The 54,376-nt window shown below is 69.4% G+C and carries 58 protein-coding genes, 1 tRNA gene and 1 riboswitch (1 of these 60 cut by a window edge); of the genes, 35 read left to right on the top strand and 24 right to left on the bottom strand.

Going from position 1 to position 54,376, the window contains the following annotated elements:
- From ACT3TD_RS09065 to ACT3TD_RS09105, 9 genes are all read left to right on the top strand, one after another.
- On the top strand, window positions 1-165 hold a 165-nt coding region (locus ACT3TD_RS09065), incomplete at its 5' end, for a transposase (protein ID WP_444615049.1).
- A gap of 28 nt (window positions 166-193) precedes the next feature.
- Window positions 194-457 (top strand): GNAT family N-acetyltransferase, encoded by a 264-nt coding sequence (locus ACT3TD_RS09070; protein ID WP_444615050.1) that lies wholly within the window; start codon window positions 194-196, stop codon window positions 455-457.
- A 322-nt stretch (window positions 458-779) separates the two neighbouring features.
- A complete protein-coding gene (locus tag ACT3TD_RS09075; RefSeq protein WP_444615031.1) occupies window positions 780-1,943 on the top strand; it encodes a DNA alkylation repair protein in 1,164 nt (387 codons plus the stop codon).
- 43 nt (window positions 1,944-1,986) lie between these two features.
- Entirely contained in the window at window positions 1,987-2,298 is a 312-nt protein-coding gene (locus tag ACT3TD_RS09080; RefSeq protein ID WP_444615032.1) for a cupin, read from the top strand.
- A gap of 125 nt (window positions 2,299-2,423) precedes the next feature.
- A complete protein-coding gene (locus ACT3TD_RS09085) occupies window positions 2,424-3,437 on the top strand; it encodes a Bug family tripartite tricarboxylate transporter substrate binding protein (RefSeq protein WP_441579519.1) in 1,014 nt (337 codons plus the stop codon).
- A complete protein-coding gene (locus ACT3TD_RS09090) occupies window positions 3,437-3,928 on the top strand; it encodes a tripartite tricarboxylate transporter TctB family protein (protein WP_441579520.1) in 492 nt (163 codons plus the stop codon). Before ACT3TD_RS09085 ends, ACT3TD_RS09090 begins: the two co-directional genes overlap by 1 nt.
- Window positions 3,925-5,577 (top strand): tripartite tricarboxylate transporter permease, encoded by a 1,653-nt coding sequence (locus ACT3TD_RS09095; protein ID WP_441579521.1) that lies wholly within the window; start codon window positions 3,925-3,927, stop codon window positions 5,575-5,577. Before ACT3TD_RS09090 ends, ACT3TD_RS09095 begins: the two co-directional genes overlap by 4 nt.
- Window positions 5,574-6,044: a universal stress protein gene (locus tag ACT3TD_RS09100; RefSeq protein ID WP_444615033.1), complete on the top strand. Its 471-nt coding sequence runs from the start codon at window positions 5,574-5,576 to the stop codon at window positions 6,042-6,044. The genes ACT3TD_RS09095 and ACT3TD_RS09100 overlap by 4 nt, the downstream gene beginning before the upstream one ends.
- Before the next feature lie 78 nt (window positions 6,045-6,122).
- On the top strand, window positions 6,123-6,593 hold the full coding sequence (locus ACT3TD_RS09105; protein WP_301442948.1) for a universal stress protein: 471 nt from the start codon (window positions 6,123-6,125) through the stop codon (window positions 6,591-6,593).
- A gap of 86 nt (window positions 6,594-6,679) precedes the next feature.
- Here the strand turns inward: ACT3TD_RS09105 and ACT3TD_RS09110 are convergent, their stop codons facing one another.
- From ACT3TD_RS09110 to ACT3TD_RS09120, 3 genes are read right to left on the bottom strand one after another with little or no spacing between them, the layout of a single operon-like run.
- A complete protein-coding gene (locus ACT3TD_RS09110) occupies window positions 6,680-10,042 on the bottom strand; it encodes an ATP-binding protein (RefSeq protein WP_444615034.1) in 3,363 nt (1,120 codons plus the stop codon).
- A gap of 2 nt (window positions 10,043-10,044) precedes the next feature.
- Window positions 10,045-10,692 (bottom strand): DUF4194 domain-containing protein, encoded by a 648-nt coding sequence (locus tag ACT3TD_RS09115; protein WP_301441868.1) that lies wholly within the window; start codon window positions 10,690-10,692, stop codon window positions 10,045-10,047.
- The gene (locus ACT3TD_RS09120) at window positions 10,689-12,203 is read right to left on the bottom strand and encodes a DUF3375 domain-containing protein (RefSeq protein WP_444615035.1); all 1,515 of its coding nucleotides are present in this window, start codon (window positions 12,201-12,203) and stop codon (window positions 10,689-10,691) included. Before ACT3TD_RS09120 ends, ACT3TD_RS09115 begins: the two co-directional genes overlap by 4 nt.
- Window positions 12,204-12,414: 211 nt before the next feature.
- Here ACT3TD_RS09120 and ACT3TD_RS09125 point away from each other — a divergent pair, with 211 nt between their 5' ends.
- The 3 genes from ACT3TD_RS09125 to ACT3TD_RS09135 are packed head-to-tail and all read left to right on the top strand — an operon-like array spanning window position 12,415 to window position 14,560.
- Window positions 12,415-13,122, top strand: coding sequence for an MSMEG_4193 family putative phosphomutase (locus ACT3TD_RS09125; protein ID WP_441579525.1), 708 nt, complete (start codon window positions 12,415-12,417; stop codon window positions 13,120-13,122).
- Between the two features lie 54 nt (window positions 13,123-13,176).
- Entirely contained in the window at window positions 13,177-13,761 is a 585-nt protein-coding gene (locus ACT3TD_RS09130; RefSeq protein WP_441579526.1) for a DUF3090 domain-containing protein, read from the top strand.
- 1 nt (window position 13,762) lies between these two features.
- Window positions 13,763-14,560, top strand: coding sequence for an SCO1664 family protein (locus tag ACT3TD_RS09135; RefSeq protein ID WP_444615036.1), 798 nt, complete (start codon window positions 13,763-13,765; stop codon window positions 14,558-14,560).
- On the opposite strand, the gene ACT3TD_RS09140 is transcribed toward ACT3TD_RS09135, so the two are convergent.
- On the bottom strand, window positions 14,561-15,208 hold the full coding sequence (locus ACT3TD_RS09140) for a YczE/YyaS/YitT family protein (protein ID WP_301441873.1): 648 nt from the start codon (window positions 15,206-15,208) through the stop codon (window positions 14,561-14,563). It abuts the gene before it with no gap.
- Window positions 15,209-15,284: 76 nt separating this feature from the next.
- Here ACT3TD_RS09140 and ACT3TD_RS09145 point away from each other — a divergent pair, with 76 nt between their 5' ends.
- The 5 genes from ACT3TD_RS09145 (at window position 15,285) to ACT3TD_RS09165 (ending at window position 19,063) form a co-directional block, all read left to right on the top strand.
- The gene (locus ACT3TD_RS09145) at window positions 15,285-16,163 is read left to right on the top strand and encodes an SMP-30/gluconolactonase/LRE family protein (protein ID WP_441579527.1); all 879 of its coding nucleotides are present in this window, start codon (window positions 15,285-15,287) and stop codon (window positions 16,161-16,163) included.
- Between the two features lie 18 nt (window positions 16,164-16,181).
- Entirely contained in the window at window positions 16,182-17,231 is a 1,050-nt protein-coding gene (locus tag ACT3TD_RS09150; protein WP_301441875.1) for a glucose 1-dehydrogenase, read from the top strand.
- A gap of 33 nt (window positions 17,232-17,264) precedes the next feature.
- Complete coding sequence (locus tag ACT3TD_RS09155; RefSeq protein ID WP_444615037.1) at window positions 17,265-18,044, top strand: class I SAM-dependent methyltransferase; 780 nt, start codon at window positions 17,265-17,267, stop codon at window positions 18,042-18,044.
- Between the two features lie 95 nt (window positions 18,045-18,139).
- Window positions 18,140-18,424, top strand: a complete 285-nt coding sequence (locus tag ACT3TD_RS09160) for a PLD nuclease N-terminal domain-containing protein (protein WP_444615038.1) — start codon at window positions 18,140-18,142, stop codon at window positions 18,422-18,424.
- Between the two features lie 9 nt (window positions 18,425-18,433).
- Entirely contained in the window at window positions 18,434-19,063 is a 630-nt protein-coding gene (locus ACT3TD_RS09165) for a class I SAM-dependent methyltransferase (protein WP_444615039.1), read from the top strand.
- A 111-nt stretch (window positions 19,064-19,174) separates the two neighbouring features.
- On the opposite strand, the gene ACT3TD_RS09170 is transcribed toward ACT3TD_RS09165, so the two are convergent.
- Entirely contained in the window at window positions 19,175-19,780 is a 606-nt protein-coding gene (locus ACT3TD_RS09170; RefSeq protein ID WP_441579399.1) for a GNAT family N-acetyltransferase, read from the bottom strand.
- A gap of 61 nt (window positions 19,781-19,841) precedes the next feature.
- Here ACT3TD_RS09170 and ACT3TD_RS09175 point away from each other — a divergent pair, with 61 nt between their 5' ends.
- A complete protein-coding gene (locus tag ACT3TD_RS09175) occupies window positions 19,842-20,456 on the top strand; it encodes a TetR/AcrR family transcriptional regulator (protein WP_441579398.1) in 615 nt (204 codons plus the stop codon).
- A gap of 15 nt (window positions 20,457-20,471) precedes the next feature.
- Here ACT3TD_RS09175 and ACT3TD_RS09180 read toward each other — a convergent pair whose 3' ends face one another.
- Window positions 20,472-21,515: an alpha/beta hydrolase gene (locus ACT3TD_RS09180; RefSeq protein WP_441579397.1), complete on the bottom strand. Its 1,044-nt coding sequence runs from the start codon at window positions 21,513-21,515 to the stop codon at window positions 20,472-20,474.
- Window positions 21,516-21,741: 226 nt separating this feature from the next.
- Between ACT3TD_RS09180 and ACT3TD_RS09185 the strand changes: the two genes are divergently transcribed.
- Together ACT3TD_RS09185 and ACT3TD_RS09190 are read left to right on the top strand one after the other, a co-directional pair.
- Window positions 21,742-23,061 (top strand): SLC13 family permease, encoded by a 1,320-nt coding sequence (locus ACT3TD_RS09185; RefSeq protein ID WP_444637982.1) that lies wholly within the window; start codon window positions 21,742-21,744, stop codon window positions 23,059-23,061.
- Between the two features lie 133 nt (window positions 23,062-23,194).
- Window positions 23,195-24,337 (top strand): calcium:proton antiporter, encoded by a 1,143-nt coding sequence (locus ACT3TD_RS09190; protein ID WP_444615041.1) that lies wholly within the window; start codon window positions 23,195-23,197, stop codon window positions 24,335-24,337.
- Here ACT3TD_RS09190 and ACT3TD_RS09195 read toward each other — a convergent pair.
- A complete protein-coding gene (locus tag ACT3TD_RS09195) occupies window positions 24,242-25,507 on the bottom strand; it encodes an MFS transporter (RefSeq protein WP_441579394.1) in 1,266 nt (421 codons plus the stop codon). The genes ACT3TD_RS09190 and ACT3TD_RS09195 overlap by 96 nt on opposite strands.
- 55 nt (window positions 25,508-25,562) lie before the next feature.
- On the opposite strand from ACT3TD_RS09195, the gene ACT3TD_RS09200 reads away from it, so the two are divergent.
- The 4 genes from ACT3TD_RS09200 to ACT3TD_RS09215 all read left to right on the top strand — a co-directional run bounded on the left by ACT3TD_RS09200 (window position 25,563) and on the right by ACT3TD_RS09215 (window position 28,977).
- Window positions 25,563-26,297 carry an AraC family transcriptional regulator gene (locus tag ACT3TD_RS09200; protein WP_301441884.1) on the top strand — a complete coding sequence of 245 codons (735 nt, stop codon included), beginning with the start codon at window positions 25,563-25,565 and terminating at the stop codon, window positions 26,295-26,297.
- 30 nt (window positions 26,298-26,327) lie between these two features.
- Window positions 26,328-26,425: riboswitch (TPP riboswitch) on the top strand.
- Window positions 26,415-27,188 carry an ABC transporter ATP-binding protein gene (locus tag ACT3TD_RS09205; RefSeq protein WP_444615042.1) on the top strand — a complete coding sequence of 258 codons (774 nt, stop codon included), beginning with the start codon at window positions 26,415-26,417 and terminating at the stop codon, window positions 27,186-27,188. Its footprint overlaps the riboswitch before it by 11 nt.
- Window positions 27,188-27,955, top strand: coding sequence for an ABC transporter permease (locus ACT3TD_RS09210; protein WP_301441886.1), 768 nt, complete (start codon window positions 27,188-27,190; stop codon window positions 27,953-27,955). Before ACT3TD_RS09205 ends, ACT3TD_RS09210 begins: the two co-directional genes overlap by 1 nt.
- The gene (locus ACT3TD_RS09215) at window positions 27,952-28,977 is read left to right on the top strand and encodes an ABC transporter substrate-binding protein (RefSeq protein WP_441579392.1); all 1,026 of its coding nucleotides are present in this window, start codon (window positions 27,952-27,954) and stop codon (window positions 28,975-28,977) included. The genes ACT3TD_RS09210 and ACT3TD_RS09215 overlap by 4 nt, the downstream gene beginning before the upstream one ends.
- Here the strand turns inward: ACT3TD_RS09215 and ACT3TD_RS09220 are convergent.
- The 3 genes from ACT3TD_RS09220 to ACT3TD_RS09230 are packed head-to-tail and all read right to left on the bottom strand — an operon-like array spanning window position 28,962 to window position 32,776.
- Window positions 28,962-29,696: a lysophospholipid acyltransferase family protein gene (locus ACT3TD_RS09220; protein ID WP_441579391.1), complete on the bottom strand. Its 735-nt coding sequence runs from the start codon at window positions 29,694-29,696 to the stop codon at window positions 28,962-28,964. The two genes, ACT3TD_RS09215 and ACT3TD_RS09220, sit on opposite strands and share 16 nt — an antisense overlap.
- A gap of 25 nt (window positions 29,697-29,721) precedes the next feature.
- Complete coding sequence (gene ilvD / locus ACT3TD_RS09225) at window positions 29,722-31,428, bottom strand: dihydroxy-acid dehydratase (RefSeq protein ID WP_441579390.1); 1,707 nt, start codon at window positions 31,426-31,428, stop codon at window positions 29,722-29,724.
- Between the two features lie 28 nt (window positions 31,429-31,456).
- Window positions 31,457-32,776, bottom strand: a complete 1,320-nt coding sequence (locus tag ACT3TD_RS09230; RefSeq protein WP_444615043.1) for a helix-turn-helix domain-containing protein — start codon at window positions 32,774-32,776, stop codon at window positions 31,457-31,459.
- Window positions 32,777-32,857: 81 nt separating this feature from the next.
- On the opposite strand from ACT3TD_RS09230, the gene ACT3TD_RS09235 reads away from it, so the two are divergent.
- The 7 genes from ACT3TD_RS09235 to ACT3TD_RS09265 all read left to right on the top strand — a co-directional run bounded on the left by ACT3TD_RS09235 (window position 32,858) and on the right by ACT3TD_RS09265 (window position 39,615).
- A complete protein-coding gene (locus tag ACT3TD_RS09235) occupies window positions 32,858-33,865 on the top strand; it encodes an ABC transporter substrate-binding protein (protein ID WP_444615044.1) in 1,008 nt (335 codons plus the stop codon).
- A 20-nt stretch (window positions 33,866-33,885) separates the two neighbouring features.
- The gene (locus tag ACT3TD_RS09240; protein WP_444615045.1) at window positions 33,886-34,419 is read left to right on the top strand and encodes a siderophore-interacting protein; all 534 of its coding nucleotides are present in this window, start codon (window positions 33,886-33,888) and stop codon (window positions 34,417-34,419) included.
- Entirely contained in the window at window positions 34,401-34,772 is a 372-nt protein-coding gene (locus tag ACT3TD_RS09245; protein ID WP_444615046.1) for an SIP domain-containing protein, read from the top strand. Before ACT3TD_RS09240 ends, ACT3TD_RS09245 begins: the two co-directional genes overlap by 19 nt.
- Before the next feature lie 90 nt (window positions 34,773-34,862).
- On the top strand, window positions 34,863-36,047 hold the full coding sequence (locus ACT3TD_RS09250) for a sensor histidine kinase (protein WP_441579387.1): 1,185 nt from the start codon (window positions 34,863-34,865) through the stop codon (window positions 36,045-36,047).
- Between the two features lie 27 nt (window positions 36,048-36,074).
- The gene (locus tag ACT3TD_RS09255; protein WP_444615047.1) at window positions 36,075-36,989 is read left to right on the top strand and encodes a polyphosphate polymerase domain-containing protein; all 915 of its coding nucleotides are present in this window, start codon (window positions 36,075-36,077) and stop codon (window positions 36,987-36,989) included.
- A 48-nt stretch (window positions 36,990-37,037) separates the two neighbouring features.
- Window positions 37,038-37,724: a DUF4956 domain-containing protein gene (locus ACT3TD_RS09260; protein WP_301441894.1), complete on the top strand. Its 687-nt coding sequence runs from the start codon at window positions 37,038-37,040 to the stop codon at window positions 37,722-37,724.
- Window position 37,725: 1 nt separating this feature from the next.
- Window positions 37,726-39,615, top strand: a complete 1,890-nt coding sequence (locus ACT3TD_RS09265) for a CotH kinase family protein (protein ID WP_444615048.1) — start codon at window positions 37,726-37,728, stop codon at window positions 39,613-39,615.
- Between the two features lie 96 nt (window positions 39,616-39,711).
- Here ACT3TD_RS09265 and ACT3TD_RS09270 read toward each other — a convergent pair whose 3' ends face one another.
- From ACT3TD_RS09270 to ACT3TD_RS09280, 3 genes are all read right to left on the bottom strand, one after another.
- Window positions 39,712-39,882 (bottom strand): hypothetical protein, encoded by a 171-nt coding sequence (locus tag ACT3TD_RS09270; protein WP_444615051.1) that lies wholly within the window; start codon window positions 39,880-39,882, stop codon window positions 39,712-39,714.
- Between the two features lie 68 nt (window positions 39,883-39,950).
- A complete protein-coding gene (locus tag ACT3TD_RS09275) occupies window positions 39,951-40,433 on the bottom strand; it encodes a VOC family protein (RefSeq protein WP_444615052.1) in 483 nt (160 codons plus the stop codon).
- Window positions 40,434-40,459: 26 nt separating this feature from the next.
- Window positions 40,460-41,353, bottom strand: coding sequence for a helix-turn-helix domain-containing protein (locus ACT3TD_RS09280; RefSeq protein WP_441579785.1), 894 nt, complete (start codon window positions 41,351-41,353; stop codon window positions 40,460-40,462).
- A gap of 102 nt (window positions 41,354-41,455) precedes the next feature.
- Between ACT3TD_RS09280 and ACT3TD_RS09285 the strand changes: the two genes are divergently transcribed.
- A complete protein-coding gene (locus ACT3TD_RS09285; protein ID WP_444615053.1) occupies window positions 41,456-42,853 on the top strand; it encodes an MFS transporter in 1,398 nt (465 codons plus the stop codon).
- On the opposite strand, the gene ACT3TD_RS09290 is transcribed toward ACT3TD_RS09285, so the two are convergent.
- Genes ACT3TD_RS09290 through ACT3TD_RS09300 form a run of 3 tightly spaced genes read right to left on the bottom strand, consistent with a single transcriptional unit; the run spans window position 42,838 to window position 45,075 of the window.
- Window positions 42,838-43,692 (bottom strand): aldo/keto reductase, encoded by an 855-nt coding sequence (locus ACT3TD_RS09290; protein ID WP_444615054.1) that lies wholly within the window; start codon window positions 43,690-43,692, stop codon window positions 42,838-42,840. The genes ACT3TD_RS09285 and ACT3TD_RS09290 overlap by 16 nt on opposite strands.
- A 12-nt stretch (window positions 43,693-43,704) precedes the next feature.
- Window positions 43,705-44,112 carry a cupin domain-containing protein gene (locus ACT3TD_RS09295; RefSeq protein WP_441579782.1) on the bottom strand — a complete coding sequence of 136 codons (408 nt, stop codon included), beginning with the start codon at window positions 44,110-44,112 and terminating at the stop codon, window positions 43,705-43,707.
- Between the two features lie 12 nt (window positions 44,113-44,124).
- Complete coding sequence (locus ACT3TD_RS09300; RefSeq protein WP_444637983.1) at window positions 44,125-45,075, bottom strand: quinone oxidoreductase family protein; 951 nt, start codon at window positions 45,073-45,075, stop codon at window positions 44,125-44,127.
- Between the two features lie 115 nt (window positions 45,076-45,190).
- Between ACT3TD_RS09300 and ACT3TD_RS09305 the strand changes: the two genes are divergently transcribed.
- Window positions 45,191-46,024 carry a helix-turn-helix domain-containing protein gene (locus ACT3TD_RS09305; RefSeq protein ID WP_441579780.1) on the top strand — a complete coding sequence of 278 codons (834 nt, stop codon included), beginning with the start codon at window positions 45,191-45,193 and terminating at the stop codon, window positions 46,022-46,024.
- A 100-nt stretch (window positions 46,025-46,124) separates the two neighbouring features.
- The gene (locus ACT3TD_RS09310) at window positions 46,125-47,276 is read left to right on the top strand and encodes an SPFH domain-containing protein (protein ID WP_441579779.1); all 1,152 of its coding nucleotides are present in this window, start codon (window positions 46,125-46,127) and stop codon (window positions 47,274-47,276) included.
- 4 nt (window positions 47,277-47,280) lie between these two features.
- Here the strand turns inward: ACT3TD_RS09310 and ACT3TD_RS09315 are convergent, their stop codons facing one another.
- From ACT3TD_RS09315 to ACT3TD_RS09350, 8 genes are all read right to left on the bottom strand, one after another.
- Complete coding sequence (locus ACT3TD_RS09315) at window positions 47,281-48,033, bottom strand: sulfite exporter TauE/SafE family protein (RefSeq protein ID WP_301443083.1); 753 nt, start codon at window positions 48,031-48,033, stop codon at window positions 47,281-47,283.
- 193 nt (window positions 48,034-48,226) lie between these two features.
- Window positions 48,227-48,300: transfer RNA gene (locus tag ACT3TD_RS09320), tRNA-Leu, on the bottom strand.
- A gap of 9 nt (window positions 48,301-48,309) precedes the next feature.
- The gene (locus tag ACT3TD_RS09325; protein WP_441579778.1) at window positions 48,310-49,269 is read right to left on the bottom strand and encodes a Ppx/GppA phosphatase family protein; all 960 of its coding nucleotides are present in this window, start codon (window positions 49,267-49,269) and stop codon (window positions 48,310-48,312) included.
- Window positions 49,269-49,835: a DUF501 domain-containing protein gene (locus tag ACT3TD_RS09330; RefSeq protein ID WP_444615060.1), complete on the bottom strand. Its 567-nt coding sequence runs from the start codon at window positions 49,833-49,835 to the stop codon at window positions 49,269-49,271. The genes ACT3TD_RS09325 and ACT3TD_RS09330 overlap by 1 nt, the downstream gene beginning before the upstream one ends.
- 38 nt (window positions 49,836-49,873) lie before the next feature.
- Window positions 49,874-50,590: an FtsB family cell division protein gene (locus ACT3TD_RS09335; RefSeq protein ID WP_441582454.1), complete on the bottom strand. Its 717-nt coding sequence runs from the start codon at window positions 50,588-50,590 to the stop codon at window positions 49,874-49,876.
- 30 nt (window positions 50,591-50,620) lie between these two features.
- Window positions 50,621-51,901 carry a phosphopyruvate hydratase gene (gene eno / locus ACT3TD_RS09340; RefSeq protein ID WP_301443158.1) on the bottom strand — a complete coding sequence of 427 codons (1,281 nt, stop codon included), beginning with the start codon at window positions 51,899-51,901 and terminating at the stop codon, window positions 50,621-50,623.
- A gap of 77 nt (window positions 51,902-51,978) precedes the next feature.
- Entirely contained in the window at window positions 51,979-52,617 is a 639-nt protein-coding gene (locus tag ACT3TD_RS09345) for a hypothetical protein (RefSeq protein ID WP_441579768.1), read from the bottom strand.
- 77 nt (window positions 52,618-52,694) lie between these two features.
- A complete protein-coding gene (locus ACT3TD_RS09350; RefSeq protein ID WP_301443156.1) occupies window positions 52,695-53,366 on the bottom strand; it encodes a metal-dependent transcriptional regulator in 672 nt (223 codons plus the stop codon).
- 124 nt (window positions 53,367-53,490) lie between these two features.
- On the opposite strand from ACT3TD_RS09350, the gene ACT3TD_RS09355 reads away from it, so the two are divergent.
- A protein-coding gene (locus ACT3TD_RS09355) for a metal ABC transporter substrate-binding protein (protein WP_301443155.1) crosses the window boundary here: on the top strand, window positions 53,491-54,376 show its 5' portion. 2 nt of this gene lie beyond the right edge of the window; 886 of the gene's 888 nt are visible here — the first part of the coding sequence; the start codon lies at window positions 53,491-53,493; the stop codon is cut by the window's right edge — 1 of its three bases falls inside, at window position 54,376.

The raw sequence follows: 54,376 nt of genomic DNA on the forward strand, positions 1-54,376 counted from the left end.
TTGGCGTATTTCCATGTCGGAGCGTCGAACGGGCCCGTCGAGGCCGTCAATGGGAGGCTGGAGGACCTGCGCGGGATTGCACTGGGGTTCCGAAATCTGGACCACTACATCTTGAGGTCGCTGATTCATTCCGGGCAGCTCCGCGACCGGATCAACGCACTGTGAATCGCGAAGAGCCACTAAAAATCACGACATTCTCGCCACGTTGCGAATACTAACCGAAGAACAGTCGCTACGTATCGGGCGCGTCGTGGCAGACAAGCACTACCGTGGTACCGGTATCGCCCGGGAACTCTTCACATACGCACTGAACCAGTGCTCGAAAGCTGCACCGGACAAGAAGATCGTTCTCGATGCCCAAGCGCCCCTAGAGGAGTGGTATGAGTCTTTCGGTTTCACACGCGCCGGAGAAGACTTTCTTGAAGATGGCATTCCTCATGTCCCCATGCTGAAGTAATGACAGATGGTCGGGAAACGAGAGTTCTCGCTTGGGCATTCTTCCCTGCTGAATACGAGCTACCATCGTAATCCTCCGAGCATCTGAGCCTCCGCGGCCCCATTGGGAGCCACCGTACGGATCTTCTGGTTGCGTCCACATCGTCGACGTTCCGAATCAAGAGGTCACTCATCGCCACCATCTACTATTTTCATGTGACATCACCACTCTAACGCCCACACCCACCGGCCGCTGCCTACCCATCGCCGGGTCTGGCGACTCCCGATCAGATGATGGAGCCGGAGGGAACAGCGGCTGACACGCCCATGGCAAACTGTCGCTTATGACGGACGAGCAGAACGACAAGCCCCAGAAGTCAGCGTTCAAGGACTACCTGTCACCGGAGCTCGTCACGGGCATCGGGGCCGCCTTCGCCGCGGCGTCCCCCACCTTCGATCGCGCGGCCTTCGAGAAAATCGCGCTCACCGGCCTGGATGACCTGGAGCTCAAGGCGCGGAGCGCGCAGATCGCCGCCGCGCTCGCTGCGACGCTGCCGGCGTCCGGCGACGACAAAGACAACGCGCAGGACGCCGAGGGCGCCGCAGACGTCGTCCGCCACGTCCTGCGCGCCAGCAACGACGGCACCGCGACGGCGTTGCCGGAGTGGGCGGGGATGCCGGTAAACGACTACGTCGCCGTGGCGATGGCGGACCGGCCGGACGTCGCCCTGCCGTTGCTGGCCGACCTCACCTCGCACCACACCGCGGAATTTGCGATCCGCCCCTTCATCCTGAACCACTATGAGACCACCATGGCGCACCTGCGCGCCTGGGTCGACAGCCCGGACGAGCACGTCCGGCGCCTGGTCTCGGAGGGGACACGCCCGCGTCTGCCCTGGGCGGGGCGTCTCCCCCACTTCATCGCCGACCCGTCCGACGCGCTGGAGCTGCTGGAGGGCCTGGTCAACGACGACTCCCTCTACGTCCGGCGCTCGGTGGCCAACCATCTCAACGACATCGCCAAGGACCATCCTGAGCTCGCGTTGGAGACGGCCCGCCGGTGGGCGGAGGCGTCGACCCAGGGCGACTTCGTGGTGCGGCACAGCCTGCGCACACTGATCAAACGCGGCGACCCGCGTGCCCTGGCCATCCTCGGTTTCGACCCGGATGCCCCGGTCGAGCTCCTGGAGCTGTCCTGTTCCCCGTCGACGATCGCCATCGGCGAGGCGACGAAGTTGTCCTTCACCCTGCGTGCGGACGCCGCTACGGCGCCGACACGGGCGGCCGTGGACTACGTGGTGCACTACCAGGGGGCGCGCGGGCCGAAGGCGGGCAAGGTGTTCAAGCTGACCGTGCGCGACCTCCCGCCGGGTCAGGCCGTGCAGTTCAGCCGCCGGCACGCCTTCGCACACGTGTCGATCCGCACGATCCACCCTGGTCCGCACCGTATCGAGGTGCAGGTCAACGGGCGGGTACTCGGCGGGACGACCGTCCACGTCCTCCCCTGACAAGAACCCGGACGAGAACACGGACAAGAACACGGAGCAACACATGAGATTCATCAACGCCAGCGAGTTCACCGCCGAGCGCCCGTGGGGCGCCCTCGACCTCGGGGTGTTCGAGACCGCGACCGCCAGGCTGCACTGGACCGACGAACCGTACAAGTGGCACGTCAACGACGGCCCGGAGGTCTTCGTCGTCCTCGACGGTGCGGTGGACATGCACTACACCGTGGACGGTGAGGAGCGTGTCGAGCACCTCACCCCGGGTTCGCTGTGCTGTGTCGAGGTCGGCGACGCCCATGTCGCCCACCCCGCCCCGGAGGCCCGGATCCTCGTCGTCGAGCGCGAGGGAAGTGACTGACCTCCCATTTGACCGGCGCTGTTGTGCATAACACTTTCTATCGGGTAAGTTTTAGTCGTAAAGCGAACGAGCGTTCGCACAGTGAACACTCGCTCGCGACCGACGTTGAGACCCGAGGACCATGCATGAGTGGACAGATCCCAACACGACCGAGACCAGGAACCACCCGTAGGGCAGGACGCGCCGTCGCCGCACTCACCCTGGTCGGTGCCCTCGCACTGACCTCCTGCGGCACCGACGAGGAGTCGGAGGGCTCCTCGTCCGGCGGTGCACCCCTGAACCTGGTCGTCCCCTTCGACCCGGGCGGCTCCGCCGACGGCACCGCCCGCCAGCTCGCCATCTACGCCCAGCAGACCTGCGGACGCGACGTGATCATCCGCAACGAGTCCGGCGGTTCCGGCACGGTCGGCTTCCAGTCCGTCGCCTCCTCCGCCCCGGACGGCAACACCATCGGTGTGGCGACCATCGAACTCTCGACCCTTCGCCACCTCGGGGTGTCCGAGATCGGGCCGGACGACGTCCGCGGCATCATGCAGTACAGCGAACAGCCCGTCGCCTACGGTGTGCCGCCGGACTCCGACATCGAGGACGTCGACGAACTGCTGACCACCGACGAGGACGTCACGATGGCCAGCTCCGGCACCGGTTCGATCTACCACATGGGCTTCGCCGGGCTCGCCCAGGCGGCCGAGCAACCCAACATCCGCAACGTCCCCTACGGCGGCGCCGCCGGCGCCCTGCAGGCGGTCATGGGGCACGAGACCCGCGCCGTCGCCGTCGGCGCCGCGGAGATCGCGCCCTACGTCGAGTCGAACCAGCTACGTGCCCTGGCGATCGCCGGCGACAAGCGCCTCGACGACCTGCTTCCCGGCGTCCCCACCGTGGAGGAGGCCGGCGTGGACTGGACGAGCTACGCCATCCTCGGCCTGTTCGCCCCGTCCGGCACCCCGGACGAGGACGTCGAGGAACTCAACAGGTGCTTCAACGAGGCGCGCCAGAGCGAGGGCTTCGCCAACTACATGGACAACCTGGGCTTCACCCAGGAGTACAAGGACGCAGCCGGCTTCGACGACTTCCTCTCTGAGGAATACGACCGCTACGAGACCGTCGTCTCCGATGCAGGACTGGGAGCGGAATGATGACCGACACACAGACACAACCCCAGACACAAGCGCAGGGATCACTCCTGGGTGACCGCATCATCGCGGTGATCATCCTGCTGCTCGGCGTCGCCCTGCTCGTCCTGGCCGCCGGCTTCCCTGAACCGGGGCAGCCTGAGGACCCGGGCACCGCCGCACTCCCCCGCCTCATCGGCTTCGCCCTCGCCGGACTCGGTGTGCTCCTGCTGTTCAACGCGGAGAAGAACACCTTCCTGCCGGAGAAGGGCGCCCGGCTGCGCACGGTGCTCATCGTGGTCGCCGGCATCGCCTACACCTACGCGATGACACCGCTGGGCTTCATGCTCTCCACCCTGGTCTTCATGGTCGTCGGCCTGCTGATCATGGGTATCCGTAGCCCGCTGCGACTGGTGCTCGTGCCGGTCGCCGTCGCCGTCGTCGTCTACTACCTGTTCACCGCCGCCCTGGGTGTCTACCTGCCCGACGGCATCATCGAGGGGATCATGCCATGAGTAACTGGATAGAAGGTTTCGGCGCCATCGCCGACGTGCAGGTCCTGTTCATGCTCGTCCTGGGTGTGCTCATCGGCGTGGTCGTCGGTGCACTACCCGGCATCTCGGCGACGGTCGGAGTGGCGCTGCTGCTCCCCTTCACCTTCGCCTTCGAACCACTGGCCGGCATGATGCTGCTGCTCGGCATCTACGGCGGAGCCGTCTACGCCGGCTCCATCCCCGCCATCCTGATCAGGACGCCGGGGACGCCAGCCTCCGCCGCGTCCGTCGCCGACGGGCACGCCATGACCCTGGCGGGCAAGGGCGTGCAGGCCCTGAAGATCTCCGTGCTGGCGTCCTGCATCGGCGGTTTCATCGGCGTGCTGCTGCTCGCGTTCTTCTCCCCGGTGATCGCGAACTTCGCCCTGGGCTTCGGTTCCTCGGCGAACTTCATGCTCGCCCTGTTCGCCCTGTTCGCCCTGTTCGCCCTGACGATCATCGCCTCGATCTCCGAGGGACGCATGGTCAAGGGCCTCATCGCCGGTTTCCTGGGCCTGGGCATCGCCATGATCGGCCTGGACACCATCCAGGGCTTCCCCCGCCTGACCTTCGGCAACGCCGACCTGATCTCCGGTATCTCCTTCATCCCCCTGATGATCGGCCTGTTCGCCGTCTCCGAGGCCTTCCTGCAGGTCGAGCGGGTCACGAAGCTGAACCTGAAGATGAAGCCGGAGAAGTTCCGTGCCACACCGTCCTGGTTCCGCAAACTGGCACCGTCCAGCCTCCTGGGCTCCGCCATCGGCTTCATCATCGGCATCATCCCCGGCGTCGGCGGCGACATCAGCTCCTTCGTTGCCTACAACGAGTCCAAGCGTGCGGCGAAGGACAAGTCACAGTACGGCAAGGGCGACCCGCGGGGCATCGCCGCCGCGGAGTCGTCGAAGAACGCCGGCACCGCCGGTGCGATGGTGCCCACCCTGACCCTGGGCATCCCGGGCGACGTGACCTCCGCCGTGCTCATCGGTGCGCTGACCGTGCACGGCCTGCAGCCCGGCCCGACCCTGTTCACTGGCAGCCCGGACCTGATCTACGGCCTGTTCATCGGCTTCGCACTGGTGTACCTGGTGCTGCTGGTCCTGGGCTGGTTCGGCACGAGCTTCTGGGTGAAGCTCATCGAGTCCGTCCCGCCGCGCCTGCTGTGGCCGTCGGTGATCGTGCTCGCCGTCGTCGGTTCCTACGCCATGCGCTCCAGCGTCTTCGACGTGCTGGTGATGTTCCTCGCCGCGATCCTCGGCTACATCATGGTCAAGGGCGGCTACCCGCTGGCCCCGCTGATCATCGGCGTGATACTCGGCCCCATCGCCGAGAGCGGCTTCCGCCGTGCGATGATCATCAACAACGGCAGCTTCACCTGGATGCTCGAGCCCATCCCACTGGTTCTCGGTATCCTGACCATCGCCTCCATCGCCTTCGCCATCTGGCAGGCCGTGCGCCGCCCCAAGCTCATCGAGCAGGCCGGCCTGGCCGACGGCGGCACCGGAAGCGCCGAAACAGAGGACGAGGCAGAGGCTCAGGCAGAGGCCGCCGAGAACGACACGACCTCGGCTACCGCCACCGCCTCACCCATTTCACCCACCTCACCGACCGATCCCCAGGAAGGCCCCCGATGAGCAAGAAGATCATCCTGACCGGCGTGGACTCCAGTCAGACCGCGCTCAACGCGGCGATGCGCGCCGCGGAACTCGCCGAGGGCACCGGGGCCGAGCTCCACGTGTTCTCCGCCTTCAGCACCAGCACGGCCGACACCCTGCAGTCGTTCAAGACCCGGGACCTCGGACTGTCGACCTCGGTCGCCTACCAGCGGCTGAGTGAGGGGCAGGCCCGGGCCGCCGGACAGGTCGCCGAGGCGGTCGCCGACGTGCTGCGAGAGGCGCACCCCGGGCTCACCGTCAAGGCGTCAGCCCAGGAGGGCACGCCGGCGGCGGTGCTCGTGCGCCAGGCCGAACTACTCGACGCCGAGACGATCGTGGTCGGCAACAAGCACGTGCAGGGGTTTTCCCGGGTGTTGGGCAGTGTGGCACGCAAGGTCGCCGCCGAGGCACCGTGCGACCTGTTCATCGTGCACACCACGCACTGAGGCTCGTACCGGGACACGCACTGTTCCGACGCAGACTACACTGACGAAAGTATCCGTCCTTCCCTCGAAAGGTGCACCATGACCAAGACGATCGTGACCGGTGTCGACTCCAGCCAGACGGCCCTCGCCGCCGCCGACAAGGCGGCCGAGCTGGCCGCCGGCACCGGTGCGGAGCTGCACGTGCTCTCCGCGTTCAGCATCAGCGGCACGGTCACCCTGGAGGCCGCCCGGGCGAACAACCCGAGCGCCGGGACGCAGGCCGCCTACCGTCGGCTCACGGAGAGTTACTCGCACGCCGCGCAGGAGGTCGCCGACTCCGTGTCGGACGTCCTGCGCGAGAAGTACCCCTCCATCACCGTGCACGCCGCCGCGGTGGAGGGTACCCCGGCCGAGGCCCTGCTGAAGAAGGCCGATGAGCTGGACGCTGACACCATCGTGGTGGGCAACAAGCACGTCCAGGGCTTCTCCCGGATCCTGGGCAGCATCGCGCGCAAGGTCGCCGCGGAGTCGCCCTGCGACCTCTACATCGTCAACACCACGCAGCAGTAGGCCACCGACCCCCCCCGGTAGCGTGCCGGAGTCGTCCCTTCCTTGGCACGCGAGGGCCCTATCCTGCACGCGACGCGGGGTGCCTCTCACCCCACCAACCCCACCTTCGGCTTGGCCCAGGAGCGCCCGCGGGTGTCCTTGAGGATGTCGTACTCCACGTCCACGTGCGGTTCGATCGCGCTGTACTTGTCGTTCGGCGCGCCGATGACCAGCTGGAAACCGAGGCCCCGCCAGGCACCGATGGCACGTTCGGTGAAGTGTGCGTCCGCCTTGATCAGCGCCTCGTCGAGGAACACCGGCGCGTAGCGGGGACGCGCCGCGTCGGCGTCGCCGAGCTGGTAACGCAGTGCCGCACCGACGATGAAGGCGATGAGCTCCTGGGACTCGCCACCGGACTTCTCGCCGATGTGGTCGTAGAGGGCGGCGTGCTCCTTGGTCCCGGCGTGGATCTTCTCGGCACTGACGCGCACGTGGTTGCGCACGTCCACCAGGTCGGCGAAGTCGGGCGCGGTGCGCCTGATGCGGTTGATCAGTCGCGCCATGCGCTCGTAGGCCTGCTCACGTTCGCCGTCGTTGCCGGCCTCGGCGATGAGGGTGCGCACGTCGCGCAGGTCCTTGCGGAAGCGGCGGCGCACCTCGGACTGGTTCTCCCGCGGGGAGATCTGCAGCCGGTGGTCGTCGTCGTAGAACGGCAGGTCCTCCATGATCCGGTTGATCGGTTCGATGCGCTCGCGGATCTCGCGCAGCGAGCGTCCCAGCGTGGAGTCCAGGTTGGTCAGGTCGTTGCCGGAGAGGGTGAGCAGGCTGTCGCGCCACTCGGCCTCGAGTTCGTGCAGCCCGCTGGTCTCCAGGTCGACCAGGATGCGTTCGAAGTCCTTCAGGGAGGTGTCGGGGTCCGCGCGCAGCGTGGGGTTGGGCCAGGCGTCGAGGAAGGTCTCCATGGTCCGGCGCAGCGCCTCGCGTTGCTCGGCGACGGTGTTCTGCGCGGCGGCCCGGTCGTCCTCCAGACGCCTGGAGGCGGTGTCCAGCGCGGCGTCGAACCTGGCCAGACGCTTCGCGGTGGCTGCCGGGCCGTCACCGGAACCGGAGCCTGCGGCCTCCGGCGGGTCGAAGCGTTCGTTGAGGTAGGACGTCTGGGCGTCGTCGAGTTCCCGGCCGGCGCTCTCCGCCTCGTCGAGTGCCTCCTGGGCGGCGTCGACCTCGTCGACGGTGTCGGCCCACTGCGCGGCCAGGCGTTCCTGATCGCCCTTGGCGCGTCCGGTGGACTCCTGCAGGCGGGTGACGGTGACCTTCAGCTCGGCGATCTGCCGCTGCAGGTCGGCGATCTCGGGGTTGCCGTCGGTGATCTCGTCGATGATGCCGGACCAGCGGGCACGTTCGGCCTCCACGCTGGCGACATCGATCTCCTCCCAGGTCAGGTCGGTGACGCGGGAGTAGGCGGCGTGCCGGGCGTCCAGGGCGTCGAGGTCGGCGCCGGCGGCACGTTCGGCGTCCTCCGCCTCGCGGACCTGTGTGCGCAACGCACCGATGGTCTCCTCGAGTTCGCCGAGGCGCCGGTGGCTGGAGAAGCCCAGCACGTTGCGTCCGCCGTGCCCGCCGTGGGCTCCGCGGTCGCCCTGGGAGACCTGCCCGGTGATGGTGAGCGCGGGCTGACGTGCGGAGAGTTCGTCGGCGGAGTCGGCGCAGTGGAAGCCGAACTGGCGTTCCAGGCGGTCCTGCAGCCAGCCGGTGAAGGCGGTCTCGCGGTAGTCCAGGCGTCCGGGCATGCGCTGCGGGTCCAGGCCGTCGCGCTGCTCGAAGCCGGTGTGCACACCCTCGTAGCGCAGCCGCACGTCGGTGCGCACGGTCTCCACGGCCCGGCGGAAGCGGGGCAGGTCGTCGGCGTCGATGAGCATGGTGGTGGCGAAGCCGCCGAGAGCCAGGTTGAACGCCTCGCGCCAGGGCTCGTACTCGGTGGCCACGTCCACCAGCTCACCGACGAAGGGCAGGTCGTCGATGCTCAGGTCGGCGGCGTCGGCCAGCAGCCGGCGGGCGACGTGCAGGCGCTCGGGGATGTTGTCACGACGCTGCTGCGTCCAGCGGTGCTCGGTCTCGACCTCGGCGAGCCGCCGGCGCAGGTCCTTGAGCTGCACGCGCGACTCCGCGTAGGCGTCGCGGGAGGACGTCTTGGCGTCGCGGTCGGCGAGCGCGGCGCGCGCCCGCTCGGCCAGGGCGGCGAAGTCGTCCCCGGTGGCCACGTCGAGGTCCAGGCAGGCGGTGTTCTCCTCGAAGCGTTCCCGGTTCTGCCGCACCGCGGTCAGCCGCCGGTCGACCTGGGTGAGTTCGCGTTCGGCGGTGTCCAGGCGGTCGCCGCCGGAGTGGCGCAGGACGTCCACCAGGCCGTCGCGCTCGGCCTCGGCCGCCTCGGCGGACGCCACCTGCGCGCGCACCTCGGCGTCCGCGGCCTGCTTGCGGGTGCGCACCTCGGTCTCCGCCTCGTGCTGCAGGTCGAGGCGTCGGGAGGTGCGCCACAACGACGCCAGGGAGGACGCGTCGGCGAAGCGTCCGAGCTCGTCGAGCAGGCGCAGCCTCTCGGCGGACTCCTCGATCCGCACCCGGATGCCGCGGACGGGTTGCAGCACCCGGACCTGCTTCTGGGCGGTGACCATCCGGGTACGGGTGCTCTCCAGCTCGTCGAAGTGGGCGACCACGGCGTCGGCGGTGGCCATCGTCTCCGGCTCCTCGAGCACCATACGCTTGTACAGCTCGTCGACGGTGGTGATCTGCTGACCGGCCTGGATCCGGGCGAGCAGGCTCATCGCCTTGGCCCCCGCACCTGCCGCACCGATGCCGAGCACCGAGTGCACGCGCGCCAGGAACTCCCGGTCGGTGGCCATGGTCTCCAGACCCACGGCCCGCACCGCGGCGTCCGACAGCCGTCGCTCGGCCGCCTGCTCCAGCACGGCCGGGTCGAACTCGCCCTCGGCCACGCCGCGCACCTTCACCGTGTCGTCCAGCACGCGGGCGGATGCCGGGATGTACCAGGCGCGCACCGCGGTGAACCGGGAGCCGTCGTGGTCGGTCCAGGTCATCGACACCGCCGTCCACGTGTCGCAGCCGTCACCGCGCAGCACGGTGACCTGCGTGCCGTCGTCGGTGCGCGACTCGTCGATCTTGCCGCGCCCGTAGGACAGGATGTTGCGCTGGTCCTCGCCGCGCGGCCGGCCGGTCACTCCCCCGTTGGACGCACCGTTGAACGGGGTGGTGTGCGGCATCATCAGCGCGATGTAGGCGTCCATCAGCGTGGACTTGCCGGAACCGGACCCGCCGCACAGCAGCGTGGCCTCCGGGGAGAACTTCACCCGGTGGGCGCCGTCGTAGCCGCCCCAGTTGACCAGGTGCAGCTCGTCGGCCAACCACTGCTGCCCGCGGGACTCAGCCGGCACCAGACCGAACAACGTGTCGAGCATCGTCACAGTTCCGTACCTCCGTCTTCCTGAACCTGTTTCTTCAGCCACTCGTCGAGCTCACGCAGCCGGTCGGCGCTGAGCACGATCTCCACCAGCGGGCTGATGCGGTAGCGGCCCTCGGTCTCCTCGTCGATCACACCCTCCTGGCGCAGGCGGCCGAGGGCGTTGCGGATGAGCTTCTGACGCCGCGCGACGTCCCCGTTGGCCTGCGTGAAGTAGGTCATCACGGTCTGCTCGACCTCCTCGACATCCACCCGGGCGGCGAGTTCGCCGGCGGTGGACTCGCGCTGGTAGACGGTGCGCAGGTACACCAGCACCAGCGTCTCGGCACGGGTGTAGGCCTCGTCGCGCAGCAGGATCGGCACGTCCAGCTCGTCGGAGCGGACCTGCTGCTTGTAGGCCACCCCGCGGTCGGAGTCGACGACCAGGCGCACGAACAGGTCGTGCAGCCGCGACTCGATGACCTGCTGGTTGTCCATCAGCACCTTCCAGTCCTCCCGGTTACGGTCGGCCTGCAGGAACCGGCGCTGCAGCAGACGCACCAGCACCCGGCGCACCTCCGGGTCCAGCACACCGCGGTCGCCGGCGAAGCACTCGTCCGGGTCCTGCTCCATCGGCACGGTGTCGATGAACGGCTCGTTCTCGGTCATTGCTCAGCTCCTCGGTCGGTGTCGGCTGCTGTGTTTGCTGTGACGGCGCCGAAGGCGAAGCGCCGGACGGTGCCGTCGGGGCGCACGGTCTCCACCACGGAGACGTCCTCGCCCTCCTGCATGCCGTTGCGGTGCGCGATCTCCAGCAGGCCCAGCAGGTCGACGGGACGTCTGGCGTCCTGCGGGACCGCGGCGAAGGCGTCGGCGAGGTCGAAGCTGTCGCCGTCCAACCCGGCGACGTACTCCTCCAGCTCGCGGTAGTACGGCCCGCCCCAGGCGCGCGTGTCGGCATGGAGGAACTCCACGTCCGACTCGTCCGACCGCAGCGGCTCCGGACCACCGGGCACCTCCAGGTCGTTGAGCGTCTGACGCAGATGCCCCAGGTGCGCGGTCGGGAAACTGCGCAGCGGCTCGACCTCGTCATGCCGGCGCGCCTGCGCCCCGGTCTGATGCATCCACGTCTGCAGCCCCGACATCACGGTGCGCAGCAGGTCGTCGACCTCCCGGTCACGCACCGGGTCGTGGGTCCGCACCTGCGCGGTGATCACGTGCGACGCCCGACGCTGCGCCGTGAGCACCTCCTGCACGCCCTGCTCCACACGCCGCGCGATCGCCAGCAGCTCCCGACGCTGCTCGGCACCCATGTGCCGGGAGAACGGCAACGCCATCAGCATGCTGAGCTGGTCGGTGAGGTGGTCGATGTGCTCCGGGTCGCCGATGAGGTTCAACGCCCCGGAGAACGCCCGGCCCTCCGGGGTGGCCTCCATGACGTGCTGGCCACGGTGCAGGTACTCGCGCAGGACCTCGCCGGTGGGCCGGACGTCCTGACGCAGGTCCGCGACCACGTCGCGCTGCATCGCGTTGATCGACTCCGCCACCCGGGCGAAGTCCGCCGGCAGCTCGCGGGACAGGTGTGCGACGTTCTCCGCCTCCTCGAGCAGCTGGTCGTCGTCGACGGGGTCGATCTCGCCGCGTTCGAGCCGTGCGATCTCCTCGTCGATCGAGGCACGTTCGGCCTGCAGCGTGGCGATACGTTCCTGCGGGTCGGTCTCGGCGGCGTGGGCGAGCTGGTCCACGGCGTCCAGCAGGGTGCGCACACGCGAGCGCGACACCCGCGCACGTCCCAGGCCGCTGCGTCCGACGATCTCCAGGGCGCCGACGGCCTGCGCGGAGAGCCGGTAGACCTCCACGTCGTCCTCGATCTGCGGGACGAGCCAGCCGACGCGCACCCAGTAGCGGCAGATCTCCCGGCCGGTGCCGGACGGCAGGCCACGGGAGCCCCGGTCGACCCGGTCGTCCTCGTCGTAGCCGGCGGCGCGCAGCTCGTCGACGACGTCCCCGACCTCCACATGGGCGTCCGAGATCGCCACGGTGGGACGGTCCGGGGTGAAGATCAGCGACAACGCCGCGACGACGAACGGCGCGTACCTGCCGTGCAGCAGGTCAAGCGTCGGATTCCTGAAGGCCGCCGCCGTCCGCTGATAGGCCGCCTCTGCACGCATGATTACCATCGGGGAAGAGTGTAGCCCCCGGCTCGCGGGCCACAGAGTCGCCGGGGTCAGCGGTGGGTGGGCGCCGGGCGGGGTGGCGTGCCCCTCCTGCCACGATGTCACCTGAGTCATGCCCCGGGGCAGTTCCCGCCCTGAAAATGCCCCCAGGGCATCGCTCAGATGACATCGGCCCCACTGCACGACCGGCCCCACCACGGCTAACCTCGGCCCCATGGCCACAGTCATCCTGGTCCGCCACGGACGCAGCACCGCGAACACCGACGGCGTCCTCGCCGGACGCACCCCCGGCGTCCTCCTCGACGACACCGGGCACCACCAGGCCCACCGCACCGCCGCCCGCCTCGCCGAGGTTCCCCTGGCAGCGGTCGTCGCCAGCCCGCTGGAGCGCTGCCAACAGACCGCGAAAACCATCATCGACCAGCAGACAACGACACCTGAGCTCATCACCGAGCACGGCGTCGTCGAGTGCGACTACGGTGACTGGCAGGGCCGTGCACTCGCCGACCTGGGCAAGGAGGAGCTGTGGAAGACGGTCATTGAGCAACCGTCCGCCGCGCAGTTCCCCGGCGGGGAATCGTTGACGGATATGCAGGAGCGTTCCGTCGCCGCGGTCCGGCGCCACGATGCCGCGATCGAGTCCGGGCACGGCCCCGGAGCGGTGTGGGCGGCGGTGAGCCACGGCGACATCATCAAGTCCGTCATCGCCGACGCCTACGGCATGCCCTTCGACCACTTCCAGCGCGTACACGCCGACCCCGCGTCGGTGACGATCATCCGCTACACCGCGGCGATGCCGCACGTGCTGTGCGTGAACACCACCGACGGTGACCTGTCCTGGCTCGCGGCACTGGCCACGGCCGCCAGCAACACCGGCGACACCGAAGCACAGGTCGGCGGCGGCGCCGGCCACTCGCGCTGATCTCCGCGACCTATTTGCTGCACCGGCACGTCCAAGGCTCCTACAATGGGCCCCATGCCCACCACCACACACGGATTCGACTGGCCGGACCGCTTCGTTGTCGGCACTGTGGGGATGCCCGGTGACCGGACGTTCTACCTGCAGGCCCGCGACCGTGGCACCACGGTCAGCGTCGCCCTGGAGAAGCAGCAGTCCGCCGCGCTGGCGGAGGGGATCGCCGAGCTGCTCGGCAAACTCCGCAGCCAGGACGGCACCCCCTTCAACGTCCCGGACGTCACCGACGAGCTGCTCGTCGACGATGATCCGCTGGACATGCCCGTCGACGAGGAGTTCCGGGTCGGGGTGCTCAGCCTGGGCTGGGACCCGAAGACCTCGCAGGTGGTGATCGAGGCCGCTCCCCCGCCGGAGCTGGACGCCGAGGAGCTCGAGGAGCTGCAGGCGTCGGTGGACGCCGATGAGCCGGTCGAGCTCGAGGTCGAGCCGGACGAGCTGCTGTCGGTGCGCATCCCGGTGGGTGCGGCGAAGGCGTTCGTGGACCGGACGTTGGCGATCGTGAACTCGGGGCGTCCGCTGTGCCCGCGCTGCGGTGAGCCGATGGACCCCGAGGGCCACGAGTGCGGCATCCCAGACGGGCTGTAACGTGAGCTCCGACGTCACCGGTACTCTCCCGCAGGGCGAGCTAGAACTGGAGGGGCGCATCGTCGCCGCGTCGAACGCCACCTTCCGTGGCACCGTCGACGGGACACTGGTGGTGTACAAGCCGCTGATCGGCGAGAAGCCGCTGTGGGACTTCCCGGACCGAACCCTGGCACGCCGGGAAGTGGCGTCCTACGTCCTGTCGGACGCCCTGGGTTTCGACGTGGTGCCGCGCACCTGGTTGCGCGACGGCCCGTTCGGCGAGGGCATGGTGCAGCTGTGGTGCGAGCCGGTCACCGACACCTCGCCGGTCGAACTGGTGGCCACGCAGGACGCCCCGCGGCTGGTCGCCGACGGTTGGCGTCACGTCCTCGACGGCGTCGACGAGGACGACGAGCCGGTGTCGTTGCTGCACGAGGACTCCCCCGCGTTGCGGCGCATGGCGCTCTTCGACGTGCTGGTCAACAACGCCGACCGCAAGATCGGCCACATCCTGCCCGCCGCCGGCGGGCACCTGTTCGGCGTGGACCACGGCCTGACCTTCCACACCGAGGACAAACTGCGCACGGTGCTGTGGGGTTGGGTCGGTGAGGACCTGCAGGACGCCGAACTCGCCGCGGTGCGCGCGGTGCGCGACGGCCTCACCAGCGACGTCACCGGCGGACTGGCCGAGCGGCTCGGCGAGCTGCTCAGCGTCGCGGAGGTCACCGCCCTGTCCGGGCGGTGCGACCGGCTGCTCGCCGCGGGCCGGTTCCCCGCCCCGGGCGGCCACATGCCGGCGGTGCCGTGGCCGGTGTTCTGACTACTTCTTTCCCACGAGGCGTTCCACGGCGGGCCGGTTGAACTTCTCGGTGAAGTTCTGGATCAGCGGCCCGTTGAAGAACGCGGTCATCACGGTACCGAAGCCGACCTGGCCCTTGAACAGGATCGCCAGGACCACGATCAGCACGTCCTGCGGGACGCGGACCCAGGTGTAGGACAGCTTGGTGCGCTCCACGATCATCGGCGCGATCGCGTCGTAGGGGGCGGTTCCGACCCCGGCGCTCATGTAGGCGCTGGCGCCGAAGGCGAAGACCCCGATGCCGATGAGGAAGAACATGGTCATCACCAGCATCGACGGGTCCTCGGGCTTCAGCGGCTTGAGCATCCAGGTGAACAGGTCGATGAAGAACCCGGTGAGCACCATGTTGATCACGGTGCCGGGCCCGATGTACTTGCGCCCCCAGATCAGCACGGGGATGAACAGCACGAGGTTGCTGAGCAGCTGGTAGGCGCCCAGTGTCCACCCGAGCGATGCCGCGATGCCGATGTTCATCGCGGTGTACGGGTCGACGCCGACCCCACCCGTCTGGAGGATGGCCGCGCCCAGTCCGATTATGATTACGCCGAACAATGCATAGCCACTGCGCAGCAGTGTCTCCCGTGTCGTCCGGTCTCCTGTTTTCGCCATGCCGCCACGCTACCCCGCGATACCTGCGGGGGTAGCCTTACCACACTGCGTTCGGGGCGTGCCTACACTCAGATTTATGAGAGCCTCACAGTTCACCGAGCCGGTCGCTTTCCACGCCGAGGGCCCCGTGTGGTGGCCGCAGGACGGTTCGTCCGTCGCCGGAACGCTGCGCTACGTCGACATGACCGCAGGTCGGGTCCTCACCGCCGCGCAGGACGGATCGGTCACCGCCGTCGCCGTCGGCGACCCGGTCGCCGCGTTCCTGCGCCCCCGTCGAGGCGGCGGAGCGGTGGTCGCCACCGAGCACGCCGTCCGCCTCGCGGACGACCCGGCCCTGTCCGACCTGGCACCGGTGGTGGACGTCCTGTCCTCCTCCGAAGTGCGCTTCAACGACGGCGGCTGCTCGCCGGACGGGACGCTGTACGGCGGGTCGATGCGCTACGACCAGGCGTCCGGCGGCGGGGTGCTGGTGGCGCTGGCCGCCGACCGCACCGTGACCACGGCGCTGGAGGCGGTGACGGTCTCCAACGGCATCGACTGGAGCCCGGACGGGACGCTGGCGTACTACAACGACACCCCGACCCGCTCGACGCAGGTGTTCTCGTGGGACGCCGAGCAGGGCCTGCACGACGGACGGACCCTGTTCACCCTCGACGACGCCGACCCGGCCGGCGGGCCCGACGGGTTGTGCGTGGACGCCGAGGGCAACGTGTGGACCGCCGTCTACGGCGGCTCACGCGTGGAGTGCCGGGACCCCTCGGGACGCCTGGTCGAGCAGGTGGACCTGCCGGTCACGAACATCACCGCCTGCACCTTCGGCGGTGTGGACCTGGACCGCTTGTTCATCACCACGACCAGGGAGAACGTCCCCGACGGCACCCAACCCACCGCCGGGGCGGTCTACGTCGCCGAACCCGGCGTCCAGGGACAACCCGTCCGGCAGTACGCCGGATAGTGGATTTCAGGAGGAACCATGAAAGCCATCACTGTAGAACCAGGTCGGGCCGACTCCCTGACCGTCGAGGAGTTCGACGCCCCCACCCCGGGGCCCGGCGAGCTGCTCGTCCGTGGACTCGCCCTCGGCGTGTGCGGAACCGACCACGACCTGAACTCCGGCGGTTACGGCTGGGCACCGGAGGGCCACAAACGCCTGATCATCGGCCACGAGTCCCTCGGAGAGGTCATCTCTGCCCCGGAGGGCTCCGACTTCGCCGAGGGTGACCTGGTCGTCGGCGTGGTGCGCCGTCCGGACCCGGAGCCCTGCGGCGCCTGTGCCCGCGGCGAGTTCGACATGTGCCGCAACGGCGAGTACCGCGAGCGCGGCATCAAGGAGATCGACGGCTTCGGCTCCCAGGAGTGGGTCGTGGACAAGGACTTCGTGGTGAAGGTCGACCGGGCGCTGGGCAAGACCGGCGCCCTGCTGGAGCCGACCTCCGTCGTGGCCAAGGCCTGGGACCAGGTCGACCGGGTCGGCAACCGTGCGTGGAACGAGCCGACCACCGTGGTGATCACGGGCGCCGGTCCGGTGGGTCTGCTGGCCGCACTGATCGGCCAGCAGCGTGGCCTGGACGTCCACGTCGTGGACCGGGTGGAGGACGGCATCAAGCCGAAGCTGGTTGCTGACCTGGGCGCGACCTACCACACCGGTGAGTTCCGGGAGATCCTGGACACCGTGGACCCGGACATCATCATCGAGACCACCGGTGCCGGCCCGCTCGTCGGCGCCTCCCTGACCCACGCGCACCCCTACCCGGTCGTCTGCCTGCTCGGCATCCAGGAGGGTGACCCAATGGAGGTCGACATCGCCGCCGCGGGAAAACGCATGGTGCTCAACAACACCGCCGTGGTCGGTTCCGTCAACGCCAACGTGGACCACTGGCGGGCCGCGGCCAAGGCCCTCGGCGACGCCGACCGCGACTGGCTGTCGTCGCTGGTCACCCGCGTGGTGCCGCTGTCGAACTACGAGGAGGCCTTCGACCACCGGGACGACGACATCAAGGTGCTCATCGACCTGCAGGCCTGACCGGGTCGCCGCCGCGCGGGGCACGGTGGCCCCATGAGGTCATTCGAGGAGCTTGTCGCCGAGGCCAGGGCCGCCGACGTGGACGGTTGGGGTTTTTCCTGGCTCGATGGCAGGGCCACCGAGGAGCGGCCGCCCTGGGGGTACGCCGGCCTGCTGTCCGCGCGGTTGGGGACCCTGGCGCAGAATCCCGGTGCCGCCGCCCTGGACATCGACACCGGCGGCGGTGAGGTGGTCGACGAGGCCCGCGTCCTGCCACGTCCCATGTCGGTGACGGAGTCCTGGCCGCCGAACGCGGACCGCGCCCGCGAGCGGCTCGGCCCCCGGGGCGTGGAGGTCGTCGGGACGCACGGGGCGCAACCGCTCCCCTTCCCCGACCGGTCCTTCGACCTGGTCAGTTCCCGGCACCCGGTGTCCCCGGACTGGTCGGAGATCCACCGGGTGCTCAAGCCCGGCGGACGCTACCTCGCGCAACACGTGGGTCCGGCGTCCGGCTTCGAACTCATCGAGTTCTTCCTCGGTCCGCGTCCCGTGGAACGCGCGGCGCGGGACCCGCACGGGCCGGACGGGGAGGTCGCCGCCGCCGAGGCGTCCGGCCTGAGCGTCCGACGCCTGGAGACGGCCCGCTGCCGGATGCAGTTCTTCGACGTCGGTGCCATGGTGTGGCTGCTGCGCAAGTGCGTGTGGTGGGTGCCGGACTTCTCGGTGGAGCGCTACGCCGATGCCTTGCGGGAGTTGGACGCCGGCATGCGTGCGGGCCGTCCGTTCACCGCGTACTCCAGCCGGCACCTCATCGAGGCGTCCCGACTCCCGTGAGTCATACCGTGAATCATCCCGTGGTCTGACGACGAGACCTCCTCCCCAGCGGCATCATGGTGGCAACACATCCCCACCACCTCTGGAGGAAAACAATGCAGTACACACTCGCCGCGGTCACCAACTCCGACGGAAGCCTGTCCGACGGCTGGGCCATCGCACTACTCGTCGTCCTCGGCGTCATCGCCCTGGCCCTGCTGGCCTTCATCATCGCCGCACTCGTCAGCGTCGTCACCAGCGACGTGCTCGCCGGCGGCGGCAAGGCGGTCTGGTTCCTGCTGATCCTCGCCTTCCCGCTGCTCGGCGCGGCACTGTGGTTCCTGTGGGGACGCAAGGGGCAGTTCACGCAGAACGACGTCGCCGCGGCCCGGGCCAGGTAGCCTGCGGTCATGTTGCCCTGGGACCACAATTCCTTCTACCACCGGCTCCTGATGAAACAGTGGCCGACAGGCTGCGGACCGGTGCTTGATGTCGGTTGTGGTTCCGGGGCGTTCGCTGCCCGGTTGGCAGAACGTGCCGACCGCGTCGACGCACTCGACCGGTCACCGACAATGATCGACCGCGCACAGCGACGGGCCCCAGACAATGTGACGTGCATACTCGCCGACATACTGGAGTCCCCTCCTTTACCGGACTCGTACGACGCGATCTTCTCGATCAGCACGCTGCACCGCATGGAATTGAGGGATGTGCTGCCGGTACTTGCCGACGCGCTGCGGCCCGGAGGGACACTCGCCGCCATCGCTCTGCCGAAAACCGACCTCCGGGGGGAGTGGCCGGTAGAGCTCGCTGCAACTGTCAGCCACCACGCGCTGGGCGGATTCTTCCACGCCAGGAGGTTGCTGGGGTATCAGAATACGTATCCGACCGGTCCGGCAGAAGGCTCAATGCCAATGGTCTTGGCTCCTCCATTGACAACCCGTGAGGTCCGCCGCACGGCAGGCGCCTTACTGCCGGGCTCCCGAGTGCGCCGACTCCTGTTCTGGCGCTACCTTCTCACCTGGCAGAAACCACTCTGAGTTCTCGGAGCGACGCCGACTGGGTCCCCACCGGCAACCACGCTGATCAGTGACCAAGGATTCCAAACGTAACCACCGCAATGGCGATCCCTCCTGCAATTCCGGCGGTACTCAGGGCGCAGGCGCTTCGGCGGCTGCCCGTGACTGCGACCGTTCAGGGCAATGCACACGGTCTTCAGCGAGGACAGCGTAGATGACCGTATCGGTCCACTCCCCCTTGTTCCACCAGTCCTGGCGATGATGCGCCTCCTTGCCCATCCCCACCGCCGCAGCCAGTCTGGCCGACGCCACATTGCGCGCATCCATCTGCGCCACCACACGGTGCGCCCGGTACGTCACGAAGACGAGGTCGAGGACCGCGCCGACTGCCTCACGTGCCAGTCCCCGTCCCCCGTAGGACGGATCGAGAACCCAGCCGATCTCCGCGATGCGGCGTTCCCGGTCAGTCCACCAGAGCAGGACATCCCCGACCACTCGTCCCTCGCATTCAACAACGAGGGCGAGGGCACCACGGTCACTGTCCAGGTCACCCTTCACCAGCCGCTCCTCTATGTGCCGGTAGGCATCATCTGCGGTCCACGGCTCATCCAAAAGAAAACGGGCGACGTCCTCCCGTGAATAGATGGTGTGAAGCACTGCTGCGTCCGCCCGTTCGTGCAGACGGAGGCAGAGCCGATCGGTGGTCAGAATCCTTGCTGGCTTGTCATTCGAGGCCATGTCGACAAACCTAACATAGTTCGTTTAGTTCCGTCCGCGCCCAACCGATAACCTGGGAGACGTGAGTTACTGGGATCACCGCAAGCCCGTCCAGCGCAGGCGGGCCATCACCGAGCAGGACATCGCCCTCTCCGCCGCCAGCCTCCTTGACGCGGGGGGCCTACGTGCACTGACGGTCCGCGCACTCGCGAAGAAACTCAAGGTCGCCGCGCCAAGCCTCTACTCCCACATCTGCTCGGTGGACGACCTTTTCGACCTTGCACTGGACGGGGCGCTCGGCGCCGACCAAGAGATCGCTGCCGCAGTACAGAAGGCCCCACTCCATCCATTGATGCTCGCCTACTACCGCCACCTGGTCCAGCATCGTTGGGCCTGCCAGGTCATCGCGATGCGCACACCACGTGGGCCAAATTACCTGCAGCTCTCCGAACGAATGTGCGCGCTCCTAGGCGGCGCCGGATCACCAGACCCGCTGCGATCCGCGTACGCGTTGTCGAACTTCGTGATCGGCAGCGCCACTACCGCCCCTATTGTCGGCGACGAAAGGGACTCCCCCGTCGATCCGGAGTCGGCCCCGACCTACGCGAAACTCCACCAGGACCATCCCGTGGATGCCAAGGCCATTGTCTCGGCCGGCCTGGAAGCGCTCGGTGCCCCAACTCCCCAAGAAGACTGACACTCAGCCGACCCGTCAGATCTTGTCGAGGAACGTCCAGATCGTGCCCTTGTCGAAGGCCGCACGCCGCCACGTGGGCCAGGTGTGACCGCCGAAGATGTCGTAGCGGAACTCGAAGTTGTCCAGTCCCCGGCGCACGGTCTCGGCCTGGAGCTGCCCGGTCATCACGAACGTCCCCGTCTCCACGGGCCCGCCGAGGAACATCGCGGCCGACGGATTCTCACTCCGCAGCTCCTCGGGGTGCACGATGCCGGTGGACACGTTGACCAGCACCGGCATGGTGAGATTGTCCAGGTTGAGGGTCGGGTTGTTCGCCGCACGGCTGGCCTCGGACGTCCAGGGCGCCCGGCCGCGGTCACTGAGGCGGGTGGCGCTGGTGTCGATGGCGAAGCGTCCTCCCGGCGACTGCGGGTCGTAGATTCCGCTGAGCGCGTAGACGGAGTTGTACTGCTCGGGGTGCTTCGAGGCGATGTTCATCGTGGCGTAGGCCCCGGCACTCAGTCCGACCACACCGGTGGTCCCCCGCCCGCCGTCCGGCACGTCGAAGGAGTTCTCGAGGTAGTCCGGGAGTTCGTCGACGAGGAAGGTCTCGAACTGGGCGTCGTCGGCGTCGCCGGGGGCGTCCTCGTCCCAGTTCTGCGACCAGGTCCACGGATCGGTGACCGGGAAGACGAGGGTCTTGTCCTCCTCCGCCAGGTAGTCGAGCGCACCGGCCTTGTCGACCCAGCCGTTGACCTCGCCGGAGTCCGCGCCGTCCAGGAACAGGGCGACCTTGGGGTTCTGCTCGGTGTGCGCGGGGCGCACGATCACGGAGAACTCGCGACCCATCGACGGGGACGTGACCTGGCACTCCAGGGCGCCGGTGGCGTCCTGCGCTAGCGACGTCCCGGCGCCGGAGCTACCGAGGCTCCCGGAACCGCTGCTGGTGGACGACTCAGCGGCGTCCTGCGGGACGTACGCCTCGCAGCCGGACGGCGCAGGACGTTCCGCTGCGTCCGCCACCACCGGTGGCAGGACCGCGACCGTACCGACGGCGACGAGGGCGCCGGCGGTGAGCACGGCGGCCAGTCTGGTGGATCGTGTGGGGAGGAGAGATGAGGGGTGCGCGGGCCTTCCCGCGGAGGGCAACGTCATGAATAAGCAGGTTACCAGGGCAAACGTATCCGCGGGGCGGAATGACCCGAAGCCCACCCCCGCGCCAGCGTCGGCCCCGAGAACGTTAGCTTCACCAAGCGGAGTACCATGACCCCGGTTATCCACCCGTCGCCACCCGCCAAGGAGTCCCGTGAGCCCGCACGTCCTGACGATCACCGTCCTGGTGCTGATCTTCCTCATCGGCACGCTACGCAACGTCAACCTCGGCATCCTCGGACTGGTCGGTGCATTCATCGTCGGCCTGGCGGTACCCGGTTTCGGCGACGGCGAAGGCGGCGGCGCCGACGGGGTGTTCGACCAGGTCTTCGCCGGGTTCCCGGTGGACCTGATGATCGCGCTGATGGGGCTGACGTACCTCTTCGGGTTCGCCCAGCAGAACGGGACGATCGACATCATCCTCTACTGGGCGATGAAGGCCGTGCGCGGTAACCGGGCGGTGATGCCCTGGATCTTCTTCGCCCTGACCGGCGCGTTCATGTCGATCGGCGCGATCTTCGCCATCGGCGTGATCTCCCCGCTGGCCATCCCCTTCGCCCGCCGCTACCGCATCAACCAGCTGATGATGGGCATGATGGTCGTGCACGGCGGCATGGCGGGGCTGCTCTCCCCGCTGAGTATCTACGGCATCTACGTCAACGACTTCCTGCGCAGCAACGACCTCGGCAACCACCAGTGGACGCTGTTCCTCATGGCACTGGGGTTCAACGTGCTGATGGGGTGCATCGTGTACCTCTTCCTCGGCGGACGCCAGCTCTTCGGCGCACGGGCACGCGCGGACCTCGACCTCGTCAGGGCCGACGAGGAGGGCGGTACAGGCGGGACCGACCGGACGGACCAGACGACGCGCCGTCACACCCGCGTCGGCTGGTACCAGGTGGTGACCATGGTCGGGCTGGCCGCGCTGGTCCTCGGCGCCGGCATCTTCGGCCTGAACATCGGTGTGGTGTCCCTGGTCATCGGCGGATGCCTGGCGATCCTGAAGCCGGCGGCGTCGCACACGGCCCTGGCGAACGTCTCCTGGTCCACGATCGTGCTGGTCGGCGGCATGATCACCTACATCGAGGTGCTGGAGGCCGCCGGCACGGTCGACGTGATCTCCGACGCGGTGTCCTCCCTCGGCGCCCCGCTGATCGGGCTGCTCCTGCTGTGCTACCTCTCGGGCATCGTGTCGGCGCTGGCGTCGTCGATCGCCACGATCGGCATCGCCATCACCATGGCCGCACCGTTCCTGGTCAGCGGCGACCTGCCGATCGCGGGCACCGCCGCCGCCATCGCCATCGCCGCCACCGTGGTGGACGTCTCCCCGTTCTCCACGAACGGTGCGATGGTGCTGGCCAACGTGGACTCCGCCCACCGCGACCGCTTCTTCCGCCAGATGCTCGTGTACTCCGGGGTGGTCGTCCTCATCGGCCCCGCGCTGGCCTGGCTGCTGGTGTTCCTGCCGTTCTGACCGGAGGCGGACACCCCCACCCACACTGCCGCACCGGTGCTACCATGGCCACGAACATGAACTCCGGCGGGACGACCCGTCGGCACACCGCATGAGCAGGGACGGCCCCGCGGAAATTTCCGGGTACATGATCATGACCAGTGCATCCGCCCTGCGCGAGACCCTCACCAGTTCCGTCGTCGCGCGTCTCGTCCTCGGCTGGGGGACCTTCCTGGCCACCCTCCTCGCCGGCCCCGTCTTCGACGGCGACCTGTCGACCCCGGCACTCACCGCCGTCCTCGTCGGCCTCGTCGGCGTGATCGTCGTCTGCGCCTTCGGCGTGGTCGCCCAGGCCGAACACCTCGCCCACCGCCTCGGCGACCCCTACGGCACCCTCGTGCTGACCCTGTCGATCGTGGTCATCGAGGTCATCCTGATCTCCGCGGTGATGCTCGGCCCCGGCGAACACACCACCATCGCCCGCGACTCGGTGATGGCGGTGTCGATGATCATCCTCAACCTCGTCGTCGGCGTGGCCCTGCTCGTCGGCGGCACACGCCACGGCGACCTTACTCCCAACCGGACGGGCACCTCGTCCTACCTCGCCCTGCTCGTGGTGCTGTCCACGATGGCCTTCGTGATGCCGGGCCTGATCGGGTCGGACGGCTCCTACACCTCCGTCCAGGCGGTGACCATCGCACTGCTCACCGTGGTGCTCTACGCCTACTTCCTGTACCGCCAGACCGGCGCGCAGGCCGCCGACTTCCGGGAGGTCACCGCCGAAACAACCACGCAGAAAACCACGCAGGACGCCCCGGCGCCGCGCGCCGACGGCGCCGGGCACCGCCCGGAGATCATCGCCCGCTCGGTCGTCCTGCTGCTCACCGTCCTGCCCATCGTGCTGCTCTCCCACGACATGGCCACGCTGCTGGACGAGGGCCTGGCCCGCGCCGGCGCACCCGTGGCCCTGTCCGGTGTGCTCATCGCCATGGTCGTCTTCCTGCCGGAGACGATCACCGCGGTGCGCGCCGCCTACGCCGGGGAGATCCAGCGGGTCAGCAACCTGTGCCACGGCGCCCTGGTGTACACGGTGGGGCTCACGATCCCGGCGGTGCTGGTCATCGGCATGGCCACCGGGCAGCACGTGGTGCTCTTCGAGTCCCCCACCAACCTGGTGCTGCTGGCGGTCACGCTGCTGTTGTCAGTGGCGAGCTTCACCGGCCGCCGGGTCACGGCGATCCACGGGGCGGCGCACCTGATGCTCTTCCTGGTCTTCGCCCAGTCCGTGTTCTCGTGAGGGGTCGCGCACCCCGGTCAGCACCGCGGCGGCGAGCAACGGCAGGGCGATGAGCGGCAGCAGCGCAACCTCCAGGCCCACGGTGTCGGCGGCCGCCCCGATCACCGGCGACGCCACCCCGCCGACCGAGACCGCCAGGCCGAGCGTCACACCGCTGGCGGTGCCGGGGTGCCGCGGCAGGTAGTCCTGCCCGAGTGTGACGTGCAGGGAGAACGGCACGTAGAGCACCACGGAGGTCAGCGCGATGAAGATCCACGCGACGGGCCCCGGGATCAGCAGCATGCCCGCGACCACGGGCGTGGCCACCAGGTAGGACGCCCGCAGCACCGTGGTGCGCGGCCACCGCCGGGCGAGGTGGCCGCCGAGCGCGGTGCCGACGGCGCCACCGAGGTAGAACACGAACAGGGAGGCAGAGGCCAGAGCGTCCCCCACGCCCCGGTACTCGTGCATGAACAGCACGATGAACGAGCCGATGCCCACGAAGACCACCGAGCGGCACATGATCGCCACGGTGGTGCGCAGGAAACTCCCCCAGTCCTCCGGCAGCGCGGACGCACCAGCCGTACCGGACGCACCGCCCGGTGCGTCCTGCGCGGCGTGCACGCGCCCGGCCCACACGGCCGCGACGATCCCGGTCACCGCGGGCACGGCGAGCAGCGGGCTGGCGCGAAGGCCCAGCACACCGACCGTGGCGGCGACGACCACCGGTGCCACGGCGAAACCGAGGTTGCCGCCGAGGGAGAACCAGGACATCACCACGTGGTCGTTGCCACTGATCTGCCGGGCACGTCCCGCCACGGCCGGGTGGTAGGCGGCCACCCCGACGCCGGACACCGCGGCGACCAGCACGGTCACCCACAACGCCTCCGAGACCGCCACCGCGGCGATGCCGGCCCCGGCGACGGCGATGCTCGCCGGGATCAGCCAGCGCATGCGCCAGCGGTCGCCGAGCACGCCGAACAGCGGCTGGACCACCGACGACGCCAGGGAGGACGCCAGCACCACCCCGGCCGCCGCGGCGTAGCCGTAGCCGCGCTCCAGCACGAGGAAGGGGACGAGGGCGGCGACCGCGCCCTGGTAGAAGTCGACCGTGGCGTGGGAGTAGGACAGCAGGCGGACGCTGCGTCTGGCGGCGGGGCTGGCGGCGGTACTGGCGGCGTGCGGGGGCATGGGGTCCACCGTCGCAGACCCCGTACCCGGCGCGCTTTCACTAGACTGACGACCAATGTCAGGAATCCGCCACGTCGCCACCGCGCCCACCGAGACCCGTCGCCTCGGCCCGGGCTCCGACGTGACCCCGCACTCCCACGACACCCACCAGATCGTGTACGCCAGTTCCGGGGTGCTGGAGGTCCTCGTCCCGGAGGGCACGTGGTTCACACCGTCGGTGCGGGCCGTGTTCGTCCCGTCCGGCACGGTCCACAGCTGGACGGTGCACGGCAGCGCCACGGTGCACCTGGTCGGGGTGCCGGAGTTCCCCGGCACACCCCCTCTGCCCTTCCTGGTCCCGGCGACCCCGCTGTTCCGGGAGCTCGCCGTGGCCTGCGCCGACGCCGGTGCACCGGTCACCGCCGCGCAGCACCGCCTCCTCGGCGTGCTCACCGACCAGCTGGTCGCCACGGACGCCCCGCCGACGATGCTGCCCACGGTGCACGACCCACGCCTGCGCGACGTGCAGCGCGTCGTCGAGGAGGACCTGTCGGCCACCCTCCCTCTGGCGGCGCTGGGACGCCGGGTGGGGGCGAGCGAACGCACCCTGTCGCGGTTGTTCCGGGCGGAGTGCGGGATGGGGTTCACCACGTGGCGTCATCAGGTGCGGCTGCACCGCGCCACTCTCCTGCTGGCCGACGGGGCCCCGGTGACGCAGGTCGCCGCCGCGTGCGGCTACTCCTCCCCCAGTGCGTTCATCACCGCGTTCCGTTCGTCGTTCGGGCGGACACCGGGGTCGTTGTACCGATAGCCTATGATGTTGTCACCAACTGAACACAGATCAACAGACACGGGGTGTCCCTGCACGCAGGGGCTGAGATCACACCCGCTGAACCTGAACTCAATCACATGAGCGGAGGAATGTCCCATGCCGGAAGTCCCGGCGGTGGCGCTCGACCATGTCGACGTCGCCTACCCGAATTCACCCGCCGTCCTCACGGACGTGCACCTCACCGTCCCTGCCGGGGAGCATGTCGCCGTCATCGGCCGCTCCGGCTGCGGGAAGTCCACCCTGCTGCATCTCGTCGCCGGCCTGCTCGAACCCGCCCGCGGCACGGTGCGCGTGCGCGACGGCTCCGGTGCGGACGCCCGGCTGGCCCACTGTGCGCTGATGCCGCAGGGCGACAGCCTGCTGCCGTGGTTCAGCGTGCGCGACAACGTCGCCGTCCCGCTGCGCAACCGGGGCGTGGGACGCCGTGCCGCCCGGGAACGCGCCACCGAGACCCTGGCGTGGTGCGGGCTGGAGCACCATGCCCGGCACCGTCCCGACCAGCTCAGCGGCGGGATGCGCCAGCGTGCCGCCCTGGCCCGCGCGCTGCTGGCGGACAAGCCGGTGCTGCTGGCCGATGAGCCGCTCGGGGCCCTGGACGCGATCACCCGCGCCGAGATCCAGGACTGGCTGCACGGGGTGCTCAGCACCACCGACACCACCATGGTCATGGTCACCCACGACGTGGACGAGGCCCTGCTGCTCTCCCACCGCGTGGTGCTCGTGGCCGACGGGGGCGTGGAGCCTGCCGGACGCAGCCGCGAGGGCTGGTTCGACCGCCGGCGCGGACGCGCCCGGGAGGACGTCCTGGCCGACCCGGGGTTCGCCGCCGCCCGCTCGGCGCTGCTGCGCGAACTCGCCGGGGGTGCGTGATGGTCCGCAGATTCACCACCACCGTGCTGCCGCCGGTGGTCACCGTCGTCCTCGTGGCACTGGCGTGGCTCTGGGCCACCGCCGGTGACCGGGTGGAGGACTACGTCCTGCCGTCACCGGGGGCGGTGTTCACCGCCCTGCAGGTCAACTGGGCCGACCGGCTGGCCTCCGCGACGTGGCTGACGGTGTCGGAGACCCTGCTCGGTATCGGTGCCGGGGTGGCCGTGGCCCTGCTGGTCACCGTCGCCGCCGGGTACCTGCCGGTCATCGGCCGGGCGTTCACCCCGCTGCTCATCGCCTCGCAGGCGATCCCCACGATCGTTCTCGGCCCGATCCTCACCATCGCCCTGGGCTACGGCATGCTGCCGAAGGTGATCGTGGTGGCGCTGGTGTGCTTCTTCCCCGTCGCCATGAACCTGCTCGCCGGCATCCGCGGGGTGGACGACCGGCTGGTGGACACGATGCGCAGCATGCACGGCACCCGCGTCTCGGTGTTCTGGCGGCTGCGCTTCCCCTCCGCCCTGCCCGCCGGCTTCGCCGGGCTGCGCGTCGCGGTGACCTACGCTCCGGTCGCCGCGGTGTTCTCCGAGTACACCGGCTCCTCCGACGGCATCGGCTACCTGCTGATGCAGGCCATCCCCCGGCTGCAGACCGACTACGTGTTCGCCCTGGTCGTGGTCCTCACCCTCATGTCCGCCCTCCTCCTGCTCACCGCCACCCTGCTGGAACGACTCTGCTGCCCCTGGGCACCGAAAGGCTCACGATGACCCCCTCCAAGCTGCTCTCCCGTCCCGCCGCCGTGATCGTCACCGCCGCCACGGTGCTCTCGCTCGCCGCCTGCTCATCCGGCGGGGACGCCTCCGACTCCGCAGACCAGACCCGTGTGCTGCTGGACTGGAACCCCAACCCCGACCACCTGGCCCTCTACACCGCCGAGCACACCGGCGCCTACGAGGACCGGGACCTGGACGTGGAGTTCCTGCTGCCCGGCAACACCGCCGACGCGGCGAAGGACGTCTCTCTGGGACGCTCCGACCTGGCCGTCAGCTACGAGACCTCGACCATCCTCGCCCGCGCCGAGGGCCTGGACGTGATCAACGTCGGCGCCCTGATCCCCACCCCGTTGAACTCGCTGATCACCAAGAAGTCCTCCGGCATCACCACCCCGGCGGACCTGGAGGGCAAGACGGTGGCGACCTCCGGCTCGCCCTCGCAGACCGCCTCGCTGGACTTCATCGCCGAGAAGGCCGGCTTCGACGGCTCCACGATCACCACCCCGAACGTGCAGCAGAACCTGAACCAGGCGCTGCTCAGCGACCAGGTCGACGCCATCTTCGGCGCCTACCCCAACATCGAGGGTGTGGAACTGGCCGAACGCACCGACATCACCACGCTCAGCGCCACGGAGATGGGCATCCCCTCCTCCGCGGAGCTGGTGATCATCGCCAACCCCACGCGCCTGGCGCAGGACGCCGACTACGCCGACCGCGTCCGGCGGTTCCTCGCCGGCACCGCCGCCGGACACGACGCCGCCCTGCAGGACCCCGACCTGGCGGTCGACGCCATGACCCCGGTGACCCAGGGGGCATACGACCCGGACCTGCTGGCCAAGATGGTCGACGCCACCGTGGACATCCTGCGCGAGGGCAACAGTGACGGCGACACCACCTTCGGTGTGCAGGACCCGCAGACCTGGGCGGACTACGCCGACTGGTTGCGCGACAACGGCCTGCTGGACACACTGGTGGAGGGTGCGGCGGCCACCACGAACGACTACCTGCCGGAATAGCTCCTGTCCGCCTGGTCCGCCCTGTCTGCTCTGTCCTTGACCTGCTGCATCCGCTCCTGCAGCTCCCGGTTGTCCTCCCCCACGTCCCCGCTGGCGGTGAAGGGTTCACCGACGACCACGTGCACCGTCACCCGGCGTCCGCCGAGCCGGGGCCGCTGCCCCCTGGTCCAGAGTTTCTGTGTTCCCGAGCAGCCCACCGGCACGATCACGGCACCGGACTGCGCGGCCATCCGTACCGCGCCGGTCTTCAGCTCGCCGATCTCCTCCTCGTGACGGATGGTTCCCTGCGGGAAGACCGCCACGACCTCACCCCGGGCCAGGGCGTCCGCCGCCTCCGTCAGCGACTGCCCGCCCTTGCCGGGCGTGCGGTCCACCTGGATGCCGCCGAGTTCGACCAAGAGCTTCGTGATCCACCGGTTGGCGAAGGCCTCCTTCTTCAGCAGGGCGTGCGGCTTGCGGTCCCCGCGCACCACCATCGGACCGTGTACCGGGAGCATCTCGTAGTAGGCCCGGTGGTTGGGTGTCAGGACCACCCCGCCGGTCAGCGGGATATTGGCCGCCCCCTCGATGCGCACCCGGATGTTCTGTGCCCAGAACAGCCCCAGCAGCATACTCTTGGCGACGTCGTAGGGCGCCCGGCGGCGCTGACGCGGCGCCGGGGGTGTCCCGTCGACGGTGGAGATGACGGCGCGCGCCACGCGGGACATTTCGTTCGACATGGTAAGTACACTATCGAACCCGGTCTCACACGTTCGTCACCGCTCCCAGCGAGGCGGACTGCACCAGCTTGGCGAACTTGCCCAGCACCCCGTGCAGCCGCGGGTTCGGCGGCGGGGTCCACCCCTCGGCACGCTGGGCCAGGGTCTCCTCGTCGACGAGCAGGTCGATGCTGCGCGAGGGGATGTCCACCCGGATCGGGTCACCGTCCTCGACGAAGGCGATCGGCCCACCGTCCACGGCCTCCGGGGCGACGTGCCCGATGACCAGGCCCGTCGAGCCGCCGGAGAAGCGCCCGTCGGTGATCAGCAGCACGTCCTTGCCGATGCCGGCACCCTTGATCGCGCCGGTGATCGCCAGCATCTCGCGCATGCCGGGGCCGCCCTTGGGCCCCTCGTAGCGGATGACCACCACGTCGCCCTTCTTCAGCTCGCCGTTGAGCACGGCGTCCATCGCCGGCTTCTCCTGGTTGAACACCCGGGCGGTGCCCTCGAAGACCTCGGCGTCGAAGCCGGCGGTCTTGACCACCGCACCCTCCGGGGCCAGGGAGCCGCGCAGGATGCTCAGCCCGCCGGTGGCGTGCAGCGGCTCGTCCAGGCTGCGCAGGATCTTGCCGTCGGGGTCCGGCGGGTTGATCTCGGCGAGGTTCTCCGCCACCGTGCGGCCTGTGACCGTCAGGCAGCTGCCGTCGATGAGTCCGGCGTCCAGCAGGGCGCGCATGACCACGGGGATGCCGCCGACCTTGAAGACGTCGTTCATCACGTAGCGTCCGAACGGCTTGAGGTCGCCGAAGTGCGGCACGCGGTCGCCGACGTCATTGAAGTCCTGCAGCTTCAGGTCGACCTCCGCCTCGTGGGCGATGGCCATCAGGTGCAGCACGGCGTTGGTCGAGCCGCCGAGTGCCATGACCACGGCCACGGCGTTGAGCAGTGACTCGCGGGTGATGATGTCGCGGGTGGTGATCCCCTTCTCCAGCAGCCCGACCACGGCCTTGCCGGACTGCCGGGCGTACTCGGTGCGGTTGCGGTGGATCGCCGGCGGGGCGGCGGAGCCCGGCAGGCTCATGCCCATGGCCTCGGCGGCCGAGGCCATGGTGTTGGCGGTGTACATGCCGCCGCAGGCGCCCTCGCCGGGGCACACGGCGCGTTCGATGATTCCCACGTCTTCCTCGGACATCTTGCCAGCGCGGCAGGCGCCGACGGCCTCGAAGGCGTCGATGAGGGTGACCTCCTTCTCCGTACCGTCGCTCAGGCGTGCCTGCCCCGGCATCGTCGAGCCGTTGTAGAGGAACACCGAGGACAGGTCCAGGCGGGCCGCCGCCATGAGCATGCCGGGGATGGACTTGTCGCAGCCGGCCATCACGATGGAGCCGTCGAGGCGTTCGGCGGACATGACCGTCTCCACGGAGTCGGTGATGACCTCGCGTGACACCAGCGAGTAGTGCATGCCCTCGTGCCCCATGGAGATGCCGTCGGACACGGAGATCGTGCCGAACTCCAGGGGGTAGCCGCCGGCGGCGTGCACGCCTTCCTTGGCGAAGCCGGCGAGCTTCTTGAGGGTGAGGTTGCAGGGGGTGATCTCGTTCCAGGAGCTGGCGACGCCGATCTGCGGCTTGTCCCAGTCGTCGTCTCCCATACCCACCGCGCGGAGCATGCCTCGCGCGGCGGTCTTCTCCAGGCCGTCGGTCACGTCACGGGAACGGGGCTTGATGTCGTGCTTCGCAGTGTGTTCCATACGACAACTCTAATGGAACCGGCGGCGATCATACGTAGCCCCGGTAGCCGCTCGGCGGCACGCCGTGCTCGCGGGCGAAGACGTGGCTGAAGGAACTGGTGCCGGAGTAGCCGAGGTGCTTCGCGATGCTGCGCACGTCCACCCCGGCGAAGAGCAGTTGGCGGGCGATGCCCATCCTCGCCGAGGTCCGCCACCGGCGGAACCCCCCGTCCAGCGCCTCGTCCAGCTCGTCCCGGGTGCAGCCCAGGTGCTCCGCCCACTGCCCCACCGACCGGTCCGACGACGGCTGGCGGTGGAACTCTTCGAGCAGCCGCGTCATCAGCCGCGAGCCCTGCCGGTCGTCCTCGGAACCGTGGGCGAGGTAACCGTAGAACAGCCCGTCCACCAGCGCCGTGGTGGTGGGTTCGATCGGGTCGTACTCGCGTGCGGACGCCGCGAGCAACGCGGCGGCGTCCTGCGGGTGGACGCGGACCGGCCCACCGGCCCGCGGCGTCCTGCCGACGCGTGCGCCGACCGGCAGCACGAGGCTGCCGGCGTCCATGCGCACGACGTTCGGGATCCCGGCCGGTAGCCAGGTCAGCTCCCCCTCGCCGAGGTCCACGGTGCGCTCACCGGCGGAGACCCGTGCACTGCCGCGGTACACCCAGACCAGCACGTGCATCCGGTTGGTGCGCGGCCACGTCGAGCGTGCCGCACCGGCCTGCACCGGGGCCCGGACCGGGACGGATGTCGTGCGCATCAGCCGCGACAGGGCCGAGGCGGAGGACAGGCCCACCCGGTGCGCGGCGCTCGCCAGGGTGGCCCCGGGTTCGCGCAGGTACGCCTCGGCGGCGGCGACCCGGGCCCGCGCCCGCCACTGCCCCACGCTCAACGCGGTCTCCTCCCGGAAGCGGCGGTGCAGCGTGGCCGCCGACAGGTGCACGGCGGAGGCCAGGTCGGCGACGTCGACGGGCGTGCTCAGGTCGTCGAGCAGGATGCGAGCTGCCTCGCGCGCGCCGGTGGAGGTGGGCATCGCCGCCGGGGCGGGGCCACGCTGCTCCTCCTGCAGGTAGCCCAGGCTCGAGGCGAACGGGTCGACGAGCCGGTCGTGCCAGGCGGCGTCCACCGCCCCGGTGGTCGCCCCGCCGTCCACGGTGAAGGGCAGGGCGTCGTCGCCACGGCAGCGCATGCCGAGCACCACGGCGTCCGGTCCACGGTCGACGCGCAGGCGCTGACCTGCGTTGACCCACACGCCGCGCCCCTCGCCGAGCCGCAGGCTGGCGCTCGTCCCCCTGCCGACGACCACGTGCGCGGAGCCGGTGAGCGTCCAGAAGAACACGGGGAACCTGAGTTCAACAGGTTGCGTCATACGGTCAATCCGGGCCATGCGTCCGACCGTACACTCGTCCCCCGTAAACAAGGTCAGGCTTAGCTACAAGGAGGACAAGAAGTGGGAACAGCAGGAACACGGGGTATGTCGGTGCTCGTGGCGTGCGCGTGCGTGGTCGGGTTGGCGGCGTGCTCGTCGTCCTCGGACGACGAGAGCAGCACCAGCACCGAGGCAAGCGCCGAGAACAGCAACAGCACCGAGACCGTGGAGCACGCCTACGGCAGCACCGAGGTGCCGGTGAACCCGGAGCGCGCCATCAGCTTCAGCCAGGCGTGGTCGGACTCCTTCGCCGCACTGGGCCACCCGGTGTCCACGCAGGTCATCAGTTCCGTCTTCACCGACGACACCGTGCCGTGGAACACCGAAGCCTCCGGGGCCGCAGCCGAGACGATCACAAACACCGGGGGCGGCGGCAACGCCATCGAGTCCTTCGGCCTGGAGGAGATCGCCGCGACGGACCCGGACGTGATCCTCGCCGGCTACGTGCCCGAACAGGCGACCTACGACGCCCTGTCGGAGATCGCGCCCACGGTGGCCACCGTCGGCACCGGCAAGGTCGACGACTGGCGTGAGGTCACCACCGCCGCCGGACGCGTCCTCGACGAACAGGACCGCGCCGAGGAGGTCGTCGCCGACGTCGACGAGCGCATGGCACAGGTCACCGAGGAGTACCCGGCGGTCGACGGGGCGAGCTTCGCCTACGCCGCCTACACCGACGGCTCGTTCAGCGTGCTGTCCTCGGAGGACGACGCGGCCAACAAGTTCTTCACCGACCTGGGCATGGACCTCACCGCCGACGAGATCGAGGGCGAGGCGAACGCCCGCGGCATCGAGGTGTCGGCCGAGAACATCAGCCTGCTCGACATGGACCTGCTGGCCGTGTGGGTGCGCGGCACGACGCCGGACGACCTGCCCGACGGGCTCTCCGGCTGGTCGTCACTGCCGTCCGTGGAGGCCGGCACGGCCGCCGAGCTGCAGTCCGCCGCCGCCACCGCCCTCGGCGCGCCGACGGCGCTGGCCATCCCGTGGCTGCTCGACGAACTCGACACCTACTTCAGCAACCTGTGACACCCCCGGAAAGGAGCCGCATGAACAACAGCACCACAACCAGCACCACAACCAGCACCGACGAAGAGGTCGTGACCTCGGTCCTCAGCAGCGAGGAGCACACCCGGGGCCTGAGCGAACTGGCCATGGAGGTCACCTCGGTGACCCCGCGCCACCCGTGGCTGGTGCGGGTCACCGGCCACGTCGCCGGCATCACCGACCACGCCGCCTGGGAGCCCACCAACCTGGCGGTGCGTCTGGCGATCCCGGACCCCGGTGACGCGATCGGCGAGATGACCGGCCAGCCCGACACGTGCCGGCGGGTGTACACCGTCGCCGCCTTCGACCGCGACACCGCGACCCTGGACGTGGACGTGGTGGTGCACGGCGAGGACTCGCCGATGATGTGCTGGCTGCGCGGGCTGACCCCCGGCGACCTCGTGCCCTTCGCGGGCCGCGTCCGCACCCCGCGCCGACGCGCACCTCCCCCGAGCAGCGCATCCACCTGCTGGCGGACGGTTCGGCGTACCCCGCCGCCAGCGCGATCGCCCGCGCGGTGGCCGTGGACACCGTGACCCTGGCCGTGCCGGACGGCGACCCGACGGCCTACGCCGCCGACTTCCCCGGCGCGGACGTCCACCTCGCCGACGGCACCGCGGGCACTCCCCTGGCCGACCTCGTCGGCGAGCTCCCCTCGGACGACACGACGGTCTTCTGGGCCGCCGGCGAGCGTGAGGACATCCGCGGCGTGCGCCACCACTGCCTCAAGGTCCTGGAAATGTCGAAGGCCCAGGTCCAGGTCTTCGGCTACTGGCGACGCGGCAAGTCCGGCACGCAGGCCGACCTCGCGCGCCTGCGCGCCGCGGCGTCCTACCAGGAGCAAGGACGCACCTTCGGCGACGCCGACGACTTCGACATCGAGATCTAGCGGGTATCTGCCGTCGTACCACGAACGTGGTACGCCAGAATCCCACGTCTGCGGGATTCGCCCCGGCCCCGCCGGGGAAAGAATGGTCACATGACCAGTCGACCTCATCCGGAGCACCGCATCCCGCGGTGGGCCGGGGACGTGGCACTCATGATCCTCGTCATGATCCCCTCCGCGTTCCCCAGCCCGCGTCCGCCGATGGCGGGCCCCGGTGGGGCGGCCTTCCCCGAGCTGCTCCCCACGCTCGCCCCCGTGATCCTCTCCCTCATCGCCGCACTGCAGATCCCGCTGCGCCGCAGCGTGCCGGTGTCGGTGTTCCTCGCCGCACTGTGCATCTACCTCAGCACCCTGCTCGCCGACATCCAGACCCTCGGCCCGGGCATCGCCGCGATCATCGCCGCCTACAGTGTCGCCAACCAGACCCGACGTCCGGTGTCCTTCACCCTGTGCGGTGTCGGTGCCGTCCTCGTCGCCGTGATCAGCCTGTTCACCACCGAGCAGATGGCGCTGGACCCGCAGGTCTTCCAGATCGCCGCGGGCATCGCCATCGCCGGCGCACTCGGCGACAGCGCACGTTCGCGCCGCGAGTTCACCCGGGCGGCCACCGAACGCGCCGAACGCGCCGAACAGACCCGTGAGGCCGAGGCCCGCCGCCGCGTGGCGGAGGAACGCCTGCGCATCGCCCAGGACCTGCACGACACCGTCGCCCACCAGATCTCCGTGATCAGCCTCAACGCCGGCGTGGCGTCCAGCTCCCTGGACACCCGCCCCGACAAGGCCCGCGAATCCCTCGGCACCATCCGCGCGGCCTCCCGGGAGGTGCTCGGCGACATCGGCGTCCTGCTGAACTACCTGCGGGAGGACGCCGCGACGCGGCACCCGCAGCCCGGCCTGCGCGACCTCGACGCCCTGGTCGACTCCATGACCGCCACCGGCATGAAGGTCACCCTGCGCGCCGACGGCGACCCGGACCGCGTCGGCACCACCGTCGGCCAGGTGACCTACCGGGTGGTGCAGGAGGGCCTGACCAACGCCCACAAGCACGGTTCCGGACGCGCCGCCAACGCGAGCGTCTCCGTGCTGGACGACTCGGTGCTGGTCACCGTCACCAACCCGACGTCGCGGGCCGACCCGAACCAGCCGAACGCGCCCAGCGGCCAGTTGGGCCTGACCGGGCTCCGCGAGCGGGTCACCGCCGCCGGCGGCACCGTCACGCTCAGAAAGGACAACGACATCTTCACCCTCGTCACCGAACTCCCGCTCAGTGACACCTGAGCACGACACCTGAGGAAAGGAACAACCATGACGAAGCCGAACAAACTCAGCCACGAACTGCGCGCCCCGGGCAAACTGCACTCCTTCAACCGCTACGAGCTGAAGTACCTCGTGCCCGCCGAGCAGATCCCGGCGATCCGGCAGGAGCTCACCGACCGGATGGAACGCGACCCGCACGCCGGCGAACGCGGCTACGGGGTGTGGAGCGTCTACTACGACACCGACAACCTGCGCTTCTACTACGAGAAGATCGAGGGCCTGAAGTTCCGCCGCAAGCTGCGGATCCGCCGCTACGGCGAGACCGGCGGGGCCGACGAACCGCTCACCGCCGACTCGATGGTCTCCGTGGAGATCAAGCAGCGGGTCAACCGTGTCACCCAGAAACGCCGGGTGATGCTGCCCTACAACCTGGCCCTGGACCTGTGCGACCGCCGCCAGCGCGTGGAGTACCCCGGCGCCGACCAGAGCTTCATCGACGAGGTCCTGGACCTGGTCATCCGCCTGGACCTGCGTCCCATGGCGATGACCGGCTACCGCCGGGAACCGTACGTGGGAACGGACGCCGACCTCGGCCTGCGGGTCACCCTGGACCACCGGGTACGTGGCCGCGACCGCGACTTCGACCTGTGTGCCGAGACCGACAGCCGCTACATCATCCGCCCGGACCTGGCGGTGATGGAGGTCAAGGTCAACGAACGCGCACCCTACTGGGTGACCGACATGGCCGCCCGCCACGACCTGCAGGTCCAGCGGATCTCGAAGTACTGCCAGAGCGTCGAGGCCCACGGCATGGCGCCGCGCTCGTTGTTCCACGCCCCGGACGACGACCACGTCGACCCCGCGGCGCTGGGCGCCGAGGCGGCCGAGGCGTCCGACACCTCGGGTCCGTCCGAGCAGAATGCACCGGCGGAGTACGTGCCCCGCCACAGTCACGTGCACTGATCCCCCTTCCCCCAACCAACTTTTCGTCACCAGCAGAAAGACTTCCCCATGAACCTCGATTTCGGTCTCACCGACCTCTCCGGAACGTTCAGCGTCGCTGACGTCCTGCTCTCCCTGACCCTGGCCTTCGTCTGCAGCCTCGTGGTCGCCTGGGTCTACCGCAACACCCACAAGAACATCAGCTACAGCCAGGGCTACGTGCAGACCCTGATCATCCTGGGCATGCTGATCTCCCTGATCATGCTCGTCGTCGGCTCCAACGTGGCCCGGGCGTTCGCCCTGGTGGGTGCCCTGTCCGTGGTCCGCTTCCGTAACGCCATCAAGGAGACCCGTGACGTGGGCTTCATCTTCCTGGTGATGGGCATCGGCATGGCCTGCGGTACCCGCTTCTACACGCTCGCGATCCTGGCCACCGTCGTGATCTGCGCGGTGATCCTGGTGATGCACCGGTTCAACTGGTTCGCCCTGGACGTCCAGCGTCAGGTCGTGAAGCTGCAGGTCCCCGCCGACGGTGACGACTACAGCCCGGTCATCGACGACATCCTGATCCGCAACACCACCGAGTACGAGCTGATCAGCACCGAGAGCGTGCGCGGCGGGTCGCTGGTGGAGTACAGCTACACCGCGAAGCTGAAGAAGGACGTCAAGGCCGCGGACCTCATCAACGAGCTCCGGGTCGTCAACGCCGGCCAGAAGGCCACCGTCCTGACCGGGTACGACCAGACGGACATGTGACATGACGGACTCCACCAACGCCAAGCGCACGCCGCTACGGCACCGGGTGCCGGTGCGGCTGCGCCACCACTGGAAACTGCTCGTCACCGCCATCGCGGTGTGCGTGGTCGTGGCCCTGGTCTTCGGTGCCAGCATGGTGCGCCCGTACATCACCTCGGACCTGGTGTCCGAGACGGTAATCACGCAGAACATCGAGGGCGACACCGACCTCTTCGACGACGGCGGCGACCACACCATCGACATCACCTTCAACCAGACCGAGTACGACGAGATGATCTCCACGTTCCAGAACGAGGGTGAGAAGGAGTACATCCGTGCCGACATCACCATCGACGGGACGCTGATCGAGAACGTCGGGCTACGGCTCAAGGGCAACTCCACGCTGTCGTCGCTCAGCGGCGGCATGGGCGGCGGCATGGGCGGCGAGATGGGCGGCGGTCCCGGCGAGAACGAGGACGGCGCCGCTGCCGATGACACCGCCGATGACACTGCCGACGACACCACCGCTGACACCGAGGCAGACGACGCCGAGCAGGGCGGCATGGGCGGCGGAGGTGGAGGCATGATCCAGCTCTCCGAGGACTCCCCCGAGGACCTCCCGTGGCTGATCAGCTTCGACGAGTACGAGGAGGGTCGCGCCTACGAGGGCATGACCGAGATCGCGTTGCGTCCTGCCACCAGCGGTTCAGACGTGGCGTTGAACGAGGCGCTCGCCCTGGAGATGACCGCCGAGGCCGGCCAGACGACGCAGGACTACAGCTTCACCTCGGTGTCGGTCAACGGCGGCGACTCGGTGGCGCGCATCGTGCTCGACACCCCGGACGCCCCGTGGGCGGACGAGTTGGGCAACGGTGTACTCTACAAGGCGCGTGCCGACGGTTCCCTGGACTACCTGGGCGAGGACCCGACGGAGTACGAGGACTCCTTCAAGCAGATCAACAGCGAGGGCGGGTACGACCTGCAGCCGGTGATGAACCTGTTGAAGTTCCTCAACGAGTCCACCGACGAGGAGTTCGCCGAGCAGCTCGACGACTACATCGACGCGGAGTCCTACGCGGAGTACCTGGCGATGCAGGAGATCCTGTCGAACAACGACGCGATGGACGGCCCGGGCAACAACTACTACCTCTGGTACGACGCCGACGAGGAGCAGTTCACGATCCTGTCCTGGGACCTGAACATGTCGCTGTCCGGCGGCATGGGCGGTGGCGGCGGCATAGGTGGCGGCATGGGTGCCGACACCACCCAGGACGACACCACGCAGGACGACGCGACGGGCGATGCCGCCGACGGCACCGCAGATGACGCCGCTGCGTCCGGCGAGATGCCGCAGATGCCCGACGGTGCTGCAATGGGCGAGATGGGCGAGATGCCCGAGGGCGGCATGCAGGGCATGCCGCAGGACGGTGAGATGCCGCAGATGCCCGACGGCACCGAGATGGGCGACATGGGCGACATGGGCGAGATGCCCGAAGGCGGCATGGGCGGCCCCGGCGGCGGTGACGAGGACGGCGAAGGCGGCGGTGGTCCCGGCGGCGGAAGTGGCAGCAGCATCCTCAAGGAGCGTTTCCTCGACAACGAGGAGTTCCGTGCGATGTACGACAGCGCCTACTCCGACCTGTACGACCAGCTGATCGCCAGCGGGTACGCGCTCGACACCCTCGACGAGCTCACGGAGCGGGCGGTCGCCGCCGGCGACACCGGTGCCGAGACGCTCTCCGAGTCGATCCGCTCGACCCTGGAGTCCGTCAGCGAGGAGGCCCCCGAGCCCAGTACCGGTATGGGCGGCGGTATGGGTGGTGGCATGGGCGGCGGACGTCCCGACGACACCGATACCGACACTGGCACCCAGGCAGATCAGACCGACCAGACTGATCAGACCGACGCCTGAGTCACCCTCGGCAGAGAAAGAGTCCCGGTCACCATCCCCATGGGGACGGTGACCGGGACTCTTTCCGGCTACGGGCTGTCACTGCCCGCGGCCGCGTCAGTAGTGTGCGGGCGGGTCACTTCCGGGGAAGGACTCCTCCTCCCACTGGTCGACCCTGTTCTCGGCGGCCTCGTGGCTCTCCTTGCCGGAACCGGGACGCTCGGACTCGTCGTCCGCGATCTTCTTCTTGGCCAGGTCCTCGTCGTCGCGCTTCTTCTCGTCGCTCATCGTGACCTCCATGTACCTGTCGGAAATGTCGGGATCCGTTACAGGCCCCAGGTTACGCTCCCCGCCCGCTACCCTGCAGCCTCGACAGCGTCGAATTCTCCGCCCAGCTCCTCCGCCAACGCCACGATGACGCCCTCCGGCCCACGGAGGTAACACAGCGAATAGGCGTCCCCGTAGCGCACGATCTCCCCCATCAACGTCGCCCCACGAGCGCGAAGCCGCCGGACGGTGTCGTCCAGGTCGTCGACGGCGAACATGAGTTGCCGCAGCCCCGGGCGCTGCACCGGCTCGGGCGCACCCGGCGCGGCGTCGGATTCCGGGGCCAGTTCCGGGGCCAGGTACCTGGTCAGCTCGATGCGTCCGTGCCCGTCGGGGGTGTGCAGCATCGTGATGTCGGCGACGACCCCCTCGATCCCGCAGATCCGGTCGACCCAGCGGCCCTGGACCTGTGTACTGCCGTCGACGTGCATCCCCAGTTCCACGAAGAAGTCGACCGCACCGTCGAGGTCCCCGACGACGACGGTCACGTGGTCCATGCGTTGCAGTGCCATGCCGACCGAGGATAGCGGCGTGCGGCTCAGCGCCGCTCGCCGCTGCGAAGCGGAGGTGTTCCGGGAACGTCCACGGTGGCGGCGAGGCTTCCCAGCAGCTTCAGACGTTCCTCGGTGGGGCTGCCGGGTTCGGCGGTGTAGCCGAACATGAACCAGTCCGGGTTGGCGGGCAGGTCCATCGCCTCGTAGGTCAGTTCCAGGTCGCCGACGTCGGGGTGGTTGATGCGTTTCACCCCGGCGCGGTGGTGGCGCACGTCGTGGGCGGCCCAGCGCTGCCGGAAGGCGTCGCTGCGGGTCACCAGTTCACCGATCAGGTCGGTCAGTCCCTTGTCGTGGGGGTTCTGGCCGGCGTAGGTGTGCATCGTGGCGACGATGGCGTCCGCCCCGGCGTCCCACTCGGGGAAGAAGGTGCGCGCCGCCGGGCTGAGGAACATGAACCGTGCGGTGTTGCCGCGCCCGTCGGCGTCCTGTAGTACCGGCGCGTACAGCGCCCGGCCCAGGGCGTTGGCGGTGACCAGGTCCATGCGCCGGTCGCGCACCCAGACCGGGGCGCCGGTGACGGCGTCGACGAAACGTTGCAGACCCGGGGTCACCGTGCGTACCTGCCGGCCCCGCTTGCCCTGCCGCCGCGCCGGGTAGGGGTCGGCGGCGCGGGCGAGGTCGTGGAGGTGGTCGTTCTCGGCGTCGTCGAGGCGGAGGGCGCGCGCCACGCTGTCGAGGATCTCCGGGGACACCCCGCGCAGGTCCCCGCGTTCCATCTTCGCGTAGTAGTCCACGCTGATGCCGCCGAGCATGGCGACCTCCTCGCGGCGCAGCCCGGGCACGCGGCGGCGTCCACCGCCGATGATCCCGACCTGCTCGGGGGTCACCTTGTCACGCCTGCTGCGCAGGAAGTCGCCGACCTCGTTTCGCTGATCCATGCCCTTCACGCTAACCGTCGCTGCGCGCCCGTGGGGTGTACGGCGAATACACGGATCAGTCGTCACTTCCCGCGGGTGTCCGCGCGCGGTGCAATGGATGCCATGACAACCAGTACCACCGGCACAACCTCCCCGCCCCGCCACACCACCATGATCATGGTGCTGGTGCTGGCGAGCTACTTCATGATCCTGCTCGACAACTCGATCATCTTCACCGGCCTGCCGCAGATCCAGGCGTCCTTCGGCCTGTCGGACGCCGCGGCGGCGTGGACGCAGAACGCCTACACACTGGTCTTCGGCGGGCTGATCCTGCTCGGCGCACGCCTCGGCGACGTCCTGGGACGTCGGCGGGTGTTCATCGCCGGGCTGGCCGTGTTCGGCGTCGCCTCCCTGCTGGTCGGCGCGGCGCAGGACGCCACGTGGTTGATCGCCGCCCGGGCGGTGCAGGGCGCCGGCGCGGCGGTCGTCGCACCGTCCTCCCTGTCGTTGATCACCGCGCTCTTCCCCGCCGGCCCGCAGCGCACGCGGGCCACCGCGGCCTACGGCACCACCGCCGGGCTGGGCGCGAGCCTGGGTCTCGTCGTCGGCGGGGCGTTGGCCTCCGCGGTGTCCTGGCGGGCTGGTTTCCTGGTCAACGTGCCCATCGCGGTGGTGATGAGCGTGCTCGCCGCACGCTACCTGCCCTGCTTCCGGACGGTCCGGGCGCGTTTCGACCTCACCGGCGCGCTGACGTCCACGGTGGGCATGGGTGCGGTGGTCTACGGCATCATCAACGCCGGCGAAGACGGGTGGACGCAGCCGCGCGCACTCGGCCCGCTGCTCGGCGGGCTGGTCGTGCTCGTGCTCTTCGTCGTCGCCGAGCGGGTCGCACCGCAGCCGGTCCTGCCCCTGCGGCTGTTCGCCAGCCGGCAGCGCTCCGGGGCGGCGGTGGCGCGGCTGTTGTTCGCCGGCACGATGATCGCCTACTTCTTCTTCACCACGCAGCTCTTCCAGGGCGTCTACGGGTGGTCGCCCTTGCAGGCGGGGCTGGGGTTCCTGCCGATGACGGCGGTGCAGTTCGCCGTCTCCCTGGCGGTCCCCCGGCTGACCAGCCGGTTCGGCGGCGCTCCCCTGCTGCTCGTCGGGCTGCTCACGGTCACCGCAGGCATGGCGTGGATGACGGGACTGGACGCCTCGACCAGCTACCTGGCCGGCGTCGTCGGCCCGATGGTGCTGCTCGGCGCGGGCCAGGGCCTCACCTTCGGCCCGCTGACCTCCGCGGGGGTCGCCGGCGCACTGCCGCAGGACGCGGGGGCGGCGTCCGGCCTGGTCAACGCCGCCCACCAGCTCGGCTCCACGCTCGGGGTGGCGGTGCTCACCGCCGCGGCGGCCGGCGCGGACACCGTCCTCGGACGCGTCGTGGACGCCTACCGGGGCGGGACGCTCATGCTCGTCGTCGCCGTGCTCGCCGCCGCTGTCGCCGTCCTGCCGCTCGCGCGAAAGCGCTACTTGCCGGCGTAGACGGGGAAGGCGCTGGACTCGCCGTAGTCGCGCTCGTCGAGGCCGCGCAGGGTGTCCATGTCGGCCTCGCTGATCTCGAAGTCGAGCTCGGCGTTGGAGCGCATGTGCTCCGGGTTCGCCGTCTTCGGCAGGGAGACCGTGCCCAGCTGCAGGGTGTAGCGGATGCACAGCTGCGGCACGCTCACCCCGTAGCGCGCGGCGATCCGGCCCACGTTGTCGTTGTCCAGGATCTCCCCGTGGGCGATCGGCGAGTACGCCTCGACCACGATGTCCTTGGACGCGCAGTAGTCCAGCAGCCCGGCCGGGGTGTTGCCGGCGTGCACCAGCAGCTGGTTGACCTGCGGGGTCACGGTGCAGGCGCCGAGGATGTTGTCGAGGTCGGCCTCCCGGAAGTTCGACACCCCGATCGCCCGCAGCTTGCCGGCCTTGTACGCATCTTCCAGGGCACGCCACGCCTGACGGTTGCCCTCGGCGTAGTCGCCGCCGCGGAAGTCGTCCCACGGCTGCGGGGAGTGGATCAGCATCAGGTCGACGTAGTCCAGGCCCATGGTCTCCAGCGAGCCGTCGATCGCGGCGACGGCCTCGTCGTAGTCCTTGACCTCCGCGGCGAGTTTCGTGGAGACGAACAGGTCCCCGCGCGCCACGTCGCTGGTGCGCACGCCCTCCCCCACGCCGCGTTCATTGCCGTAGGCCTGGGCGGTGTCGATGTTGCGGTAACCGGCGTCCACGGCGTCGCGCACGGCCTGGGCGGCCTTGTCGTCGTCGATGAACCAGGTGCCCAGCCCCAGCGCGGGGATGGTGACGTCGTTGTTCAGGGTCAGTGTCTCGGTGTAGCTCACGGTCGGCTCCTTCTAGCTCAGGTTCTCGTAGTGCTCGTCGGTGACCGGTTCCAGCCACTCGTTGGAGGTGTCCTCGCCGGGCACCTCGACGGCGAGGTGGGTGAACCAGGAGTCCGCCTTCGCGCCGTGCCAGTGCTTCCGGCCGGCGGGGATGCTCACCACCGTGCCGGGCGTCATGCTCACCGGGGCCTCGCCCTCGGCCTGGTACCAGCCGCTCCCGTCGGTGCACAGCAGGATCTGCCCGCCGCCGGACGAGGCGTGGTGGATGTGCCAGTTGTTGCGGCAGCCCGGCTCGAAGGTCACGTTGCCGATGGTCACGCCCTCGGTGGTGAGCATGGTCAGGAAACTCTGCCCCACGAAGTACTCGGCGAAGGCCGTGTTGGGCTCCCCGATCGGGAAGGTCGGTGTGTAGTCACTCATAATTGTGCTCCTCTAAAAGGTCAGGACGATTTTTCCGTCGGCGTCGCCGCTGCGCAGGCGTGTTACGAGACTATCCACGTCGGACGCCGCGAGCGTGGAGTCGATCACCGGACGGATCTCCCCGCGCGCGACGGCGGGGACCACCTCCGGCAGCAGCCCGGCGATGGTGCGCGCCATCTCGGCGTCGCGGGTGAAACCGAAGGACACGCCGTGCACCGTGAGGTGCCGGTAGGACAGCGAGTCCAGGTCGATGGTGGACGCCGCCCCGGCGAGCCGGCCGATGTTCACCACGTGCCCGTCCACCGCGGTCGCGGGCAGGCAGTCGGCGAAGGTCTGCCCGGCGACGTGGTCGAGCACCACGTCCACCCCGCGCCCGTCGGTCGCGGCGAGCACCACCTCGGCGAGGTCCTCCTCACCGGTGACGACGACCACGTCCGCGCCCAGCGCGGTGAGCCGCTCCCGCGCGGCCGCCGAGCGCGTCGTCGCGATCACGCAGGACGCCCCGAGCGCCTTCGCCGTCTGCACGCCGATCATGCCGATACCGCTGGTGGCACCGGTGACCAGGACGCTGCGTCCGGCCCGGAACTGCGCCACCGTGAGCGCGCCGTGCTCGGTGAGCAGGCCCGTCGGCAAGGCGCAGGCGACCTCGGGGGCCAGCCCCTCGGACCGCGGCAGGACGAACCGGTGGTCGGCGACGACGTACTCGGCGAAGGACGCCGGCACCGAACCCATCACCGCATCGCCGACCTGCCACGTCCCGGCGTCCTCCCCGACGGCGACGATCTCACCGGCGTACTCGAAGCCGGCGGTGAACTCGCTGTCCGCCGCCTCGAGCATCGGCAGGTCCGCGTTGTTCGTCGCGGACGCGTAGTTTCGGACCAGGACCTCCCCGGCCGCGGGCGTCGGGGTCTCGACCTCGTCGAGGACCCATACCGGACCACGTCCGGCGACAAGTGCACGCATATGCCATCTCCTTCGCTTCTCTGGGCTACCGCCCCATACTTCTCCCCCGCAGCAGGCCCCGCAGCGGAGGAAAACATCCTGGGACAAATCCCTCCCCCGCTGACATACTGGTGCGATGAGCGGCGACACCCGGATGAGCGAACTCGGCACCTTCCTGCGCACCCGGCGCAGCGAACTGACTCCACGGCAGGCCGGTGTCACACAGACCCCGGGCCCGCGCCGGGTGCCCGGGCTGCGCCGCGAGGAGGTCGCCTCCCTGTCCAACATCAGCACCGACTACTACACCCGCGTCGAGCAGGGCCGCATCCGCGTGTCCGCACCCGTACTCACCGTCCTGGCCGATGTGCTGCAGCTCGACGAGGACCAGCGCTCCTACCTGGTCAGCCTCCCCGGCAAGGACCTGGTCCGCACCCCGCGCCGGGTGGGGCAGACCGTACTGCCGCAGCTACGCCGGGTGCTCGACGACCTGAGCACCACCCCGGCGATCGTCATGGGCCGACGCATGGACATCCTGGCGTGGAACCCCTTGGCCGCGGCGATGATGCTCGACTTCGGCGAGGTCCCCGCAGCCCGGCGTAACTACGTACGACTACTGTTCACGGATCCCAGGATGCGGGCGTTGTACAAGGACTGGGAGACCGTGGCACGCACCGCGGTGGCGCAGCTGCGCATGGAGGCGGCGAGGTACCCGGACGACGCCCGGCTGACCGCCCTGGTCGGCGAACTCTCCGTGGGCGACGCCCAGTTCGCCTCCTGGTGGGCCGCCCGCACCGTGGCCAGCCTGACCACCGGCACCAAGACCCTGGTGCACCCGGAGGTCGGCGAACTCGAACTCGACTGGGACACCCTGGTCAAGGCCGACGACCCGGAGCAGCAGATCGTGGTGTGGACCGCCGGGGAGGACACCGCGACCCGTGCGGCGCTGCGCCGCCTCGCCGGCCAGGCCTGAGCGTCCGAACCCTGGCACGGGGTGCCCGGGCCAGATAGGCTCATGGCCGTCTCAATAATTCTCCACGATTCTCCACACATTCCTCACGAAAGAGAGAAGTATGCTCTACGACGTCCCCAAGCCCACCGAGGCCCTGCTGATCACCGGTGGCATGATCGCCCGCAAGCCCGACAACCCCTACCGGGTGGTCATCGGCGGCGGCGCCTGGTCGGTGCCGGTGCTGCACCGGGTCCAGCGCTTCCACATCGGCGCGAACACCGTGAACATCGCGGTGCGCGCCCAGTCGAAGCAGAACGTGGACGTGGACGTCGAGGCTTCCGTGGTCTTCTCCGTGACCGCCGAGAAGAACAGCGTCATCGAGGCCGCGAACCGTTTCCTGGGCGTCGACACCGGCCAGATCGTGTCCACCGCGCAGGACATCTTCTCCGGTGAGACCCGCGCGATGATCGGGCAGCTCACCGTGGAGGAGATGATCTCCGACCGCACCGCCCTGGCCAGCCAGGTGCTCTCCAACGCCGAGCCGCGGATGCTGCGCTTCGGCTGGCAGATCGACAGCTTCCAGATCAACTCGATCAGCGACCCGAACGGCTACATCCAGGCCCTGTCCGCCCCCGAGCTCGCCCGCGTACAGCGTGAGCGTGCCGTGGCCGAGGCCCAGCGCGACGCGGAGATCGCCGAGGAGCAGCAGAAGTCCGAGCGCCGCAAGTCCGACTTCCAGCGCGAGACGGACACCAAGGTCGCCGAGAACACCAAGGAGATCGCCGCAGCGAAGGCCGAGGCGGACGCTGCGGGACCGCGCGCCGAGGCCGAGGCCCAGGAGCAGGTCATCGCCGCGCAGGCCGCCCTGGCCCAGCGTCGGGCGGTCACCGACCGTGAGGTGGCCGAGGAACAGGCCCGTCTGGCGCAGTCGCAGGCGTCGCTGCGTGAGCAGGAGCTGGTCACCGAGGTCATCAAGCCGGCCGAGGCGGAGGCCGAGCGCACCCGCATCAACGCCGAGGCGAAGGCCACCGCCCTGCGCACGGAGGCGGAGGCCGTGGCGTCCAACAACGGGGTGATCCTGGACAAGCAGGTCGTCGACCAGCTGCCGGAGATCTTCACCGCCATGGCCGAGGGCCTGACGGGTGCGAACCTGACGATGGTCGGCGAGGGTCAGGACCTGACGAAGCTGCTCGGGCAGTTCGCCGCGGTGATCCCGAACCTGCGCGAGACCGCCGCCGGTTCCCGTGGCGGCGACGTCGCCACGGTCGACTGACCCCCTACCCCAGCGCGAGGACGCCGTTGACCACCAGGGTCACGGCGCCGGCGAAGGCGAGCACGGTGGCGATCTTCCTGGTGCCCTCGCTGGAGATGCGGTCGTAGAGCCGGTCGCCGAACCAGGCGCCGACGAAGATCGCCGCGATGGTGACCGCCCACAGCCACCAGGGCAGACCGCCGACGTCGAGTCCGCCGAGGATCACGATCTTCAGCAGGAACGACAGGGTGTTGGCGACCATGATCACCGGGTGCAACGTGGCCACGAAGTCCCGGTAGTCCCAGCCGGTCAGGCGGGCGTAGACCGTGAACGCCGGCGCCGCGATACCGGCCACGGTGCTCATGAACCCGCCGGCCGCACCGGCGATGAGCATCGGGACCCGGGAGTGCTCGGACAGCCGGGCCTGGTCGGGCTGGAACATGGTCACCGCGAGGGCGAGGAGCACGAGCACACCGACGGTGATCAGCAGCCACGGGCCGTCGATCATCATGACCACGAACACCGCCGGCAGCGAGCCGAGCACCAGTCCCCCGGCGAGGAAGGCGAAACGCCTCCAGTCGGTGCGTTTGCGTACCGCCCAGGCGTTGTTCACCGCGTTGACGGTGGACAGTCCGTTGACGACGGTGACGCCGGCGGCGGGTCCGAGGACGACGGACAGCACGGGCCCGGCGATGAGCCCGACGCCCATACCGGTGATCCGCTGGAGAACCGCCCCGATGAGGACGGCGAGGACGAGGACGATCGCGGCGGTGGACACGATCTCACAGCATAGACGGGGCACGGCGGGTCCGACGGCACTACGTGGACTTCCGGGCGAGTCGACGCCCCGGCCGCCCCCGGCGCCCGCGGGGTGACCCCGCGTCGCGTGCCGGATCCGCCCGATTCTCGGCACGAAAAGACCGGATCGTGCACGCTACCGTGGGTCCGCGCGGCCCGCCGGGAAAATTCGGTGCCCCCAGTCGGACTCGAACCGACACTGCGCGGATTTTAAGTCCGCTGCCTCTGCCAATTGGGCTATAGGGGCGGGAGCGCGCTAACTGTTGCGCTCGATGACCTCGGCGAGGATACCGTCGAGGATATCCTTCTCACTCACCGTGATCGACGTCAGGCCCCGGTCCAGGAAGCGGGACGCGAAGGCGTCGATGACGATCGCACCGCCACCGATCACGTCCGCACGGCCCGGGTGCATCGCCGCATGTCCACGCCGCTGCTCCACGGTCTCCCCCAGCAGGGAACGAGCCGTGGACCGGAACTCCTCCAGGTCCAGCTCCGACATGTGGGTCTGCTCCGGGTTGTACTCGGTCAGCCCCTTCTGGATCGCGGCCACGGTGGTCACCGTGCCCGCCACGCCGACCACGCGGGTGACCGACCCCAGGTCCACGTTCTCCTCCACGGTCTCCATCAGCCCGTCGACGTAGGCCCTCGCCTCGCTGATCTCCTCGTCGGTGGGCGGCACGGAGTGCAGGTAGCGTTCGGTGAGCCGCACGCAGCCCATGTCCGCCGAGTACGCCTGGCCCGCACCGTCGCCGTACGCGTCGACGACGAACTCGGTGGATCCGCCGCCCAGGTCGATCACGCAGACCGGCCCGTCGACCTCACCCAGGTCCGCCACCGCGCCGGCGAAGGACAACTGCGCCTCGCGCACCCCGGAGACGACCTCTGCCTGCACACCGGGGGCCACGCGGCCCAGGTGACGGCGGGTGATGGCGAAGAAGTCCTCACGGTTCTCCGCGTCACGCGTTGCCGACGTCGCCCCCATCATCACGTCGGTGACACCGTTCATGATCATCCGGTCGGCGTACACGCCCAGCGCCTCGTCGACACGGTCCAACGCGGCCTCGGCGAAACGTCCCGTGGCGTCCACACCCTGGCCGAGGCGCACGATGATGTTGTCGCGGTTGATCTCCCGCAGGGAACCGTCCTCCTGCACCTCGCTGATCAGCAGGCGGATGGAGTTGGTGCCGCAGTCGATGGCGGCGAAGGTGCCGGTCATTACTTCTCCTCGTCGGAACGGTCGTCGGAACGGTCGTAGGTCATCTCGTCGACGTGCTCGTCGAAGGCGGCGTCGATGGAGGTGCCGAGGTCTTCGGGCGTCGGCCAGTCCGCGGGGATGGCGGTGCCGGACAGCTTCGGGGTGTGCGCGGCGGCCAGGGCCACGGCCTCGGTGCCGAGGCGCACCCGCGACGGCCCCTCTGCCAGTGCGTAGGCGATGAGCACGTGCAGGCACTTCACCCGGTCGGGCATGCCGCCGCCGGAGAAGTCGGTGCCCAGGGACTCGATGGCGTTGCGCTCGGCGAGGAAGTGCTCGTGGGCGGCCTGGTAGTCGGCGGCCAGCTCGGCGTCCTCCCGCAGGCGCGCCTGCATCGTGCGCATCACGCCGGCGACCTCCAGGCGGGACGCCTCGGCGGTGAGCCGCGGGTCGGTGAGGTAGTACAGCGTGGGGAACGGGGTGCCGTCCGGAAGCCGCGGCGCGGTCTTCACCACGGCCGGCGCGCCGTCCGGGGTGCGGTAGGAGACCTCGATCGCGCCACGGATCTTGCGTCCGAGCTGACGGGACATGGTCTCGTAGTCGGCGTCGCTGACCGTACTATCAGTCACTACTGTGCTCCCTGCTGTTGCTGTTGCTGCTGCTCCTGCAGTTCGCGCTGCAGGTCCGGGTCGCCCTCCTGGGCGGGGTCCTCCGGCTGGTCCGGGTCAATCGGCAGATTACCGGAACCGCCGTCGGAGTCCCCGTCCTGCCCCTCGTCAGCGGAGCCGTCGTCCTCGTCGTCCGGGGTGGCGACCGAGCCCCACAGCTGGGTGTACCAGGGGTCCGGCTCGGCGTCGTCCTTCTCCATGCCCGGGTCGGTCGGCGAGCTGGTGTCGATGCGCGGGTCCATCAGCCGGAAGGCCGACTCCCCCGGCTCCACGACACCCAGGCGGGTGCGGGCCTGCTCGCGCACGTAGGCCTCGCTGTTGTAGCGGTCGAGTTCCTCGTTGAGGTCGTCGCGCTCGGCGAGCTGACGCTCGATCGTGGCGTTGACCTCGGCGAGCTCGGCGCGCTGCTGGAAGTAGTTGCGCAGCGGGGTGGCCACGGACAGGGCGACGAAGGCGAGCACCAGGATCACCGCGACGGTGACCAGCGGGTTGACCTTCTTCGGCAGCTCCACGAAGGAGCGGGCCAGTTTGCGGGGTGCCTGGCGCACCTCACGCTGACGGCGGTCACGGCCCTCCACGGACCGTGGTCGTGGCAGACCGGGACCGTCGGTCCGGGCGCTGTCGCGCTCGTCCGACGGTCTCGTGTCTTCCCGGTCCCTCCGGTCACGCGTTCCCATAGGGGACGATACTAGCCCGTTGCCGCGGGACTACTTCGCAGTGAACCGCGGGAAGGCGGAAGCGCCGGCGTAGACGGCCGCGCCTTCCAGGTAGCTCTCGATGCGCAGCAGCTGGTTGTACTTGGCCACGCGCTCGGAACGGGCCGGGGCACCGGTCTTGATCTGGCCGCAGTTCAGGGCGACGGCCAGGTCGGCGATGGTGGTGTCCTCGGTCTCACCGGAGCGGTGCGACATCATGGTCTTGTAGCCGGAGTTGTGTGCCAGGGCGACCGCGTCGAAGGTCTCGGTGAGGGTACCGATCTGGTTGACCTTGACCAGCAGGGCGTTGGCGACGTCCTCGTCGATGCCGCGGCGCAGACGCTCCGGGTTGGTGACGAAGAGGTCGTCGCCGACGAGCTGGACCTTGTCGCCGATCTCGGCGGTGAGCTTGGCCCAGCCCTCCCAGTCGTCCTCGTGCAGCGGGTCCTCGATGGAGACCAGGGCGTACTCGTCGACGAGCTCGCCGTAGACCTTGGCCATCTCCTCGGCGGTGCGCTTGCCGCCCTCGAAGTTGTAGTGGCCGTCCTCGTAGAACTCGGACGCGGCGACGTCCAGCGCCAGGGCGACGTCCGTGCCGAGGGTGTAGCCGGCGGCGGAGATGGCCTCGTCGATGACGTCGAGCGCGGCACGGGTGGAGTCGACGGAGGGGGCGAAGCCGCCCTCGTCACCCAGGCCGGTGGACAGTCCCTTGTCCTTGAGGACCTTCTTCAGGGAGTGGTAGACCTCGGCGCCGATGCGCAGGGCCTCGCTGAAGGTCTCCGCACCGATCGGGGCGATCATGAACTCCTGGACGTCCACACCGGAGTCGGCGTGGGCGCCACCGTTGAGGATGTTCATCATCGGCACCGGCAGGACGTGGCCGTTGGGGCCGCCCACGTAGCGGAAGAGCTGCAGGCCGGCGGACTCGGCGGCGGCCTTGGCCACGGCCATGGACACGCCCAGGATGGCGTTCGCGCCGAGGCGGGACTTGTTGGGGGTGCCGTCCAGCTCGATCATCGCCTGGTCGACGAGACGCTGGTCGTCGGCCTCGAGCCCGGCGAGGGCCTCATCGATCTCGTCGATGACGTTGCGGACGGCCTCGAGCACGCCCTTGCCGAGGTAGCGGTCGCCACCGTCGCGCAGCTCGTGGGCCTCGTGGACGCCGGTCGACGCTCCGGAGGGTACGGCGGCGCGGCCGACGGAGCCGTCGTCCAGACCGACCTCGACCTCGACGGTCGGGTTACCACGGGAGTCCAGGATTTCGCGGGCGATGATCTGCATGATTTCGGCCATGTGGCTGTCAGCCTCCTCGGCTGGGAATGTCGGTGGATATCAGACACCACCATTCTGCCCTATCCGCCGCCGGCGCGTCAGGCAGCTTGGCCGAGTGCGTAGTTCGCCGCGGCGTCGCGCACCTCGACCATGTACTCCTCGGAGCGGTTGTAGGCGAACAGTGCCCGGGTCCACCCGTCGGCGGTGTCGAGGTCGCGGTCGTTTCCGCAGAGCAGACGGCCGGACGCCGCGGCGGCGTCGGCGATGTCGTGGGGGTCTCCCCCGGCACCGTAGGTCCCCCACGTTTCGGGGAGGAACTGCATCGGCCCCACCGCCCGGTCGTACTCGGGGTCGCCGTCGAGTTCGCCGTTGTCGGTGTCGGGGATCTCCATGAAGCTACCCGAACCGTCCAGCCGCGGGCCGATGATCTGCCCGCCGTCGGCGCCCGCACCGTAGGTGCCGTGGTGGGACTCCACGTAGCCGATGCCGGCCAGGGTATTCCACGCCAGGTTGCAGGACGGGAACTCGTTCGCGGCCGTCTGCGCACCGGAGACGTAGCCCTCCAGGTGCTCCTCCGACATGTCGAGCGTCTCGGCGGTGGCGGCGACGTCGTGCACGGTCACCGCGCGGGCCGGGGGCACGTTCTCGGGCACCGGGACGCGTTCCTCCTCGGGCTCCTGTTCGTCGACGAGGAAGACCCCGACCACGATCACCACCAGCAGGACGGTGGCGACCAGGCCGAGGAACCCACCGCAGCCTGCACGTCCGCTGGGACGGGTCCGCTCTGGTCCTGCACTCCCTGAACCCCCTGCCGTCACATCTCCTCCGCGCGGCACAGGATCGCCGTGAGGGAGGCGACGGAGAGCTGGACGTCGCGCCCCTCGACGGACAGCACGGCCATGTCCGGGTAGGGGCGCTCCCCGACCACCAGGTGGATTCCGGGGGCGATGCCGTTGTCCTGCAGGTAACGCAGCAGCGCACCGTCGCGGTCGCTCACGCGGTCGACGAGCAGGCGCTGGCCCTCGGTCGCCTCGGCCAGCGGCAGGGTCTCGGGCGCGGTGATGGTGCCCTCGGCGTCCGGGATCGGGTCACCGTGCGGGTCGCGGGCGGGGTGGCCCATGATCGTGTCGATGCGGGCGATGAAGGTGTCGGACACGGCGTGCTCGAGCACCTCGGCCTCGTCGTGGACCTCGTCGACGCCGTAGTCGAGTTCGCGCAGCAGGTAGGTCTCGATCAGGCGGTGACGCCGCACCATCTGCAGCGCCAGCCGGCGCCCGTCGTCGCTGAGGGTGATGTCACCGTAGGGGGCGTGGACGACCAGACCCTCGGCGACCAGCCGCTTGACGGCCTCGGACGCGGTGGAGCGACGTTGCCCCAGTTCGTCGGCGAGGACGGAGAGGGACGCGCCGCTGCGGTCCCACTCCTGGAGGTCGTAGATCTTCTTGAGGTAGTCCTGCGACCGGTCGGGCAGATCGGTGACATGCATGGCGGAGACTTTACCCCACCCTGACCTCCACCCGACCGCCGCTTCGGCGCATGTTTGCGAGTTCCCCACTCTAAAATGTAGAGTTCAATGAATTGAACTCATGACAACGAGATGGAGAAATCACGTGAGAAGAACCCCCGCCGCCGCGGTCCTGGCCGCCGCCTGCGGCCTCACCGCCTGCAGCAGCGCAGCGTCCGACGACACCCCGGAGGTGCTCGCCACCTTCACGATCCTGGCCGACATGGCACAGCAGGTCGCCGGCGACACCCTCGAGGTCGCCTCGCTGACCCGCCCCGGCGCGGAGATCCACGGCTACGACCCCACCCCCGGCGACATCCGCACCGCCGCCGGCGCCGAGGTGATCCTGAACAACGGGCTGGGGCTGGAGAACTGGGTCGACAAGCTCACCGCCGACTCCGACGCCACCCGTGTCACCGTCACCGAGGGCATCGACCCGCTGCCGATCGCCGGCACGGACGAACCGAACCCGCACGCCTGGATGAGCCCGACCCTGGCGACGGCCTACGTCGACAACATCGCCGACGCCCTCAGCGACCACCGCCCGGCGGACGCCGACACCTTCCGCGCCAACGCGGCGTCCTACAAGGAGCAGCTCGACGAGGTGCGCGGCGACCTCGTCGACGGCCTCGCCCACCTGCCGGAGAACCAGCGCGTACTGCAGACCTGCGAGGGGGCGTTCAGCTACCTCACCGCCGACGCCGGGCTCACCGAGAGCTACATCTGGCCGGTCAACTCCTCGGCGCAGATCACCCCGGCCCAGGTGCGGGACGCCGCCGACGTGGTCCGCGACAACGACGTGCCGGCGGTCTTCTGCGAGTCCACCGTGGACCCGGGCCCGAAGGAGCAGCTCATCCGCGAGACCGGCGCGCAGGACGGCGGCACCCTCTACGTCGACTCGCTGACCGACGCCGACGGCGACGCACCGACCTACCTCGACCTCATCCGTCACGACGTCGACACCATCGTCGCCGGCCTAGGTGGCGAACGGT

Source organism: Corynebacterium sp. AOP36-E1-14 (genome assembly GCF_052377495.1).
GTDB lineage: Bacteria > Actinomycetota > Actinomycetes > Mycobacteriales > Mycobacteriaceae > Corynebacterium.

Bases quoted from the DNA above. Each gene is read 5' to 3' on its own strand.
- ACT3TD_RS09075 (WP_444615031.1), top strand. From the start codon at position 780: ATGACGGACGAGCAGAACGACAAGCCCCAGAAGTCAGCGTTCAAGGAC.
- ACT3TD_RS09080 (WP_444615032.1), top strand. From the start codon at position 1,987: ATGAGATTCATCAACGCCAGCGAGTTCACCGCCGAGCGCCCGTGGGGC.
- ACT3TD_RS09085 (WP_441579519.1), top strand. From the start codon at position 2,424: ATGAGTGGACAGATCCCAACACGACCGAGACCAGGAACCACCCGTAGG.
- ACT3TD_RS09090 (WP_441579520.1), top strand. From the start codon at position 3,437: ATGACCGACACACAGACACAACCCCAGACACAAGCGCAGGGATCACTC.
- ACT3TD_RS09095 (WP_441579521.1), top strand. From the start codon at position 3,925: ATGAGTAACTGGATAGAAGGTTTCGGCGCCATCGCCGACGTGCAGGTC.
- ACT3TD_RS09100 (WP_444615033.1), top strand. From the start codon at position 5,574: ATGAGCAAGAAGATCATCCTGACCGGCGTGGACTCCAGTCAGACCGCG.
- ACT3TD_RS09105 (WP_301442948.1), top strand. From the start codon at position 6,123: ATGACCAAGACGATCGTGACCGGTGTCGACTCCAGCCAGACGGCCCTC.
- ACT3TD_RS09110 (WP_444615034.1), bottom strand. From the start codon at position 10,042: ATGCTCGACACGTTGTTCGGTCTGGTGCCGGCTGAGTCCCGCGGGCAG.
- ACT3TD_RS09115 (WP_301441868.1), bottom strand. From the start codon at position 10,692: ATGACCGAGAACGAGCCGTTCATCGACACCGTGCCGATGGAGCAGGAC.
- ACT3TD_RS09120 (WP_444615035.1), bottom strand. From the start codon at position 12,203: ATGGTAATCATGCGTGCAGAGGCGGCCTATCAGCGGACGGCGGCGGCC.
- ACT3TD_RS09125 (WP_441579525.1), top strand. From the start codon at position 12,415: ATGGCCACAGTCATCCTGGTCCGCCACGGACGCAGCACCGCGAACACC.
- ACT3TD_RS09130 (WP_441579526.1), top strand. From the start codon at position 13,177: ATGCCCACCACCACACACGGATTCGACTGGCCGGACCGCTTCGTTGTC.
- ACT3TD_RS09140 (WP_301441873.1), bottom strand. From the start codon at position 15,208: ATGGCGAAAACAGGAGACCGGACGACACGGGAGACACTGCTGCGCAGT.
- ACT3TD_RS09145 (WP_441579527.1), top strand. From the start codon at position 15,285: ATGAGAGCCTCACAGTTCACCGAGCCGGTCGCTTTCCACGCCGAGGGC.
- ACT3TD_RS09150 (WP_301441875.1), top strand. From the start codon at position 16,182: ATGAAAGCCATCACTGTAGAACCAGGTCGGGCCGACTCCCTGACCGTC.
- ACT3TD_RS09155 (WP_444615037.1), top strand. From the start codon at position 17,265: ATGAGGTCATTCGAGGAGCTTGTCGCCGAGGCCAGGGCCGCCGACGTG.
- ACT3TD_RS09160 (WP_444615038.1), top strand. From the start codon at position 18,140: ATGCAGTACACACTCGCCGCGGTCACCAACTCCGACGGAAGCCTGTCC.
- ACT3TD_RS09165 (WP_444615039.1), top strand. From the start codon at position 18,434: ATGTTGCCCTGGGACCACAATTCCTTCTACCACCGGCTCCTGATGAAA.
- ACT3TD_RS09170 (WP_441579399.1), bottom strand. From the start codon at position 19,780: ATGGCCTCGAATGACAAGCCAGCAAGGATTCTGACCACCGATCGGCTC.
- ACT3TD_RS09190 (WP_444615041.1), top strand. From the start codon at position 23,195: ATGACCAGTGCATCCGCCCTGCGCGAGACCCTCACCAGTTCCGTCGTC.
- ACT3TD_RS09195 (WP_441579394.1), bottom strand. From the start codon at position 25,507: ATGCCCCCGCACGCCGCCAGTACCGCCGCCAGCCCCGCCGCCAGACGC.
- ACT3TD_RS09200 (WP_301441884.1), top strand. From the start codon at position 25,563: ATGTCAGGAATCCGCCACGTCGCCACCGCGCCCACCGAGACCCGTCGC.
- ACT3TD_RS09205 (WP_444615042.1), top strand. From the start codon at position 26,415: ATGCCGGAAGTCCCGGCGGTGGCGCTCGACCATGTCGACGTCGCCTAC.
- ACT3TD_RS09210 (WP_301441886.1), top strand. From the start codon at position 27,188: ATGGTCCGCAGATTCACCACCACCGTGCTGCCGCCGGTGGTCACCGTC.
- ACT3TD_RS09215 (WP_441579392.1), top strand. From the start codon at position 27,952: ATGACCCCCTCCAAGCTGCTCTCCCGTCCCGCCGCCGTGATCGTCACC.
- ACT3TD_RS09220 (WP_441579391.1), bottom strand. From the start codon at position 29,696: ATGTCGAACGAAATGTCCCGCGTGGCGCGCGCCGTCATCTCCACCGTC.
- ilvD (WP_441579390.1), bottom strand. From the start codon at position 31,428: ATGGAACACACTGCGAAGCACGACATCAAGCCCCGTTCCCGTGACGTG.
- ACT3TD_RS09230 (WP_444615043.1), bottom strand. From the start codon at position 32,776: ATGACGCAACCTGTTGAACTCAGGTTCCCCGTGTTCTTCTGGACGCTC.
- ACT3TD_RS09240 (WP_444615045.1), top strand. From the start codon at position 33,886: ATGAACAACAGCACCACAACCAGCACCACAACCAGCACCGACGAAGAG.
- ACT3TD_RS09250 (WP_441579387.1), top strand. From the start codon at position 34,863: ATGACCAGTCGACCTCATCCGGAGCACCGCATCCCGCGGTGGGCCGGG.
- ACT3TD_RS09255 (WP_444615047.1), top strand. From the start codon at position 36,075: ATGACGAAGCCGAACAAACTCAGCCACGAACTGCGCGCCCCGGGCAAA.
- ACT3TD_RS09260 (WP_301441894.1), top strand. From the start codon at position 37,038: ATGAACCTCGATTTCGGTCTCACCGACCTCTCCGGAACGTTCAGCGTC.
- ACT3TD_RS09265 (WP_444615048.1), top strand. From the start codon at position 37,726: ATGACGGACTCCACCAACGCCAAGCGCACGCCGCTACGGCACCGGGTG.
- ACT3TD_RS09270 (WP_444615051.1), bottom strand. From the start codon at position 39,882: ATGAGCGACGAGAAGAAGCGCGACGACGAGGACCTGGCCAAGAAGAAG.
- ACT3TD_RS09275 (WP_444615052.1), bottom strand. From the start codon at position 40,433: ATGGCACTGCAACGCATGGACCACGTGACCGTCGTCGTCGGGGACCTC.
- ACT3TD_RS09280 (WP_441579785.1), bottom strand. From the start codon at position 41,353: ATGGATCAGCGAAACGAGGTCGGCGACTTCCTGCGCAGCAGGCGTGAC.
- ACT3TD_RS09285 (WP_444615053.1), top strand. From the start codon at position 41,456: ATGACAACCAGTACCACCGGCACAACCTCCCCGCCCCGCCACACCACC.
- ACT3TD_RS09295 (WP_441579782.1), bottom strand. From the start codon at position 44,112: ATGAGTGACTACACACCGACCTTCCCGATCGGGGAGCCCAACACGGCC.
- ACT3TD_RS09300 (WP_444637983.1), bottom strand. From the start codon at position 45,075: ATGCGTGCACTTGTCGCCGGACGTGGTCCGGTATGGGTCCTCGACGAG.
- ACT3TD_RS09305 (WP_441579780.1), top strand. From the start codon at position 45,191: ATGAGCGGCGACACCCGGATGAGCGAACTCGGCACCTTCCTGCGCACC.
- ACT3TD_RS09310 (WP_441579779.1), top strand. From the start codon at position 46,125: ATGCTCTACGACGTCCCCAAGCCCACCGAGGCCCTGCTGATCACCGGT.
- ACT3TD_RS09325 (WP_441579778.1), bottom strand. From the start codon at position 49,269: ATGACCGGCACCTTCGCCGCCATCGACTGCGGCACCAACTCCATCCGC.
- ACT3TD_RS09330 (WP_444615060.1), bottom strand. From the start codon at position 49,835: ATGTCCCGTCAGCTCGGACGCAAGATCCGTGGCGCGATCGAGGTCTCC.
- ACT3TD_RS09335 (WP_441582454.1), bottom strand. From the start codon at position 50,590: ATGGGAACGCGTGACCGGAGGGACCGGGAAGACACGAGACCGTCGGAC.
- eno (WP_301443158.1), bottom strand. From the start codon at position 51,901: ATGGCCGAAATCATGCAGATCATCGCCCGCGAAATCCTGGACTCCCGT.
- ACT3TD_RS09350 (WP_301443156.1), bottom strand. From the start codon at position 53,366: ATGCATGTCACCGATCTGCCCGACCGGTCGCAGGACTACCTCAAGAAG.